Raw genomic sequence first — 51,106 nt, forward strand, 5'->3', positions numbered from 1 at the left:
CCGAAGGTAGGGCGCAGAAGTTGCGTTCACCCGCAGGGATCCCCGCCCTTTAGGGCGGGGAGGATGTCAACCAAACGTTTTCAAGATCTGGCGCTTATTTATGAGAACAGCTGATAAAAAGAGCTTATAAAAAGAGCTTATAAGTAGTAGAGAGTCATAGGCTGCAGACGAGGCTTAATCGTAACAAAGGATACACATGTACATGTCAGACCTTTTTTCCCCATTTCAGCGTTTAGGCCTAAAACTGCTAAATCATCAGTTTTGTCGCACATTGCTGATTGTCTCTATGCTCTTTTTAACGAGTTCCTGTGCGAGTTGGCTTCAGCCAACGCTACAACAAGATATTGTTGAAATTCAAGCCGGTGAATACAAACTTGATAAAGACCATGCTGTGCTGCTATTTAAAATTAATCACATGGGTTTTTCAAGCTATGTGGGTCGCTTAAATGCGTTTGATGTCAGTCTGAATTTTGATCCCAACAACATCGAAAACTCGAGCATTGAAGCGGTAATTGATATGCGTAGCATTGATGTCAATAATCCAGATTTTGCAGTAACGCTTAGAGGCAAAGCCTGGCTAGATACTGAAAACTTCCCTCAGGCTGTGTTTCGCAGCGTATCGGTTGAGAAAATTGATAACGAACAGTTACGTGTCCAGGGCGAACTCACTTTTTTAGGCGTAACGAAGGCGGTTACGATGAATGCCAAACTCAATGGCGCGGCGAATAACCCACTCACTCGGATCTATACACTGGGCTTTGCTGCCAATCTGCGTTTTAACCGCGCTGATTTTGGTTTAAAAAAGTTTATTCCTATCGTTGGTGACGAAGTTGAAATTGAGATACACAGCGAGTTTCAGCGCCAGTAGGATAGAAGATTAAATACGCATGGGTAATCCAATGTGTTAACTTAAAATCGGGTTTTAGTGTAAATTAGGAACATTACAATGCAACCAAACGTGGCAAAAAAAACCGAACTGGAAATTATCGCTTTAACATTTGCGCAAACTGTCAATGCTTCTATTGCGCACCTCTTTGCGATTACGCTTATTGCTGTTTGGTTTTCTTATGTCGCTCCCGTTAGCGAATTGTTGATTTGGGCAGGCGCCATTGCATTTTTATCTATAGTGCGAATAACTACATTTTTTGCATTTAGAAAATATGGGAATGACCAAAATGCTAGTCTGTGGTTGCACGGATGGGCAGGTTTATTCTTTATATTAGGCGTAATTTACGTTTGCGGATTTATGTATTTTACGCCTTTAAATAGACCGGAATATTTGGTATCTATTGGTATGTTCGTCGTTGCATTTAGTGCAGCGTCTGCGATTGGTCACACCGCGAGTCTGTATGCGAGTTTAAGTTTTTTTATACCCATCACGCTGCCAAGCGTGGTTTTCTTATTTTTGTATGGTGGGTCGGCCGGCAGTGTGGCGGCATTTACCATTGTCATATATTCGGTCACTGCGCTATTTTTATTGAAAAAAAGTAACAAAGCCTATAAGAAATCTATTTTTTTGAATTTTGAACACACCCAAGAAATTGAAAAACGTAAGCAAATAGAAAAGCAATTACACGATATTTCGCGTAAAGATAGTCTTACCAATCTTTTCAATCGCAGATATTTCGATGAAACGCTAGCAGTTGAAATAGGAAGGGCAAAACGCAACAAATTGCCACTTTGTTTAATCATGTTTGATCTTGATTGCTTTAAGGAATATAACGACAAATACGGTCATGTGAGCGGTGACAATTGTTTAATTCAAATCGCAGAAATTGCACAGAGCTTGGTTTCTCGACAAGGCGACATGATTGCTAGATATGGCGGTGAAGAATTCGCAATTATTCTGCCCAACATTGAATTAGATGGTGCAGTTTTGTTCGCTAATAACCTTCAAGAGCGCATCAAATATAAAAATATACCTCATGCCGACACAAAAGTAGCCAATATAAAACATGTCACTATAAGTTTAGGTGTGACTAATTTAACAATAGGCAAAGGAACAACAGCTTCCGAGTTGATTCAAAGCGCTGATGTCGCACTTTATGAAGCTAAAAAGAGAGGACGAAACCGCGTTCATTTTGATGCTAATGACTCATCGGTAGAAGCCTGATCCACGTAAGCTGGAACGACGAGGTGGCCGGGTAACATTGTCAAATTTAAACTCATGAAATATAAGTCGTTGACAATTGCCGTGCCAAAACGCTAACGTCATGTTCTTCAGTATCCTAGATATTTCCCACAATGCGTCTCGATAAATTTGTTTGTAAAAGTACACAACTAAGCAAAAGCCAAGCAAGACGATGTATTAGCGCGGGTGCGGTTGTCGTGAATGAAAAAATCATAACTAACGAGGCAACTCAGGTTCATGAAAATAATACGATAACGCTAAATGGCATTACGCTGAAGAGTCGACAATTTCGCTACATTCTCATGCACAAACCAGCAAATACAATTTGCTCAAATGTTGATGAGGTGTATCCCTCAATCTTTAATTATTTACATGTTGAAAAGATCTCAGAGCTTCATATTGCGGGGCGTTTGGATGCGGATACAACTGGATTGATTTTGATTACTGATGACGGGCGCTGGTCGTTTTCTCTTACATCGCCTGTTAATCAATGCCCTAAAGTTTATCGTGTGAATTTGTCTAAGGAGTTAAAAGCGGATGCTGCCTCTGCGTTTGAAAAAGGTGTGCAATTACAAAGCGAGAAAGAATTAACATTACCAGCTAGTTTGATAAATATTTCCTTAACAGAAGTGCTGTTGACTATTACAGAAGGTAAGTTTCATCAAGTAAAACGCATGTTCGCCTCAGTTGGTAATCGCGTGGTTTCGCTACATCGCGAAAAAATTGGAGATATTTATCTCGATGTAGCGGTGGGCCAATGGCGTTATTTAAGCGATGATGAAGTTCAGTCAGTTAGACCTTAAGTTCAGTATATTTACCAGCAATTCGGTGTAACTTGCGCATGCCTGCCTGAGCGGCACTTACGTCACTATTTAATTTCCAAAAGTTCGACTTCAAAGATAAGTAAAGAACCGGGCGTTATTTTTCCAGTAGCTGAATTGCCATATCCCAAGCTAGGTGGGATAAAAAATTTAAATTTATCACCCACAACCATTAGTTGAACGCCTTCGGTCCAACCCGCTATCACTCGATTTAGAGGGAAACTAATCGGTTCACCTCGATCTACTGAGCTATCAAAGACAGTGCCGTCCAGTAATAAGCCATGATAATGTACCTTTACAGTTGTCGTGGCATTTGGGTGAGTATCACCGTCGCCTTTTTGTAATACTTGATATTGCAAGCCAGAAGCCGTTTCTAGCACATCTTCATTAGTTTTGTTTTTTGCCAAGAAAGCGTTGCCTATCTCAATGTTTTCAACAGCTAGTTTTTTATTATTTGAATTTCTAGTGAAATAGAATATGGCTATTCCAATAACGACGGCTAAAACAATATATTTCATAATTCATCCTGTAACTTTAGCTAGTTCTGTATTTTAGCAATGGATTCTTTTGGCGCTAAAATTATTCTTCATCTTTACTTTTAAATAAGCAATGTTTCGCATAATCAGTCGCTTCGTTGGTTGACCAATCGCCTTTTGGTTTTTCGTCCAAATCATCACACCATTTTTTGCTACCGACTTCTGGCGCACAGCCACTTAAGAGTATTAATAAGCCCGCAACCGCAATAATTCCTAAGCTTTTTTTCATCATTTATTCCTCTAACAGTACTTGCTATAAGCATAACCCAAAGCTTCGCTAACGTCAGTCAAATATTTTATACTATTAGCCAACGATCTAGCTTTAAATGGGGGGAATTTAAAATCCGTTTAACCTAAACGCGCAATTTTTTCAGCTTGTATACCTTCTTCTTCATTGCTTAATTCTATAAAACCAATATCTTCCATAATCCCATAAGCCGCTGGCAGAACGAGCAGTACTAACATAGTTGAAGTGAGCATACCGAAGACGATACTGGTCACCAATGGAATTAATACTTGTGCTTGTAAACTGCTCTCTAACAATAGTGGAGCCATACCCGCAATAGTGGTTACCGAGGTAAGGAAAATGGCACGGAAGCGATCATGCACCGCCTGACCAGCAGCATCATGCAACACCATGCCTTCCTTAACGCGGTATTTAACAAATTCAACCAGCAGAATTGAATCATTCACCACAACACCAGCAAGTGATACAAAACCAATCATGCTCGGCATAGTGAAATCGAGTCCCATAATGTAGTGACCCATGATAGCGCCAATCAATGCGAGTGGAATATTCAGCATCACCACGATTGGCTCTCGGTAATTTTTAAACTGCAAACTTAGTAATAAAAATACGCCAGTGAGTGCTAGGAAAAAACCCGAGAAAATTGAATCGTTGGTTTCTGCACTGCTTTCTATTTCACCTTTTAAATAGATTTTGAGGTCGGGATAGCGTTTCTGAAGTTCAGGGAATAAACGGTTTTTGGTATCATTCAATACTTCTGCTGTGTTGGCTTTAGCAGAGTCAATATTGCCGAAAATATTAACTACGCGTTGATGGTTAACATGACCAATACGCGCGTAGTCCCGGTATTCCTCTATGGTTGCGATACTCACCAATGGTATGCTTTGTCCGGTTTTAGAAAAGATAATCATGTCGTCAAAATCAGAAAGGGCATCTTCAAGACTGCTGTCTAATTTAACGTTAATTTCGTAGGCTTCTCGACCTTTGTAAATATCGTTAACCTTTGCTCCTTGATACGCTGAGCGTAACTGTGCCGAAACCATCTTCGCATCGACTCCTGCTGCTAGTGCGCCGGGTAATAACTTCACTTTGTATTGCGGTTTCCCAGGGCGCAGATCATCAAGAATATTGGAAACGCCGTCGTAACCGATTAACCAGTTTTGAATTTCATAAGACGCTTTAGATAGCTCATCAAGGTTATTACCACTTAGCTGGATTTCAATGGCCCGTCCAGCGGGTCCAAACGAAGGTTCTTTAAACTGTAGGCTGATGATGCCCGGTATTGCCCCCGTATTTTCACGCCAAGCAGGAGTGAAATCTACTAGTGATGTATGTCGTAATTCGGTATCTAAAATATCTAGATTGACGGTTGCTAAGTGGGCTCCCGATTCGCTGGAATCGCCATTTTCACTATAGGCGACTTGAATATTTCTAATTAATGGCGCTGACTCATTTTCCTGAAATTGGTCCTGTGTCTTACGTGCTGCTGCGATTAGCTTTTCAACCAATGCTTCGGTCTTCGCTAGAGGAGTTCCCTGTGGATAGAGAATGCGGGCTTCAAGTCTATTGCCTTCAAGATCAGGAAAAGCTTTGAATTTGATAGTGCCTGTAGCCAACATGCCGATTGAAAGTATGAACAATGCAAAAGCAATTCCTACCGTAATGTAGCGATAAGTAATGGCTGTTCGGGCGAACGATGTAAAGCGGTCACGAAGTTTTAAGAAATTAGCATCGAAAATAGTTCGCCATTGTGGTTTTTTCTTTTCGTGAGAATGCGCCAAAGAATGCCTTAAGTGGTGCGGTAAAATCAGGAATGCTTCGAGTAAACTAAAGGTCAAAACAGCTAGCAATACAACGGGCAGAACCCCCATTACTTGACCCATATCGCCTTTCATAAATAACAAACTGCCAAACAACAAGGCGGACGTGAGAAATGATGAAAACACACCGCGCGCTACTTTTTGTGTACCTGCAATAGCGGCTTCCATGGGACTTTTACCCTGATTATATTCATGAGAGATACTTTCGGAAAGCACAATGGCATCATCCATTAAAATACCGATTGCCATTAGCAGGGCAACCATTGAGATCATATTGATGCTTATGCCTAGAGCGCTCATAACGGCTAACCCCCCCAGAAAAGAGACGGGTAAGCCTAGTGCTATCCAAAAGGTATAGCGGTAATTGAAAAATAAGAAAAGTGCGAACGATGCCAGCAGCAGGCCTTGCCACGCATTTTTTAATATCAACTGCAGGCGATCTTTAACGATGCTCGCAGCATCCTGAGTGAGCGTTAGTTTGGTACCATCGGGTAAACGTGCATTTTCTTGGGCTACAAATTTTTTGACGGCGTCGAAAATGGTGATGGCGTCATCGCTAGTGTTTTTATTTACTTTGAGCAATGCAGCTTGCTTGCCATCAAGCTCTACACGTTCCTCCAAATTTTCAAATTGATCTTCAATAGTGGCAATATCACCTAATTGTATTTCCCCCCCTTTGTCCGTGTTAATAATGACCAAAGAAGCAAGTTCGACTGCTGTTTTGCGTGCGTTCTCAAAGCGAATTTGGTAAGAAGTATCTTTAGATTCGAGCACTCCTACAGGCAGTTCCAGTGCCTGTGATTTAATTAAATCAGCAATATCTTGAATGCTCAAATCGTATTTAAGCATTGCGTCTGATTTCACCAACACATTCAACTGATGCGTAGAAAAACCGGAAACGGTAACAATGGGTACTTGTGGTAAATTCAGTAATTTATCGCGGTAATACTCAGCGAGTGTTTTGAGTTCGGGCGATGATAGATTTTTTGCTGTTATTGCTACTGTTACAACGGGTTCAGTTCGACCTAATTCTTTAATTACGGGGTCTTCGCTGTTTTCGGGCAACTCCGTTATACCATCTACCGCAGATTTGATATCATCAATAAATTGGCGCATATCTCCATTTTCTTGCATTTCCATGGTCAACATACCCATGTTATCACGTGCTTCACAACGCTGCTCTTTGGTGAAACTAATGCCATCTGTGGCATCTTCCAAGGGGTTACAGATCCCTTCTTCAACATCAGAAGGGGAAGCACCAGGATAGGCAACGGTGACCTGTACCTGATTAAGATCTATCTTAGGGAAAGTTTCTTTATTTAAGCTGGGTAGGGCGACTAAACCAACGGCGATAATCGCCAACATTAAGATGTTGGCGGCTGTTGGATGAGAAACAAAATAGCGGATCACTATTTTATGCCCAAGGCGAGTGCTGCAATTTCTTTCTGAAATTCATCAGATTCGATCAGCTCAAGTTTAATGCCTTCAATTACGGGTACAAGGTCACTAGTGATAATTTTATCACCTTCCTCAAGTCCATCTTTAATCACAACTAACTGTCCTTGCGAATAGTTAATTTGAACAGGGCGAATTGATAGCGTGTTTTCTTTACCGACCACATAAACACGTCCCTCATGCAGAGCTTTACGCGGGATAACTAGCATATCCCTAGCCTGAGCGAGAAATTCTACCGAGGCATACATACCTTTTAACAATGGCGGGCGCACTCCAGGAATGACTCCTTTATAGGGATTATCAACGGCAACGACCAAACCCAAGGTGTCGCGTATAGGGTCGACTGACTCGCTGATCCGAAGCAATACTCCGTCCCATACAGTGTTTAGATCACCACCCACAATACGAACTTTTGCCTCTAGGTTCCATTGTGCAACCGCTTTTTGTAAATTCGCACTATCCTGCAAGTTTGCTAAGGGCGTGTTATCGCTAGCATTCATAGTGGTAGCGAGAGGGCGTAAATGTTTGATGGGTAATTGTGCATTAATTTCTACAGCTTCAATTCCCAATGCTTCAAATAACTGGCCACCTGCAGCCACAAATTCACCGACATCAACCGAAACAGATCCTATTCGGGCATCAAAAGGGAGTACTATTTCGGTGCGTATCAAGGAATCTTCACTCTGGTCTACCTGACTTTTTGATTGTTTGATTTGGGCGCGTATTGACGCTTTGCGGCTTGCGTAAGTATCTACTTTACCTTGTAAATCTTGCACGGTAGAACTAAGTTGAAGTACTTTTTGTTCTTCAATATTGAGTTGGTTTCTAGCTAGAGTACGCGCTTCTACGAGCACTTTAACTCTTTCAAGTTCTGCTAATTCTAAATTCCAATTCTTTTGCGCTATTTGTAATGAGCGTTTAGCGCTTATCTCTTCGGCTTCAATTTGTTTCAACGATGACTGGCTGCTTGCCAAACCCGCTTTACTGGAATCTAGTGAAATCTCAAATGTGGTTGTTTCTATTTTTAGAACAGTTGTGCCTTTCGGTAAACTACCACCTTGTTTTAGCTCCGGGTGTATATAGCTAATTTTGCCGTTCACTTCTGATTTAGCTTTTAGGACCGTTGCCGGTTCTACATTCCCATAGGCCACAGCACGAGTGCGAAAGGGGATTTTCTTGACGGTTAAGACTTCAACCGTTTTTACGGGAAACTCAACATCCTGATGCTCGATGGCTTGCTTAGACTTTACCTGTATAAACACAAAAGCCAGTGCAGCAGCAATAATAACGGGCAAAAATATAAAGTTTTTTAGTGTTTTTTTCATGATTTACTTGTTTTGCGGATATTATTTTGGTGAACCATATCTAAATAATATTCTCGCTTAACTGACCTATAATTTGAGTCGTGTAAAAAAGCATGTTTATTAATCACCAATGATTACCTCTATTTTATTAGGACTAAGCGCTATTAATATCAAAATTAATATCAAAATTAATATAAACGTGAGATAGCTTAATCGAATTTAGTGTATTAGTGTTGATAGACATCAAGTAGTTGTGATTTTCAAGGAGTATCAGTATGGCAACATTGCACGCAGCAAAGCCATACATAAGCCTGTTACTCGTGATCCAAGACATTAAATCAGATGCCGCTGCACTTTTATATTGTCTGTAAATTCAGATGTAATACATTTTTGATTTGAGCTTTATGTGAATTTAAAGATAAGACTTTAGAGAAGGAAGTAACGATGGAAGGTACAAAACGAGCAAATATTAAGATTGGTGCGCAAGTTTCTATCGTGTTAAAGAAAAATCAACGATCGGGTGAATTAACTGTGGGTTCGGTTGAAAAAATTCTTACCAACTCACCAAATCATCCGCATGGAATTAAAGTCAGATTAGATGGCGGCGATGTCGGGAGAGTGAAACAAATTCATCAATAAAAAGGAAACTACAAAACCACTCACGGTATTAAGTGCAAAATTACTTGCTAAATCTTTATTGGAAAGAATCCCAAATTTCCATTATTTCAACTTTTTTACACATTCAATACGGAAAAAAACAGGCCGAATATTTGTTTTTTGTATCTTTTTTCGTTCTTTACATAGGGTAACTTTTCAATGTCGCTAGTGTAGAATAACTCAATCTCACCGGCTTGCCAAGCTTGAGCAGTATGCTGCGCGATGGTTCCAGCAAGGTGCTCACGACAAACATCTAAAAAACTAGATTCGATTCCATTTGACTTTATATAGATCTTGATACCCGTGTATCACAGTCACTGTTTTTCAATCACCCATCTTAGTGTTTTATGGTTACTCAGGTAGGTAGGTAGGTAGGTAGCTAAGTAGGTAGTTAGGTACGCAAATAGTGTAAAACGCGATTTACGACATAACAGCCTCAACTGGAAAAAAATAATGACAGCACTGGGGAGTTTTCAATGCAACACTTTACTATGAATAAGAGCAGATTCATTCGTTATAGCGCACTAGGTATATTTTGTGTCTCAATGTCGATGACCAGCATTGCTTTCGCTGATTACGATGAAGAAAGTGAAAATGTAAATTCTAAATATATCCCGATAGTTTATTCAGGTGCAGCCGTAACAATGGGGGCTGGTTCAAACGTATTCGGTGATATTCAGTCAGTCAGTGCAATAACCCTTGGCGACTCAGCAGTAGTCAGTGGCAGTATTTTGGCCGGAGCCGCTGTCACGATCGAAAGAGCAGGAGTTGTAACTTTCGATGTTAGGGCCGGTGATGCCGCTACCTTGGGCGCGAATGCTATGGTTTTTGGCGATCTTGCAGCCAGAGCCGCGGTATTTATTGGCGCAGAGTCAGAAATCTCAGGTGAACTTACGTCTGGTGGCGACGCAAAACTAGGTGCTGCAGCAAAGGTTGGCGGTAATGTAATAGCCACAACCTCAGTAACGCTTGGCGCCCATTCAGAAGTAGGCAACTATGAATCTGCGGGTAACGTTCAGGCGGTTTACGGTTCCGTCGTTCTTGGTGGATACTCCACAGTGAAAGGTAATGCTCAAGCTGGAACTGTTATCTCACTGGGTGATAATGCAATAATCCAGGGCGCTGAATTACAGAACGTTTACCCCGGGGATTTTGTTAACGATGTTGAAGCTCCGTTAGCTAATAAGAAAGACCAACTAACTCAGAAGCAGAAGAAGTTTGCTGACATGTTTGTGCCTACCAACAACGAACTCGCGACGACTATCGATGCGAGCAGAGATTTCGAACCAGGGGTCTATCATGCAACAGGTTTGACAACCACTGCGGATATAACCTTGACGTTCAGAGGCTCGCCGACTGAGCAGCCTGAACATTGGGTTATTAATGTCGACACCTATATAAGTTTTGGTGCGAAGATGAAAATAGAGCTAGTTGACGTAGCTCTGGGCAGCACTATTGTTTTTAACTCTGGTACATACACAACTATTGGCGCAAATTCAGTTGTCAGAGGCACTCTTTTAGCGGGCACTTACATCACCACTGGCGCTAATACCACAATACATGGCATCGGTCCAGATTGTGGTGGTATGTTTGCAACCAACGGGGCTATTACAATGGGCGCAAATAGCACATTTGGTGAAGCGGGGTGCTGGCCGGTAGAGCCACAAAACGATAACGCTGACGAATATAATGGAGGTGAAGGATCTAGCTGTGGTGATGAAACTAACTATGGTGATGAATCGAACTATGGTGATGAATCGAACTATGGTGATGAATCGAACTATGGCGATGAATCGAACTATGGCGATGAATCGAACTATGGTGATGAATCTAACTGTGGTAATGAATATAACGATGGTGATTAATCTACCTGAAGTGACAACGGCTATTACAAGCTTTGTAGATGGCTAAATTAAGGCTGATGGTCAGTATTAATGTTCCAACTTCTCAGTTATAAAAATAAACCTTATCCAAAGTCCTATTTTCATAGGGCTTTTTTTACCCAGAAGCGTCGAGATCAGTTTCGTTGAAAGCACTTATCTATTTGCTTATTGCAGCGCTATTTTCTGGGGAGTGACGTCGCTCTATTGGAAATTATGTCATCTAAATTTGATCTGTCTCAATAAACTGAATTAATTAATCAATTTGAATTGGCATAACACACTAGCCAAACTAACAGCAAGCATATTACTATCCGGGGGGTGGACGTTTCTAAATCGCAGGATAGTTGTTTTGAGTAAAAAAATTGTTATAGCTGGCGCTGGTATCGGTGGTTTATGTGCTGCGTTAGCATTGGCTAAACGTAAATTTGATGTGGTTGTTTACGAACAAAGTAGGCAACTTGGCGAAGTAGGGGCTGGTCTGCAACTCAGCCCCAATGCCATGCATGTATTAAAAGCCCTTGGCATAGCTGACGAAGTGAAAGCTAAGGCCTTTTGCCCAGATTCAGCAGTGATGCGACATTATCGAACGGGTAAACCTTACTTCACTGTTCCTTTGGGTGATAATGCGACACAAAAGTACGGTGCTAATTACCTGCATATTCACCGCGCTGATTTACATGCGGCTTTGCACAATGCCTGCATAAATATGAACGTAAGTATACACTTAGGTCACGCTATTCAGAGTTACCAACAAACGCTAAAAAATCTGACAATCCAATTGGATAACAATGAGAGTATAATCGCCGACTTGTTAATCGGCGCGGATGGCATCAAATCTAATGTCCAAGCTTGTATGTTAGGGCAAACCGCCGCTGAATTTACTCGACAAGTTGCCTGGCGCGGAGTAGTCGAAGCAAACAAACTTCCTAAAGAGTTAATTAAACCTAATGCAAATTTATGGGTGGGACCGGGCAAACATTTTGTTAGCTATTTTCTACGCGGCGGCGACCTAGTCAATTTTGTGGCTGTGCAGGAACGTACTGATTGGCAAAAAGAATCGTGGAATGAACCTGGCGATATCACTGAACTGCGTGAAACCTTTGTTGATTGGCATCCAGAGGTAACAGAATTATTAAAAGCAACGGAGCATTGTTTTTTATGGGCTTTGTTCGACAGAAAACCGCTTAAGCAATGGTCAGATCGAAACGTGGCACTTCTGGGTGATGCATGTCATCCCATGCTGCCATTTCTAGCCCAAGGCGCCGCAATGGCCATTGAAGACAGCTATGCTTTGGCCCATTGTTTGGCTGCTGACACAAATACTCAAGCCGCGTTGCAAACCTACCAAAATATTCGTTTACCGCGCACTCGCAATATCCAACTTAATGCGCGTAAAAATGCAGCCTTGTATCATGTGAGTTCGCCAATTGAGCAAGCCAAATTATCGATTTTATCGGGATTATCCAGTATGGGTATAAGCGATAAGATTGCGGCGACCAAGCTCGACTCCATCTATGCATATAATATTGTTGAACAGTTAAACTAATCAACTAGGGTCACAGTTGTGGATGCCCAAAGGATAAATTTACCAGTTGCTTGCCAGTAGTCCCAGCTTCCTAAATCTACACAGTGACTTAGAAAGTGTAATCTGCCTTTCAGTTGATGGAGGGCAGCGTAAATCAAATTTATGAGGCTAAAACGACGTTGTAAGGTGTCTAGATTATTGAAGCGAATTCTTTTAGTCAAACATAAATAAGTGTTCCGATAAATATCAGATAAGGCGATAAGCATAGCAAAACCAATGCACCAACAATAGCTATAAGTTGCCACCAACAAAACGAATCATTTACTGCAGTTGCTGCGACCATATTATATTCCTCCAACGATTAAAACTTCACTCTTAAGGAAGTGCGTGAACATTTTACGTTGACATGTGTCAACCACAAGCACGTACACTTAATTAAGACCTTTCCATAGTTGGAGTATATGTATAACAGAGACTCGCACTATTGATATTGATCAACAATGTATTGAAATTATTTGCTTATCTCAAAGTGACCTTGTCTGTTTCCATTTAAGGCGACCTTCATCGGTAAACTTTTAGGACAGGTGCGTTGCCATCATTCGGCTGCTCTAACATCACGCTATGCCAACATTGCCGACGTAAGCTTTTAATTTATGACGGTCGCCAAAGTGCCAAAAGGGGCCAGTGGGGCTTACTTCAATTGAACTGATTTTTGCCGTCATTCTTGCTCGCAGCTGAAAGGGCAAGTACCGACCTAAACCTGCCATAAGGGTAGATTTTGCTTTGCGCCCCTTTTGGCTTGAAAAGACCTTAAAGGGGACCTAAGAGATTTTGGTTAACCGTTTGGATATGAGCGCTAATAAAAGTTGTCATTCACATTTTCAAGGTCGGTTTAGAGCTTTTGATAAATGGGTTAGATGATTAATATCGATTAACACCGGAGTTGAACGATCATTGCATTACCCACGAGTATTCCTATGCTGTGAACTTGCGGTTTGTAAGCTGTAAGCTGTAAGGTGTGAGCTGTAAGGTGTGAGCAAAGTATATGTGAAATTAGAGGTTTTCAAAAAGAAAAGCGAGGAGCAATAATAGTAACACCCTGCAAATGCAAGGTGTTTTACTTAGGCAAGATTTCTACCTTGCTTCATCTTGCTCGGGTGACATCAGTCGATAACCCTGTTGAGCATTTAAATCAAACAAAGCTGTGTTTAGCGTATCGTTAAAGCGTAAGTCAGCGTTAAACTCAAAAGCGGTTAGTCCATTTACTGCGTCTGACTGAACATGCAAACTAATAGGTAGTAAGTTGGCGCTGTTTACCCACAAAGTAATTGTCATGCCGCTTTCAGTTATTTCATAGCCGCTCGCAAAGACATCATCAATATTTTTAGAGCTGAGTAGCGTCACTTCACCTTCATAATGTGTAATAGTATCCACCCAACTTAAAAAATCTTCCTGGGGCAAACCACCATCCTCGCTTGCAGCAAAATCAAACGGCATGGCCATTTTTGCTTGCGAGATAAGGGTTAATCCTTTGCCCGCTTGGGTATCTAGAATTGTAGTGATACTGCCCTGTGCATTACCCGCCAAAATAGGTGAGGTTTCGATTCTGACTTTGTTGGGCTGTTGGTAATACACCTCTATTTCCATCGTTGGCTCGCCATTAGAGAGCATAGTCCCACTATAGTGCATTGATGTAGCTTGCATAATGGTTTGCTGAACTTGCGCAAACGCGGGTGCAATAACACTAGTTGACATGGTAAACCCTATGGTTAAGACAGCTGCTATGGCGACAGAACAGGCCATAGATACTTGCTTTCCTAGCGACATGCTTTTTAACCAAGCTCGCAGCCCTACAGGCTTCTTACTCTCTGTCACTTCGTCCATTTTAAATTGTTCTATTGTTTGCAGTAAGCGCATTTGTGCGTCCTCTTCTTGTTCAATTGTTGCATTATTTTGTTTAATTGAATCAAGCCATTTAGGTAAGACTTGCTCGTTTACATTATCTTGATGTTGACTAGACATGTTTTTGTTCTCCAAAAAATTGTGACTCAGGCAGTTGACTTGATAGCTTTTGTTGAGTTCGGTGCAAGCAAACGCCCACCGCATTGCTCGTCATATCTAGAAGCCCTCCGATTTCTTGATAGGTATAGCCTTCGATGTGGCGTAGGCAGAAAATCTCAGCGTCCTGCGGGTGCATGTTGACTAAAGCAATTTTGAATTGCGCTAAGTCTCTTTGCAAAAGCACCTGCTGCAACGGCTGCTTCGCCCCGTCAATGTTGCGTGGCGACTCATCTTCTATTGGTTCTTCTGCTAAGCGTTTGTGCCGTCTCAATTGGTCAATTGCCGTTGATATCGCCATGCTTTTTAGATATCCCTGCCAATTTGATATTTTGTCGAACGATTCGGTAGACTTCTTAAACAATTTTAGAAACACTTCTTGCACTACATCTTCTGCAAGATGCGTATCGTTGAGTATTCTAAATGCCGATTGAAATACTTTTCGTCCATATTGTTGCGCTAATTTAGCGATATTGACTTTCATTGCTGAGTTCAATGACTCTCTCCAATTGTGCGACTCATCTATACAACGAAACGCACCGATATTTTATTACAAGAAATCGACATTTATTTGAAATTAGCTTCTTGAGTTAAGCACTTCTAGGGTTAGATTATGGCAATTCATTTTTAAAACGTTTACTTTTTATCAAATAATTGAAGCAGATAGGCATTATATTATCGTGTACCATAAGCAATATATACTTTTGAGTATGTGGACAATATTTGAACATAAAAAGCTAAACAAGCAGTTATCGAAAGCCCCAGCGGAAATCCAGTATAGGTATGAAAAATGGAGAAATGTTTGTTCAAGCCCTTGATGCAAAAGCCCGTGACTATCTAGGTATAGAAAGGGCTAAATCTTTGGCTAGGGTTTTAAGATGTTACCCAGCAGTTCTTGTATTGCCTGATTGAGATATTAGAAGTGAAAATGCCAGATCACTTGTCATTAGGATACCACTCGAAAAAATCAATAAATCTCAAAATTCACATATTACTTGAACGGCCGGTCCTCGCTCAGGCCGTGTGAAAACTCTAATCTATAGATTTTTGAATGTAATTTGGACTTAAAAATCGTCACTACATTCAATCTTACTGATAATTTGAGGCTAATCCTTTGTTTCATCGACAGAGCGACGTATTTTCAACGGCAGTAAAATAGTTTTCACACGGCCTGCGCTCACAAGAGCCAGTCGCTTCCCTCGTCAAAATGTTTCGTTGATGGAGTGAAATCACAGACCGAGCTGATAGACGAGCAAGTGCCAAAAGCTGTCAGTGGGGCTTACTTCAATTGGGCTAATTTTGCGAATAAATTGTCATTCTTGCTCTTAACTAAAAGGGCTAAGAACCACCTATTGCGGGCATTAATAACGGTAAAATTATGATGGCATTTAATTTTACCGTTGTTGATTTATTTTACTTTTCCTAAAAATCACTATTGGCAAAGTCTGTGTCAAAGCAGCTGTTTTCAAATAGCGGTGGAAAACAGTCCGATAAACAAGCTATCTTAGCTATGAATGTGGGATTATTATTAATATTAGTTTGAATATTGGGACTTAGTGTCTACCCATCCAACCAAGATTATAATTCTTGGAGTTCTTACACAGGCTTGTCACATAGGATAGGGTAGGAGAGTAAGTTGAATTTACTTATCTCCATCATTTTAATGCTTATTAATTCCAATTAGTAACTTGTATACTTATGTATCTTTTAATATAAACAAAATCTCAATTATTTGGATATTATCCGACCATCTGTTCACTGTTTTTTATTGAAATAGATACCCAAACCAGTTCTAACAAATCAATTCTGAAAAGAGCACATACATGTCTTATTCAAAAATGCAGGGGTTTACGTTAATTGAGTTAATCATCGTTATTGTAATATTAGGTATATTAGCGGTTACCGTTACGCCTAGATTTATAGATATATCAAGCGACGCGAGAGTTGCATCTATGCAAGGACTAAAAGGCGCAATAGAAAGTGCGGCTGAACTAGTCTTTATGAAAGCAGTTATACAAGGCGTTCAAAATGATGTAACCGCAATGGTAGATATCGATAATGACAGCGTCGGTGACATTGCAACAAAATATGGTTATCCCACTTACAGTGGAATGGCTGACGCAGTAGAGATAGATGATTGGCATTATGCTGTGGGTGGGGATAAATTTTGGGTGGGCTTCTCCGACCACAATGGTGGACGAAAAGGCAGGACAAATAATGGCCTTGGAATAAGACGCGGTGGTTGTCATTTGAAATATGCCCCATCTAACGCCATAGGCGCAAAGCCAAGATACTCCGTTCCAACATCGTGTTAAAAAATTTGTGCATTGTTCTACCTGAAATCATCAAATGACGAATACTCGTTATTCGTGTGTGGTTAATGAAAAACTTCAATTAGCTCATTTTTATCGTTTTAAGTGTTAGATAAATGAAAAATTTGATGACGGAAGTCACCTTATTCATAGTAAAATTTTATTGTGAGTTACGCCTCAATTCATTAATTCTATCTTTTACGCTAATGTCTGCTAAGAATCTCTACTTCGCATTACGATCACCGCTACCCAGCACCTATAAATCCCCCTAAACCACTATAAATAACTGGGCTATCTTATGTCTCCTTTGTCGGATCACCCGCCATTAGCATATCAACCGATAACACCAACAAATCTAAAAACATGCGGATTACTTGAACGGCCGGTGATCGCTCTTTGCCGTCAGTCAAGGTTAATTAACTGAATGATTTTTTTCGCACAATACAATATAGCTTAGCAGCTCTAATTACATTAGTCCGTGCTTTAAGCTGGCCTTTGAACGTGACCTTGAATGATTACTTATTATCAATAATTAATTTGAGTGCGGCACATATATAGAGGTATTTTCGGGAGCCTAGCTAGTAGAGTTTACCGTAGAGGTAGACTCAACGTAAATCCAGCATAAATTTATCCAGTAGAGAGAATATCGAACGTGAATTCAACGAAAATCGTGTTTTAACCTGTTTCGCACTTTTAACAGTGGCGAACATTTAAACCCAATTTTAGTATCGAATATTTATCCAAGATCGATCTTTTTAAACTACGTCAGGAGCATACATTTATAAATTTAACCTAGTTGCGTACTTTATTTAACAATGACACTAGTAATGTCTTTTTGAATAGGAAATGTGCTTTTAGAGTAACGGTTTTTTAACGATAAATTAACGCTCCGTGTGTTGACCTATTATCTGTCTGCAAGCGATTATTTATAACGGCTCGATTTGAAAAGACGACAGTCTCAATCACTTGCTTTAAAGTAATGGTTATTTGGTGATTACATATCGACATTTGTAATAAGGACATAAAATACAATGCATGCAGAACCACACGAAACAAACGCATTTAGGGATAGCGAATTGCCCGAGTTGGCTCCAATTTCCACAAGTGAACGTATTAACACGCTGGATATGTTGCGGGGTTTTGCGCTCATCGGCATATTGATGATGAACATCGAGTGGTTCAATCGTGCGATTTCCGAGGGCTTAACGCTTGATTACAGCCTTACTGGTGCAGACTGGGTTGCTTCTTGGTCAGTAAAGCTGTTTGTCGAGGGCAAGTTTTATAAGCTGTTTTCCTTGTTATTTGGGATGGGGTTTGCGGTAATGCTGCTTCGGGCGAAGGATACAGAAAGGCCCTTTGGTGCTTGGTTCATCCGGCGCATGGGCTTTCTATATTTGTTTGGTATTTGTCACTTAATCTTTTTGTGGGAAGGCGATATTCTTAATAGTTATGCGATAGGAGGACTGTTTTTACTCGCATGGATATATATCACTCGTTTGAAGTTAATGCGCTTTTTCAGTGGGTACACCGCTTTTTTACGTATGGGGATAGTGATCACTTTTTTACCGATTTTTATTGGCATTGGGCTAAGCTTGTATTTTGGCAACGTCCGTTCTATGGATGTGATCACGGATATTTATGAGCAAAATGTTGAAGCACGGGCGCGGGCTGAAATAATAACAAAAGATACTGAGCTATCAGAACCGTTAATCAAATTTGCCGAGGCGCTAGAATCGGGAGAAGAGGAAGAAAAAGATATTGATGAGGATTCGCTTGAACAACAAGATTTAATTGAATATAAGGCAGAGCAATACTTTATTGAGCAGTACTTAAAAGACAAAGACATAGCGAATGAGCGAGCCGCATTTACGCAGGACAGTTATTGGGTAGCAACCAAATTCCGCTTTAAAAGAGCACTCTTTCAGATGCCAATTTCGTTAATTACGGGTCTGCTTGTCTTTTTTCCGCTTTTTTTGATCGGTTACTGGTTTGTTGCCAGCGGCGTCATTCGTGAGCCTCGTAAACATTTGTTATTGTTTAAGACGATGGCTTGGGTTGGGTTACCCTTAGGCCTATTTTTTAGTGCTGGAGGACTGTTGATCATTGTTCATCCTGTCACTGCACATGCCGACCAGATAAACATCGCCGCTAATTTTATATTTAATGCCAGTCAATATTTAGTCACTGCAGGATATTTAGGGGTATTTGTATTGATATGCCTCACCGCAACAGGTCATCGACTATTTTCTTAGATGGCACCGATGGGTAGAATGGCATTAACTAACTACATAATGAATTCGGTCGTTTTAACTACTATTTTTTATGGTTATGCCGGCGGGATGTTTAGCGAAATTGGGCGTGCTAAACAACTAGGTATGGTATTTGGTATTATTGCTACTCAAGCGCTGCTGTCGTTTTTGTGGTTGAAACTCTTTCGCTTTGGACCACTGGAGTGGTTATGGCGCTCGCTGAGCTATTGGAAAATTCAACCTATATTACGTCAGTAATAATATCAACTCGCCACTGGCTTTATCGCGCAAGATGGACAAGTCGACTTTCGATAACATTTATGGACTAAGGCTTTTTTAACGATAAATTAACGTTCTGTGTGTTGACCGATTGTCTGTCTGCAAGCCATTATTAGCTTGCGAATACTACCTATGTATTAGTTACTAGCCAAGCTTTGAATGAGCTTGTACGAGGATAATCTATGGGTGGGTATTTTAAACAAAGAGAAGTTTTTAATTCAAACGTCAGCTTTTTGAAAATGACACAACACTGGAAGTTATTATGAAAATATTAAGAACAGCATTGGTCGCAGCAGTATTCTTAGCGACTACATCAATGTCAGCGATGGCTCAGGAATCGAGTTATTCCTACGGCACGGTTTGGGAAGTCAACAGTATTAAAGTGCATCCTGGCCAATTTGAAAACTACATGGACCATTTGGCAGGCTCCTGGAAAGATACGTATGAAATGGCGATGAAAGAAGGTTACGTGGTTGATTATCACGTTTTAGCCAGCACACATCCGCGATCTGGGGAAGCCGACTTAGTCTTAGTTGTCGAATTTAAAGACTTTACGACTACGGCTCAGCGCGAAGCATTTTGGAAAAAAATGCAGAAGGCAATGTCGACTGATGATCGCAAGTCAGACAAAGAGTTTGGTGACCGTGAGGTTATGCGCGAAACACTTAGCTCTTCACAGTATCAAGAACTTGATTTGAAATAGTGGCTGTTTGGCTGGTCTTTTGTGCCTTCATTAGCATTTCAGGCCAGCCATATTTTTCCCACACCTTAATCAAACCAACTTTGCATGCAAAATCTAAAAAATCGGGGTGCTTTACACTTGCGTTTAAAGGAGCAATGTCGGCCCATAAATAACCGAAGCCGTTCATGTTTGCTGGTGTTATGCTTGCACCCAGTGTTTTAAATACCATAGGGGTATAGCCCATCCAAACAGCAGGCATTACAATTGAGTGGTCTTGTTTGTCTGGCAGAGTCATATGTAAGTGATCGAGTAATTGACAGTACATTAGTCGATCGGCTTTTTTACCACTACATATGCCTTTAGATGCAACGTCCCATAGTTTGTCTTGTTCTTGCTCGGTCATCGCTCTGTTGCCACTAGCCGAACTCATTACATAGTTCATCAGCAAACGTGTTTGTGAGTATAGTTTTACCGCGAGCTCATTCTCACCAGCAAGGGCAGTGGTGAGACCTAAAAACAGAGATGGAAAACCTACCGCTGACATTTTACTTGCAACATTACGAGCACCTTCAAGATTACCCATATTCAATAAAACATTGCTTAGAAGCGCTAAATGGCGACCATTGAGAGGGTCTTGTTCTGCGCTTTTGGCAATATAAGGTAACGCTGTTTCTGTTTTGCCGCAGTAGCATAAAAAAGAGCCTAACCGTGCACTTACAGACGGGTTATGTGGCTCATGATAGTAAGCAAGATAGGCCAAGTCCAACGCCGCTAAAGGATCGTTCTGTGTCCATTTATATACCCCAAGCATCACCATTGCCAGGCCATCATTAGGTGCAATAGATAACGCTTTTTGCGCACACTCTGCCATTTTGTCAATATAAGGACGTTTGTTTGGACACGGTGTAAATACCGTAACGTAGGCGTTGGCTTCCGCTAACGCCGACCAACATTTAGCAAATTGGCTGTCTATCGCAAGTGCTTTTTCAAACAAACTAATTGCCGTGAAAAGTACACCTTCGCCAATAATTCGTCGAGTCAGATCGCGCCCTTGCATGTAATAATCATAGGCCTCTTGGCTAGTGGTCATCTGATTGATCTTAGGCGTGACCAACGCAATATTAAACATGATACTAATTTCATTGCACACATCGTTGGCGACGATTTGTTGCAATGTAAATACACTGTCAAGCTTGCCAATGTATTGTTTGCTCCATTTGTTTAAGCCCGTATTACCTTCAACTAATCTAACGTTAATTTTAATATTATCATCGATTCGTTGAAGAGAACCTTGAATGACATACTGTACGTTTAAAAGTTTCGCGATTTGAGGCAGCGTTTTACCACTGTCGCGCAGTCCAAATGTGGAGGTACTGCCTGCAAGTGAAAGATAAGGTGCCTGTCCTAACAGTGTGGTCAACTCTTCAGACATATTGTCTGCAAAATACTGTTGCTGCGATTCCCCTGGGATTGACTTAAATGGTAAAACAGCCAAACCAATAAGGTCAATTACCGTTGGGCGAACCGACCACGCTTGGCTTATCTTTTGATAGTCGCTGGTCGCACCCTGCTTAATTAACCATTGTAAAAATTGCTCAATTTTAGTCTTGAGTAGACGTTCAATATTGAGCCTTTTAAGTGCAATCAAGTCATCTAGCTTCTTACCAAAGCCGGTGTTTTCTAATAACTGATAGGCACCCATTTTATTCAGGTTGCTGAGTATTATTTCTGTGTCTTTAGCATATAAGGCATGCTCAATCGTCAGCAATTCGGTTTGCACCAGCACATCATTAATCGCAACATGCGAACGTGAAACGACCAATAGCTCTGGATGCAGCGTGTTTAAGATATTACTTAAATACAATAAACACTGCCGTAAACTCGATTTAGCTTGCGCATCAAACCTACCAGGCCACAAAAGCTGACTTAATACTTCTCTTTGCATGGGTTCGTTCGGGGTTAAGCAGAGCAGCGCAAGTATCGCTTTTGCCCGCTTGTTGGTAATAATAATGTGTTCGTCAAATTGACTTTTACAGGTGAACTCGCCAAATAGGGTAACCTTAATTGCAGGCTTGTTGAGGCCAACGTCATCGGTTTTTCGTCGAGTATGCATTTTGCTTTCGGCTTTTTAAATAGATTGTCTATAAATTAACTTAGCACAACTTTACGAAAGTAGTCATAATTTTTAGAAGTAGGCTTAGCTGAAAGTTGTTGTTGGAAGTGCTAATTATGTATACATATTTGAGTATCAATATTCACTGGATAAGGTATTCATGCATAAATGTATTAAGTCCTTTATGATAAGCCGAGAAATAATTAGTCTGAAGTCAAAGGGAAACAGGATGGATAAAATAAAACCAAATTTTGTGTTATTTGATTTAGACGGCACGCTAATTGACAGTGTGCCCGATTTATCATTCTGTGTTGATGAAATGATGAAGCAAATTGGTATGCCGGTTCGTGGTGAACGGCTTGTGCGCAATTGGCTTGGTAATGGTGTTCAGCGTTTAGTCGAGCGCGCATTGGTCGGTTCAGATGAATGCATGCCCGCCCAAGAATTAATGGATAGGGCATACCCAATATTTTTGAACCTGTACAAACACAACAATTCGCTGCGTTCTTGCATTTATGACGGCGTGGTAGAAGGTCTAAAATGGATGTTAACACAAGGTTATCGCATTGCTTGTGTAACCAATAAGCCGCAAACCTTTGCAATTCCACTGCTGAAGGATAAAGGTTTATACGACTATTTTGAATTCGTTATTTCTGGTGATACCTGCGCCGAAAAAAAACCACATCCAATGCCTCTGCTGAACGCCGCAAAGCGGATGAATTTTACCCCGCAAAGCGGTCTCATGATCGGCGATTCGCGCTCTGATATTAAAGCAGCGCGCAGCGCAGGCCTGCATATTTTCTGTATGACATATGGTTATAACCATGGTGAAGATATTCGTGATTACAAACCAGATATTACATTGGACTCATTCACGGAATTAGTAAATCACCTAGAGACTAAGATCAACTAGTTGTATTATCCTACGTACGCTTAATCAAATACAGCAGTGGTTTGACGCGATAGAGCGATAACCTGTCCATGAATATCCCATATGGTTGCCTCTGTGTGACCATAACCATCAGCCGCTTGGCGAGTATCTACTTTATACGCAAACCAATCGGTCGGTGCCAGTGCTCTGTGAGGATAAATGAAATCAAGATTCCAGTTTATTGTGCTCGCAGGTGCTGGCCAGCGAAGCTGCTGTATCAGGGTAAGAGGCCAAGCATCAATCATGCTGATAATATGCGCTTCGTTGATGCTCTGAGGTGGTTTTTTAAAACGCATCCAACCATAATAATGACTGCTCTTTTTACCGGTAAAGGGCAAACCACCAGAATCAATTGAAAGCTGATAGTGGCGTAAAAACTTGGGTGTTACTTTGGGTATGTTGGGAATGTAATTGGCTTTTTTGGGGATAGCCATAGCGTGCTGCTCATCATTTTTAACCGCTGTTTTTGATTGCCTCGCTTTGGCAAAGCACATTTGCGAGAGCACGCAATTTTTATGATTTTGTATTGCGCGAGCCAGTATTTGAGAAACATTTTTACCTTCTCGCACAATTTCAATACTTATCTGAAAAGGGACGTCAAACAACAAGGGACCAACAAAGCTTGTATTCATGGAACGCAGCAGACGGTCTTCTTCAACATATTCCTTGGCAGCGCTATATAACATTGCTGCCGACAAGCCCCCAAAAACAGTGCGTCCTTGCGACCAGTCTTTAGGAATAGTGATTAATACTTCTGGTTGTTGGGGATGTGCGCGCGCGATTGCGATTAATACATCAAAATGCATATTATACCTAATTTAAGTGGACGATGTTGTCATTATAACTTGCTTACGCAGTGATAAAGCAAGCCAATGAAATACAGAAACGTCATACCAATGCCTATTGAACAGCGCGAATTTGATTTGGTGCATTAGGTCTACTGAATTAGATTAACTTGGTCAACGGCAGTATCAGTTTGTAATCCAAAATGGCCTAAAGTGTAAGTGTACGTAGCATCTTCGTTCCAAATACGGCTGCTGTGAATACCGTAAACATAACAACTCCCGGTAGAGCAAACTACTTGGTCAATAAAACTTTTTATTGAATACACTTTATCGCCTAGCGGTACTCCATAGATCCCATCAAGGAATGGACTGCTGATGGATAAACCAGAACTTCCACAGGTACTATTCCAAACATTGTAAGGATAAATACCACAACTACGAAGTCCCAATAGGGCTCCAGCAACGCCAACAAAAGTATCTACGTAGGACGCAGCGGCAAGTTTATCAATTTGCTGAGCGGCCAATGTTACCCCCATGGAGTGACCAATAATATCAATTTTGCCGGTACAAGAACTGTTGATTGCATTCACAATTGCATTGCGTACAGGTGTCTCTTCACTACCGTTATGATTGTTGCAAGTCGCACAGGACTTAGAGCCCCAATTGGGCAAGAAAATTTGGCTGTTGACATAGCCTCTTGTATACAACTCGTTAAGGGTATTGTTCCAACTAGCGGGTGACGCTGCATTCCCATGCACCAATACGACGTTGTCTTTGCAGGCTGCACTTGCCGTCCCACACATTAAGATAAGTAAGCCAAAAGTAATTAAATAGTGTTTCATACACGCCTCATTTGTTAATTTTGCGTTAACACCTTAGGCGAAAAGGTGAGGTCCTAATATAGTACTTTGGTACGTATGACTGAGCGGATTTTGTTTCCTCACTTGATGAACGTCCAAAGAAGTCACTTCATTGAACCCTTAGCTATTTGATTCAGTAGCTATTTGATTCAGTAGCTATTTGATTCAGTAGCAACGCGGCTAAAATAATCCCAGCGCCAATGCTTAACCTCAGTATGTCGGCATCTCTGTTCCATACAAGTACGTTAACAACAATACCTGCAGGAATAAGTAAATTGTTCATTACTGCCAATGAACCTACATTGACTAACGTTGCGCCTTTATTCCAGCCAAAATAGCCTAAGCCGGAAGCAATGATGCCTAGGTAGATAAGCACCCCCCATTGGGTTGGTGTACTAGGCAACATGTCTGTGTTGCCGAATAAAATATAGCAAATAATCGCGACTATTAATGCGCCAATAAAAAACCAACCAAATACAGTCTTATGATCGAGAGTACTGTTATTCATTAATCTTTTGTAAGTAACTTGTCCTGTGGCAAAGCAAATGTTGGCGGCTTGCACTAACAACAGGCCAATCAAAAAGTCACTATTGATACTCTCGTAGCGGATAGCTACCGCACCACCTACGGCAATAATGGCAGCAAGGAAAAAGCGAGGATTAAAATGCCTTTCGATAGCATCGTTTAATAGGGTGATATAAAGGGGAGTCATTACTGTAAACAATAAGACTTCAGGCACAGACAAATATAAAAAGGAGTGATAGTAAAAACTATACATTACTCCAAGTTGTATGGCACCTATAAGCATGAGCTTTATCGCTAAGAGCTTGGGTGTTTGTGTCATCTTTAAAAACGGTAAAAAAACTAAAGTAGCTAACGCAATGCGCATCAGGACGCTAAACCACGCATCAACCTGACCTGCTAAATAAACCCCAATTAAGCTAAATGAAAAAGCCCAAAGTAGCGTTACTGCTAATAAATAGCGCATAAATGCCATCGTTAAATAAATAATGACGGCAGTCTATCTGTTATAAATTCAGGTATAAACAATAAAAGGTCAAAAATGATATTAATCGCCCTTGCCTTTTAAAGATAGCCGGTAATATTTTAGACTAAAGTCTAGTGTTCTCATGTGTTTATAAAAAAAATGCTTTTATTTATTGCTTTAATTATTGAAATTATTAATATACAAAATTACATTTAAAACACGGACGTTTAGCAAAGTGAGTTTGAAAATACATCAATATAACCGAGGGCCGAGATGAAGTTTTCTGAAAATTCAGACCAAGCTGCGGACTATCTTCGCCAAGCTGTTCCTGCCATGGTTAAGTATGCAATTGTACCTAATCCGCTAAACTATACGCTGTGGTACAGTTATTACTCAAAAGCATTTCCAACATTAAATAAAGAATTAGATCATGTCATAGAACGATATGGAACGTGTCCTTTAGATGTAGGGGAAGCTTTATTTATTCAGCACATAACACAGTTGAATAAAGGCAGTGAAAAGCAGCTAGAATCGTTTCACAAAGCCTTCTTCCATATCGTCGATAACTTATCTGTTTCCTTAGATAATACAGCGAAAGAAACAACCGGTTACTCGCAAGCCTTAATGCAAAATTTAACGGTACTTGGTACACATGAAGTTGATGCGGCGATGATACCTGTAGTAGAAAGATTAAATGAGAATGCAAATGCAATCTGTCTTGCAAATGAAGAGTTTCAAGGGAAATTAGTCGCAGCCCAAACTGAAATCAGCATGTTAAAAGCGGAACTTGAACAGAGTAAAAAAGAGGCAAACACGGATTCATTGACCGGTTTGTCTAACAGAAGAGTGTTGGAATCAATCTACCATCAGTTTGTTGAAGAACATGGCGACAGTGATGAGCTTGCATTGATTATTATGGATATTGATAAATTTAAATTATTTAATGACACCCATGGTCACTTATTGGGTGACCAAATTCTTAAATTTGTTGGTCAATTACTGCGTAAAGAATGCAAGGAACCGCTAGTGCCTGTGCGATTTGGTGGTGAAGAATTTGCGCTATTATGCCCTCGTTATAGTCTTGAGAAATCACAGCAACTAGCTGAAAAGATTAGGGTGAAACTTTCATCGGTTGCTTTTAACAATAAGCGAACAGGCGATAAAATTCCACCGATTACAGCATCATTTGGGGTTACTCTTAAAAAGCATGGCGATATTTTAAATAACGTTATTGAGCGCGCTGATCAGGCACTTTATGCAGCCAAAAGTGCTGGTAGGAACCAAGTTGTGCTCGCTAATTAAGCGTTAGTGCTGGTATTTAGGTTGACAGTTACACGAGGTCAACCCACGGTATCGTGATTGGCTGGACAATAATCAAAGGCGTTATAGCAGCAGGACAAGACGTTGTCTCTGGCGCTGAAAATTGCAAAATAACCTCAATCATAATGTTTTTAATAATACAATTTCATATCCTGTATATTACGCTACCTGATTTTCATATCTGATTTATTTGGCGGCGCTAACGTGTTTACTATTTCTTTATCAATTCTTCCTATTTTTTTATTATTATTGTTTGGTGCATTGTTACAAACTAAGCGCTTTCCAGCTGAGGATTTTTGGCCGGGCGTCGATAAGCTGGTGTACTGGGTTTTATTTCCATCCATGTTGTTTTATAACATCTCAAAGGCCGACTTAAGCAGTTCTGTTTTATCCAGTTATGCCTTGATACTCGGTTTGTCTCTCTTAACAGTCTCGGTATTAGCATTAATTATTAGTCTGATCAATCGCGTCGATAGGCCAACTGGCACTTCAATATTACAAGCTAGCATACGATTTAATTCCTTTATTGCTTTAGCATTAGCTAGCACCATATACGGCGAAGAAGGGCTTATCTTAGCGACGCTTGGTGCCGCTATTTTAATTCCCTGTGTGAACGTGGTGTTGGTGATCACAATGGTGAGCTTGCATGGCAATAAAAACAGCAAGTCTTTATCTAGTTTATTGATCAAAGAGTTGTTCAAAAACCCTCTGATCTTGTCTATTGCTGCCGGTGTGCTCGTTAATTTGGCCGATATTGGTGATTTCGTGATTTTACTGACTGATATAACCGGTATTTTGGCTCGCGCCACTTTACCATTAGTGTTGCTTGCCGTTGGGGCCAGTTTGCGGTTGCACGCCTTAAAATCATCGACCAGATTATTAGTTTTCTCTACTTCAGCAAGACTCGTTGGCTTTCCATTGTGCATTGGAATAGGCTGCACTATTCTTGGCTTAGGTCCACTGGAAGCCTGCGTTGCTATTCTTTTTGGTGCTGTTCCCACCGCTACATCTGGTTATGCGCTAGCCAAACAGCTTGGTGGCAATGCCTCAATATTGTCTGTGTTTATCAGCGTACAAACCGGGTTAACCTTGCTGACATTGCCGTTCACGGTATGGTTTAGCCAAATCTGGTTTGGTTATAATTCACTACTCAATTAGTCGATATTAATACATCAAACAAAGCGCTTATTTGCGTCTGGGCAGGAAAGTCAGGCGCAAAAAAAACGCGATAAAGATTTTTATTAATCATCATCACGTTTCTTTGTATTGTTAAATTATGAAGTAGGGTGCTTAGCTCAATTCAGCCAAACATAGCTCCTCATTAATTTGTTTACACCACGCTTTCACTCGCTGTTCAGTTAATTCCGGCTGACGGTCTTCATCAATACCTAAACCGACAAAATGATCATCGTCAGCCATTCCTTTTGATGCTTCGAAGTCGTAACCTTCAGTTGACCACTGTCCGACTAAAATGGCGCCTTTAGATTCTACTATGTCTCTAATCATACCCATTGCATCGAGGAAATATTCGGCGTAGTCTTCTTGATCGCCACAACCGAATATAGCGACAAGTTTGTCTTCAAAATCAATTTCTTCTAGGTCAGGAAAGAAGTCATCCCAGTCACATTGAGCTTCGCCATAATACCAAGTCGGAATACCAAATATTAATAAATCAAATTCAGCGATGTCTTCTTTACTGCTTTTAGCAATATCTTTGACGTCAATGAGTTTACTACCCAATTCTTTTTGGATCATTTTGCCAATGTGCTCTGTGTTACCTGTATCGCTGCCAAAAAATAAACCAACGCTAGCCATTTGTTACCCTCTAAAACGTCTTATTGATTGCACTAGCTTACTAAACTCCGCTAGCGCCATAAATTAATTGAATGATGCCTTTAGCTACAAACCCTGCAGCACCTAGTCCTAAAACCCCATAAGCAACAACTCTACCTACCAATGGTACATCATTCTTAGTTAGTACGTCATGGATCGCTAAACCGAGCAGTATAAACAAACCGATTAGACTCACATATAATACTATGGACTCAATTTGTTGATAGTTTTCTGGTGTCATACACACTCCACAAGCGACATGAGTAACTTTGGGGATAATATTAGCACAACTAAGCTAGTTTTTTGAAGCCACTTAATTGATTAATAATGTATCAATGTCACTTATGCGTGCCAAGTATAATGCGGGTTAACAGCGTGTTAACAAGTTGAGGCTTCTCAGCATGAAGCCAATGCCCAGTATCAACAACTTTTGCTTTTGCATTTGGGAACTGAGCCTTTATGTTTGCTTGATGCGCCGCTGTAATGTAATCACTATTACTGCCTTTAATAAATGTAATGTCGCCACAGAACAATTCGCCTTCAAAAGGCCAATCACTCAATAACGGATAGTCACGGGTAAGCAAATGCAGGTTAAAGCGCCATCGCCACTGTTTTTCGGCATCTTGAAACAGACTTTTGAGCAAAAATGACCGTATTCCCGGGGCGTCAATATACTCAGACAGTTGCGCCATTGCTTCTTTTCTATCCGCTATATTACCAAGTTTTACGTTGCTCAAGCCATCGATAACGTTTTGATGTCGTTGTTCATATTTGACTGGTGCTATGTCCATTATTACCAGTTTTTCTATCAGTTCGGGTGCTAAACTTGCTGCTCTCATCGCAATTTTGCCACCCAATGAATGCGCGACTACAAATGCTTTATCAATATTCAGAGACTGCAGCGTTTGGATGATTTGTTGCGCCCAAATATCGAAACTAAAGCGCTCGCTCCAAGGAGACTTGCCATGATCAGGTAGGTCAATTGAAATGACATGATGGGTGGTTTCAAACTGGCGGCGAATAACAGAGAGGTTATCATTGCTACCAAATAAGCCATGTATAAGCACTACGCTAGCTTGATAGGGAGAGGAAGCTAAATGTTCCTCTCCAAACGTCTGACTAAAAAGTAATTCTGACATATTAACAATTACATATTTGGGTAGTTTGGACCGCCGGTACCCTCGGGCACGATCCAATTTATGTTTTGATTTGGGTCTTTGATATCGCATGTTTTGCAATGTATACAGTTTTGAGCATTGATTTGAAGCTGTTTGTCTCCTGTAGCGCTTTCAATAATCTCATATACACCTGCTGGACAATACCGTTGAGCCGGTTCATCATATTTTGGTAAATTTATCTTAATCGGAATACTAGGGTCTTTTAGGACTAAGTGGCATGGTTGGTCTTCTTCATGGTTTGTATTTGACAAAAATACCGATGACAACTTATCGAAACTTAATATACCATCAGGTTTTGGGTAGTCAATTTTCGGCATATCTGCGGCTAGTTTTAAACAAGCATGATCGGCTTTTGAATCGCTAATGGTAAAGGGGAGTTTACCGCCAAAGAAGTTTTGATCTAAGGTGTTGTATGCACCGCCGACGTAATTGCCAAATTTATGAATGGCTGCACCAAAGTTTCTCGAGCGATATAATTCGTCATATAGCCAAGATTGCTTAAATGCGTCGGTATATTCAATAGGGTCTTTCACTTTAACAGACTCTACTGAGAGTAATTCAAACAAAGTCTCTGCCGCAATTAAGCCCGACTTCATTGCAGTATGATTGCCTTTGATTTTCGCGAAATTCAATGTACCAGCGTCGCAACCGACTATTAATCCACCTGGGAAGGTCATTTTAGGAAGCGAATGAAAGCCGCCTTTAGCTATCGCTCTTGCACCATAAGTAACGCGCTTGCCGCCTTTTAGTGTATCGGCCATAATTGGGTGATGTTTTAAACGCTGAAATTCATCAAAAGGACTTAGATGCGGGTTCGAATAATTAAGGTCAACAATCAAGCCAACAAATACTTGATTATTTTCGGCATGATACAAATAGCTACCACCTGTAGTATCAGTCAAAGGCCAACCTGCCGTGTGTACCACTAGCCCTTCTTGATGCTGCTCAGCTGGAACATCCCAAATTTCTTTAAAGCCGAGCGCATAATGCTGAGGTGAGACATCTTTGTTTAGGTCAAACTGCTGCAAGAGTTGTTTACCTAGATGTCCGTGACAACCCTCGGCAAATACAGTGTACTTTGCGGTTAACAACATACCCGGCATGAAGCTGTCTTTTTGTTCTCCAGCTTCGCTAACTCCCATATCACCGGTGATAACACCACCAACACTACCATCCTCATTATAATGTACATTGGCCGCGGTAAAGCCTGGAAAAACTTCAACACCCAGTTGTTCAGCTTGTTCAGCCAGCCAACGACACATATTCGCCATACTTGCAATATAATTGCCAGTATTATGCATGGTTTTTGGTGCCATAAAATTAGGTAGTTTAGTAGAACCTGTTTTGCTATTGAGTAAATAAATATGGTCTTCGGTTACCTTGGTAGTTAAAGGCGCACCTAATTCAGCCCAATTTGGAAATAATTCATCGAGTGCTCTAGTTTCGAAAACGGCACCTGAAAGAATATGCGCACCTACTTCTGACCCTTTTTCGAGTACACAAACGTTTAATTCTTGACCTTTTTCATTCGCCAATTGCTTGAGTTTACAAGCAGTTGACAGGCCTGAAGGGCCAGCGCCAACTACGATTACATCAAACTCCATTACTTCTCTTTCCACGTGTGTCTCCCAAACAACTCATACCAGTTATAGTAAAACATTAATTAATTGAATTTTACAGCTTGTCGAAACATTGTAAAATGTAAATACCAACTAAATTTATAATATAGTGAATACAGGTTGACGTTTACGTAAAGTGCAAGTAGATTTTGCACCAACAAGTTGGTATGAATGCTATATTTACTTACATCTGTAATTAAAGCGAATAGTATTTATTTATCGAAAGCCCTAAATAGAGGTTATTATGAAAATTTTAGTACCGGTAAAACGGGCAGTAGACTACAACGTGAAGGTACGAGTAAAACCTGACAACTCAGGTGTTGACCTTAATAATGTGAAAATGGCGATTAACCCTTTTTGTGAAATTGCGATTGAAGAAGCAATACGTCTAAAAGAAAAGGGCGTAGCAACTGAAGTTGTTGTTGTTTCAATTGGCGACAAGGCTTGCCAAGAACAAATTCGCACTGGCTTAGCATTAGGTGCGGACCGCGGCATTCATATTGAAACGAACACCGGCGTGGTTGTTGATTCACTGCAAGTGGCAAAGTTGCTGCAAAAAGTAGTTGAGGCTGAAAAGCCTGATTTGGTGATCCTCGGTAAACAGGCAATAGATTCTGATAATAATCAAACTGGCCAAATGCTTGCTGCACTGACTGGTATGCCGCAAGGTACATTTGCCTCTGAAGTTGTGGTGGCTGATGGCTCTGTTAATGTTACTCGAGAAATTGATGGCGGTTTGCAAACGGTTAAGTTGCAGTTGCCAGCAGTGGTTACCACCGATTTGCGTTTAAATGAACCGAGGTACGCATCATTGCCCAACATCATGAAAGCAAAGCGTAAACCAATTGACGTTAAACCGGTTGCTGATTTTGGTGTTGATATGACATCCAAAGTGACTGTGATTAAGGTTGAAGCACCTGCTCAACGCGTTGGCGGGGTAAAGGTTGCTGACGTAGCTGAATTGGTTCAAAAATTAAAAAATGAAGCGAAGGTGATAGCATGAGTGTATTAGTTTATGCAGAACACGATAACGTATCGTTAAAAATAGAAACCAACAAATTAGTTCATGCGGCCCTTGGTGTGTCGTCAGATATTATCGTACTGGTTGCAGGTTCGGGTTGCGTTGCTATTGCTGAGGCAGCGGCGAAAATATCAGGTGTGAGCAAAGTAATTTTAGCCGACAATGCTGTTTATGAACATCAATTACCAGAAAATATTGCGGATCTGGTGGTTGAAGTTGCTGCTGATTATTCGCATGTTTTTGCAGCAGCAACAACAACAGGTAAAAACTTTATGCCGCGCGTTGCTGCTCTGTTAGATGTAGCACAAATATCTGATATTATTAAAGTAGAGTCCGAAGACACGTTTGTTCGTCCTATCTATGCCGGTAGTGCAATTGCGACAGTGCAATCAGCGGATACTAAAAAGATAGTCACTGTGCGAGCGGCTTCTTTTGATGCTGCGGCTAATGAGGGCAGTGCATCAGTTGAGTTGTTGGACACAGTCAAAACGTCTGAAAAATCAAGCTATATATCTGCTGAACTAACCGTATCTGCACGTCCAGAACTAACCGCCGCAGATGTCATTATATCGGGTGGTCGTGGTATGCAAAACGGTGAAAATTTTGTACTACTTAATGGCATCGCTGACAAATTGGGTGCTGCTATTGGTGCATCGAGAGCTGCTGTTGACGCTGGTTTTGTGCCAAATGATATGCAGGTTGGGCAAACGGGTAAAATCGTTGCTCCACAGTTATATATTGCTGTTGGCATTTCGGGTGCGATCCAGCATTTAGCTGGTATGAAGGACAGTAAAGTGATTGTAGCAATCAATAAAGATGAAGAGGCTCCAATCTTTTCGGTTGCCGACTATGGCTTAGTAGGCGATTTGTTTGATGTCTTACCTCAGTTAGAAGCCGCACTTTAAATAGCACATGTAAAGTAAACCGATAACTTGATAAGCCCTTGTGAACATAAAGTCACGAGGGCTTTTTTTGTCATTTAAAAGCACAACATAAAGGGTTATGACCAATCAATTATGTAGCAGGTTTGGGTTCAGTGGATGAGTTAGTTTGCAGCCAACCAGTCATCTGCTTTTTGTTTATCAGACAATTTTGCTTGGACCCAAAACTCACCTTCTGAGCTTACTTCTTTCTTCCAAAATGGGGCCTTTGTCTTCAAAAAATCCATGATATATTCTGTTGCTGCAAATGCCGCTTTGCGATGTTTACTGCTTACTCCGACAAACACAATTTGTTCGTCAGGTGTTAATTTTCCAATTCGATGAATAATGTTAATTGCACCTAAAGGCCAACGTTGACGAGCCTGTTCACAAATATTCATAAGGCTCTTTTGTGTCATTTCTGGGTAATGTTCGAGTGTCATATAATGCAAGTTGCCACGTTCAGTAAGCTCTCTTACTAGCCCTGTAAAGGTCACTATTGCGCCGTCTGAATCAGCATTTTTTTGGATTTTTGCATACACGCAAGCATGGTCAAAATCATGCGCTTGTATACTAATAAATGTAGTTGGTTGTTTCATAAATTCGATTGCAACGCCAATTGAAATTCGTTTGAGGGTTTATTATGTCGGCTAAGCATCGTTGCTGTTGACTGGTAAAAATGATAACTCGAAAGTGTAGCGCAACAGCATATGATTAGAGTCAGGTTTTATGGGCTTATATTTACAGTAGATTCCCATGAAATGGGACCATATTCAACAGCTAAAACTGTATGGTGAGTTACCTGAAGTTAATTTAAGGATAAAACCCGGGTGAATAAAGACAATTAAACTATCGAGAAATATTTATTTATTCCTTATACTACTCTCGCGCTTATGAACTTTCATTACACATTGAATAGGGGAATTTACTATAAAAAAACCAACCATTATTGATATTGAGGCTAGCGGATTTGGGCCTGAAAGTTATCCTATCGAAATTGGCGTTGTGCGTTCAGATGGGCTTCGATATTGCCAACTAATTAAACCTTTTGATGATTGGTTTCATTGGAATATTGAAGCAGAAAACATACATGGTATCAGTCAACGTTTATTGAACAAAAAAGGTATCTCAGGTATCCAAATTTGTTTGGAACTGAATGATTTTATTGGATCAGAACAAACTTATAGCGATGGCTGGGTTGTTGATTCACCGTGGTTACTGAAGTTGTACGATCGTTCCCAAGTAGAGCTAGGCTTTCGATTAAGCGCTCTAGAAATGATTTTAAACGAATTTCAATACGATGTTTGGGATAAAACGAAAGCAGACATCCTAAGTAAAATGACGGTTCAACGACATCGGGCAAGTAACGATGCAATGCTTATTCAACGCACTTACGTAGAAACCTTGAACCGCTAAAACGCCATTCTCAAGTGCGAAATATCAGCCTATATTACCTTCAACAGTGACGCCTTCCTATTGGACACATCTACTAACACTTTTCACTAAATGTAAAGCAGTCTTTGCCGTCGAAGTTGGGTATAGTAGCGCCCTTAAAATAATTTAATATATTGACAAGGTTTTTTTCAATGGCTAGTGGTTTCAAAAAAGTAGGCATACCAATATTGATTTTAGTCGGTGCAATTGCAGTGATGGTCGGGTTAATTAGTATGAAGACGCAGCCCGAAAAAGACGAAATAATTACCCGTGACTTTCTGATTGATGCTAAACCAATAGAGGTCCAAAATGTAGACTTTTTAGTGTATTCGCAAGGCTCGGTGCAGCCAAAAAACAGAACAATGCTGAGTGCTCAAGTCAGTGGACGTGTTATTGCCATTGCAGATAATTTCATTGAAGGTGGCTTTTTTAAGAAGGGTGATGTGCTAGTTGAGTTAGAAACTGCTGACTATCAAACCGATTTACTACTAGCGGAATCTGAAATTGCGCGAGCACAAGCTGCATTCGACGAAGAAAAAGCTCGTGGAAAAGTGGCTGCACAAGAGTGGCGTTCGTTTAACGACGGAAACGCGCCTGAATTAGGACTCAGGAAACCTCAACTCGCTCGTGAAGAAGCCTCAGTTAAAGCAGCGCAAGCGAACTTGCAACGTGCAGAACGTAATTTGGATAGAACAAAAATCAGAGCACCCTACGATGGCTTAGTTAAATCTCGTGATGTAGATTTAGGTAAATTTATTTCTTTAGGTGGGCAGCTTGGGGAAGTTTTTGCAACAGATGTAGCTGAGGTCAGATTGCCGTTAACTGACGATGATATTGCCTTTTTGGCGGACTTAAGCAAAGAAAGCCCGCAAGTAACATTAAGCTCTGATGTAGCTGGAAAGAACATTAAATGGCAAGGAAGATTGGTTCGTGATGAGGCCGTGTTAGACACTCAAAGCCGAGTAATCTACGGTGTTGTTGAGGTTAACGATCCATACCAATTAAATGCACCGGCAGAATCAAAAGGCATGGCACTTCGTTTTGGACGGTTCGTAAGTGCGACAATCACCGGCATTACGTCAAGTAATATGGTCGTTCTACCGCGCAACGTTTTGCGCATGGACGGTACAATATTAACGGTAGATGATAACAAAAAAATCAGAATAAACTTTGTAACAGTACAAAGAGCAGACGAAGATTTCGTTTATATTAGTGACGGTTTAAATCCCTTAGAAAAAGTCGTGATGAGTGCCATACCTAACCCGTACGAAGGTATGCCCGTTCGTTTCTTAGATGATGAAGAAACGCCAAAGACTCAACCAGAGTCAACTGCAGATGATAATGCTATTGAGGTTAAATAATGAGTGATCAATACGAAGAAGAACATATTGATACCGAGAAAGGCATTATTGCTTGGTTTGCACGTAACAGCGTAGCGGCTAATTTGTTAATGTTTATTATTATCATCGGTGGAATATTTGGTATTTTTAGAGTCCAAAAACAAGTCTTTCCCACATTCGAAGTCAACGTCATAGCAGTACAAGTACCGTACTTAGGCGCTGCGCCGCAAGAAGTAGAAGAGGGCGTTATACTCAAACTTGAAGAAGCAGTTAAAGATCTCGAAGGGATTAAAAAGCTTACTTCAACAGCTCGTGAGGGTGTTGGCTCTATTAGCATCGAAGTTGAAGATGGTTACGACGTACAAAACTTATTAGACGAAGTCAAAGTTCAAGTTGATGCCATTCCGAGCTTTCCCGGGAATACCGAGAAACCAGTGGTATATCGAATTAAAGTACCACAAGACGTACTTTGGGTATCAGTTTATGGCGAAACAACTGAACGAGAGTTAAAACAGTATGCTCAAGGCATGCGCGATGAAATCATTGATTTAGGCGGCATATCAGATGTGTCAGTTGTCGGTTCGCGTGATTATGAAATTTCAGTTGAAATATCCGAACTAAAATTACAGGAGTTCGACTTAACCTTTAATGACATGGTGACCGCAATTCGTCAATCTTCTATCGATTTACCGGGAGGATCGATTCGTTCAGAGAATGGTGATATTTTATTACGCGCCAACGGTCAGGCTTATAACGCTTGGGATTTTGCTAAGATTGCGCTGGTTAGTCGAAATGATGGTACAAGACTTCTTTTAGGTGATATTGCTACAATTAACGACGGGTTTGTAGAAGACCGGCAGTTTGCATTATTCGACGGCAAGCCCTCGATAAGTCTTCGTGTTAGAGCCGTGGGCGATCAAAATGTCTTACAAATTTCTAATTCAGTTAATGCATATTTGGTTGAAAAACGTAAAACGATGCCTGCCAATTTAAGTGCTGATACGTGGGGCGATAGTTCGTTCTATTTAGCTGATCGTTTGAGCATGATGCTTAAAAATATGGGGTATGGCGCTTTACTTGTTTTTATTGTCCTCTCATTATTCTTGCGAGTGAAGTTAGCTTTTTGGGTGATTATAGGTTTGCCTGTTTGCTTCCTCGGCACGTTAATGTTCATGCCGGCGTCGCAAATAGATGTTTCAATTAATATGTTGAGCTTATTCGGGTTTATTTTGGTTCTGGGGATAGTGGTAGATGATGCCATTATTATGGGGGAGTCAGCGTATTCCGAAATTGACAAAAAAGGACACAGCGCCGAAGCCATTATTAGGGGGGTTAAAAAGGTAGCAATGCCAGCTACTTTTGGGGTGTTAACCACCATTGCCGCATTTTCGCCTATGTTGATGGTCAGTGGCACCTTTGGTGTAATATGGAAGACTATTGGTATTGTCGTCATTATGTGTCTTGTATTTTCTTTAATAGAATCAAAATTAATATTACCAGCGCATTTAGTGCACATGAAATTAAAACCATATGACCCAAGCAAGGCCAACAGGTTTCAAAAGTTCAGAGCTTTCTTTAGTGTTGGGATCAAAGTCTTTATAGAAAAGAAGTACGTACCGTTTTTGAGAAAGGCAGTGAAATACCGATACACCACGTTAGCTAGCTTTGTTGGTTTGTTAATTATTACCATTGGTTTATTTGCCAGCGGTTTAGTGCGCTGGCAGTTTTTCCCAAGTATACCTTCGGATTTTATACAGGCAAGTGTTGAGCTTGAGGCTGGTTCTTCGTTAGGACAGCGTGATGCAGCGATTAATGCCATGTTAGACGCTATGCATAAAATGGACGACGAGGTAATAGAAAAAACGGGCGTAAAAGCGGTTAAACATGCAATTGCATTTGATAATGGCATTTTAGGTGGTGCTGTCTTTATTGAATTAACAAAAGGCGAAACACGCGAATTAACAGATGTACAAATTCAAAATATTTGGCGTGAATACTTACCTGAAATTCCAGGAGTGAGGAACTTTACGATCGGCAGTCCAGGCGGTATTGGCGGTGGCAATGGATTGAGTTTCGAATTCCGCTCAGCTAACGTTTCGCAACTTGAAAATGTTTCCAAAGAATTACGCAGTTATTTAGGTGGCTATGCAGGGATCACTGAAGTTAACGATTCATTCAGTGGTGGTAGTGACGAAATCAAATTATCGCTCAAACCCGAAGCCGAGGCGTTAGGTTTGTCATTATCGCAGCTTGCACAACAGGTACGTTACGGCTTTTATGGTGCAGAAGCTCAACGTATTCAGCGTGATGACGAAGAAATAAAAGTAATGGTTAGGTATCCAAAAGACGAACGGAATTCCATTGGTAACCTTGAAACTATGCGGGTTCGTGCGGCAAATGGTGATGACATCCCGTTTAGTGAAGTTGCCGATATTGAATTAGGTAAAGGCTATGCCAATATTGTGCGTGTAGATGGCAGCCGCTCAGTGTCTGTTACTGCAAAAGTCAACGCTGACATTGTCGATACTCGTGACTTGCTCGTTGATGTGCAAAGCAAGGTGATCCCTGAGATGTTAGCTCGTTATCCTGAGGTTGAATTTCGATTGCAAGGTAACTCAAAAGAAGAAACAGATGCGATGATTTCCTTGGCTCAAGGCTTTGTTTTTGCGCTTATTGCTATCTATGCTCTAATGGCAATTCCATTGAAGTCATATTCACAGCCTCTTATTATCATGTCGGTTATTCCATTCGGTATGGTGGGTGCTATTGTGGGCCACCTTCTGTTGGGACAAGCCGTCAGTGTATTATCAATATGCGGGATCATTGCTTTAGCCGGTGTAGTGGTCAATGACTCACTCATTATGGTCGACTTTGTCAATCGAGCAAGAGCCGAGGGTCGAAGCTTAATTGATTCTGTTTTAAAGTCTGGTAGTGAACGTTTTAGAGCAATTATACTTACTTCGTTAACTACATTTATGGGTCTAATGCCAATCGTGTTCGAGCGTAGTTTGCAGGCTCAGGTAGTTATACCAATGGCGATATCTTTGGCCTTTGGTATTTTATTTGCGACGGTTATTACCTTATTACTAATACCAGCTTTGTATATGATATTGGATGATTTTAAACAGTTGTTCTATCGTAAAAAACAGATTGATCCATTATCACTGCCAGAAAAAGCGTAGCAATTATAAAAAAAAAGGCCATTTCATTGTTGAAATGGCCTTTTTTTTTGTCGTCATTTCCTGTTCGCTAATCAGTGGGGTTTGACCGCTAATCAGTAAGGTTTGACCGCATAGTGACAATTCAGGAAGGCGTATTAAAAATCATGCGCCTTCCCCAAACGCTACGCTTAGAAGAAACTAATCTTACCTTCAATGCCAATAACGCGAGGTTCATTCATAATACCAGCTAGATTATTGAAATCGATAGCGCCTTTTACATTATCTTCATCCGTTAAGTTTCTGGCAAATATAGCAACGGTGTAGTTTTGTGCAAAGTTTTCGTAACCTATACGTAGGCCTGCTTCAAAGTTGTTATCCGTTTGGAATTCGACTGATTCATATAGAAAAAAGTTGGTTTTACCTTGGAATGCCCAATCAGTGTAAGCAAAAAATTCGCCATCATCACCCATCGGTACGCTATAACGAGCCGTAAAGTTAAATATTGTTTCAGGTGCTTGTGGGAAAGGGTTTCCGTTAATTAATGCACGATTGTCGTTAGTCATAGGATCAGTAACCGTGCAATTAGGACCAAATTCCGCGTTAGCGCCACATGGGAAAACAGACAAACTATTATCTTCAATTTCAGTTTTGTTATAGCTATAACCGCCGGTTAATACGAGATTTTGATTAACAACATAAGTGGCGTCTATTTCAAAACCGTATGCAGAGCCTTTATCAGCATTGAGTAGCGAAACACTATTGGCACCACCACCAATTGCAGAAAACTGTATGTCGTCAACTGTATAGTAAAAAACAGCAGCATTTAAACGCAAACTGTTGTCCAACATATCTGACTTAACACCAAATTCAACACTGCTAATGGTTTCGGCTTCAGCAACTGAAGGAGCACCTTCAAAAGCGACATCACGGCCCTGGATACTTTGTGCTCTAAAACCATTTGCGTAACGAGCAAACAAAGAAGAGTTCTCATCTAGTTTGTAGTTTGCACTTAGTTCGTAGCCGACTTGTTCATCTTGAACATTTATGGGGTCGTAATCTTGAACACTCGCGGCCCCGATAACCAAGGCAAATCCGTTGACGTTTTGATCACCCACGATCAATGATTTTTCATCGTCGGTATAACGTAAACCACCGGTAATGGTTAATTTATCAGATACGTCGTATGTACCTTGACCAAAGATTGCCCAAGTTTTGTTTTCATGGAAAACGGTTGTGGCCCCAAAGAAACCATCGATACTAGTTACATTGAAAGAGGAGTCGTAGTAAAACGAACCCACTTGCCAATTAAGAGCGTCACTGTAATTACTAGCTATGCGAAATTCTTGAGTAAACTGCTCAAGATCATTCATTTTATCTTGGGTAACTGCGGTAAATGGAATAAAGCCAGGAATACTCGTATCACCTGAACCTGCGCCGCCGTCGACGTCACCTAAACTGAAACCATCGGCTTCTTCATTGGCCGTAATGGATGTGAATGTAAGATCCCTTAAGTCATAATCTACTTTTAACGAGAAACCGAGGTTTTCGTACTCTTGAGGATTATTATCAAAGCCATTGCTGAGTAAGTTACCATCATAGAATACACTGTCGCGATCGTAGTTTTGGTTCAAGTCGTTAGAACCTTTGGTAAACACGTTTGCACGGAATACGGATGCAGTCCCGTCCAAATCACGGCCATGCACATTTAGTAGCATTGATAAGTCGTCAATAGGTGTGAATAACAATTGCGCACGCCAAGCTAGCTCATCGTAGCCGCCAAGCGCTTCGTCCTCGCCTGAAAACGCATTATCTATATAGTCGTCACGTTGTTGTGAAAGAAATGAGAAGCGACCAGCTAGATTATCAGCAAGGCCACCGCCTACCGCACCTTCGATATTAATCGTACCAAAAGAGGCTAAGCTCATTTTACCATATGCGTCAAAATCTTCTGTTGGCTTAACGCTGTCAAACTTAATAATACCCGCAGTCGTGTTACGACCAAATAATGTGCCTTGCGGTCCACGAATGACTTCCACTTGTTGAATGTCAAACAATGGGAAGCTTTTTAGAATGACGTTCTCTTTAACAACGTCATCCATAATTATCGAAACAGGTTGTGAGGCAGCTAAATCAAAGTCAGTATTACCCAAACCACGAATATAAAAACGTGGAGCAACACGTCCGTTTGATGACTCAGCATACAAACCAGGCACTCTAACAGCCAGCGCTAAAATATCTTCGCCACCGGAAAAAATACTTTCAAATTGTTCGCCACTTAAAGTAGCAACCGAAATTGGCACATCTTGTATTGATTGCGTACGTTTTTGAGCAGTTACCGTTATCTTTTCTAAAACAGATTCTTTTTTTTGCGTCTCTTGCGCTGTTGCGACGTTGGTTTGTAGTGCGGTTGCTACACATAATGCAATGCTAGCTAGTTTATATGTTTTCATTCGATGTCACCTAAAATGAGTGTGTTGTATTGATATTGATACTTAAGCTGATTATGGCCGAAGTAATCCATTACCCGTGCTTTTTTATGCCTATTTTTTTACTCAACATTCGTTGCATTCGTTGCGACAAAACCGCGCGCGTGACATTACCAGAATTTACACGTAATCGCATCAATATTAATCAGTAACTTAATGAAGCATTGCATTCACCGAACCTTTATTCAATTAATTGTTAATCTTATATTAGTCAAATCAATTGGCAAAAGCGCGCGCATTCATGCTGTAATGTTTGGATAGATAAATACTGACATTTGTGCATTTTAAAAAACAATGTGCGATGAAATGTGCAATAAAATGTGCGACAAAACCGAGGCGTTTACTAATGACAGACAAATTGATCCCCGATTTGGAAATGAATTTCCAGCTTTATGATGTTTTACACGCTGACAAACTGTGTGAACACAGTAAATTTGAGGAGCACAATAAAGACACATTTTCTGCCACTCTTGCCACGGCAGAGAAAATCGCAACCGACCTATTTTTACCACATAATCATATTGCTGATAAAAATGAGCCAACATTCGATGGTCATAAAGTAACTATGATCCCAGAAGTTCAAGTTGCTTATAATGCGTTTTGTGAAGCGGGCTTCATTGCAGGTCGATACAGTTTTGAAGATGGCGGTATGCAATTACCAGAAGTGATAATGACGGCAGCGTCTGCGTATTTCATGGCTGCAAATCCAAGCACCACTTCTTATCCATTTTTAACCTCAGCAGCGGCTAATGTTATTTGCCACTTTGCCTCACCTGCATTAAAACAGCAATTTATGCCCAGAATGCTGACCGGAGAGTTCACTGGCACGATGGCATTGACTGAACCTCATGCGGGTTCATCATTAGCTGACATTACGACCAGTGCAGTTAAGCAAGCCGACGGCAGTTATCGAGTAAAAGGAAGTAAAATATATATATCTGGCGGTGATCATGAATTGTCCAGAAATATTGTTCATTTGGTATTAGCTAAAATCCCAGGTGGCCAACCTGGCGTAAAAGGGATTTCTTTATTCGTCGTGCCCAAGTACCGACTCGATGAGAATGGCGATGCTGGCGATCGTAATGACGTGCAGCTGGCGGGACTATTGCACAAATTAGGTTATAGAGGAACAACATCAACCGCACTCACATTTGGAGAGAATGATGATTGTCATGGTTACCTCGTAGGTGAAGAGCATCATGGTTTGCGTTATATGTTTATGATGATGAATGAAGCGCGAATAGGCGTTGGTTTTGGTGCTGCTATGATTGGTTATCGTGGTTATCAGTATTCGCTAGAATTTGCGAGAGACAGAACTCAAGGTCGTCATGCTGATCATAGTGAACCAAGCAAACCAGCACCTATTGTGTTGCATGGTGATGTTAAGAGAATGCTACTTGCTCAAAAATCATATGCTGAAGGTGGTATGGCACTGTGTATGTATGGCTCGCATCTTATTGACAGAGTTAATACGTGTGACGATACTGAGGAAAAACATGCCTTAAAAGAAATGCTCGACTTGTTAACGCCTGTTTTTAAAGCATGGCCCTCTGAATTTGGGCCAAAAGCGAACGACCTAGGTATCCAAGTTTTAGGTGGGTCAGGCTATACCAGAGAGTACTATTCTGAGCAGTTCTGGCGAGACAATCGTTTAAACCCAATTCATGAGGGAACTAACGGGATCCAAGCTTTGGATCTGTCTTTTAGAAAGCTATGGCAAAAAGAGAGTCTTGGCCTGAAAATACTGAAGCGTGAAGTAGAACATGACTTGTCACAAGTCGTCACACCTAAAACAGGGGCAATGGCAAAAGAACTAGTACATTATTTAACAGCCCTACATGAAATAATAGTGCATGTATCTGGTACGATTAAATCTGAGAAGCAAGTGACTTTGTTAGCCAATGCTCAAGCGTTGATGAATGTGTTTGCACAAATAGTCGTGAGTTGGATTTGGATACGCCAAGCTAGTGTTGCCGAGCAAAAATTAATTGCTGGAAATGCAACTGAAAAAGAAGCTAATTTTTATAAAGGTAAAATTCAGGCGGCGCAATATTTTATTAGTTGGGAATTACCCACAATTGACCGCGATTTAAAAATACTCAAACAAGACAATGACGTTTGTAGTGATATGGATCCAGATTGGTTTTAGGAAAAATAATAATGAAAAACAAACAATGGCAACTTGCTAAAAGACCTTTTGGAGAAGCTACAAGTGATACTTGGCTGTATGCTGAAACTGATGTTCCTGAATTAAAAGACGGTGAGTTGTTGATTAAAATTCAGTACATTTCTTTAGACCCTGCAATGCGCGGTTGGTTGAATGATGCAAAATCTTATATTGAACCGGTACAAATTGGTGCCGTGATGCGCGCTGGTACGGTGGGCAAAGTGGTTGCCAGCAAAAATGAAAATTTTGCAGAAGGTGACTATGTTTGTGGTCATCAAGGCGTTCAAGAATATGCTGTAACTGATGGTAAAATGTTGCATAAGGTTGACCCCAAACTAGCGCCGCTTTCATATTATTTAGGTGTGCTAGGCATGCCAGGTATGACTGGTTATTTTGGATTGCTTAAAACAGGTGAACCGAAAGCGGGTGAAACGATTGTTGTTAGCGGTGCAGCAGGTGCGGTCGGCGGTCTTGTTGGACAAATCGCTAAGATTAAAGGCTGTCGGGTCGTCGGTATTGCTGGGGGAGCTGCAAAATGTCAGTTCTTAATTAATGAATTAGGCTTTGATGCTGCGATCGACTATAAATCTCAAAATGTGAAAAAAGCATTAAAAGATGCGTGTCCAAAGGGTGTTGATGTTTATTTTGACAATGTTGGTGGCGATATTTTAGATGCCGTCTTAACCCAAATTAATATGAAAGCACGGATTGTAATTTGTGGTGCAATAAGTCAATACAATAATACAACACCAGTGAAAGGCCCTTCCAATTATTTATCGTTGTTGGTTAATCGCGCTAAAATGGAAGGCATTGTGGTGTTTGATAATATTGCTGAGTACCCAATTGCAATGAAAGATATTGCTGGCTGGATCCATTCTGGCGAAATAAAAGTGAAAGATCACGTGGTTGTCGGAATAGAGAAATTTCCTGACACATTAATGATGTTATTTAAAGGTGAAAACCTCGGTAAGTTAGTACTCAAAGTAGGTGACGAATAATGCAGCCCGCAGCAAACGTAGAGAATAAACGTATTTTGATTACAGGCGGCGCGTCAGGTATTGGCGCTGAGGTTGCGTTGCTTTTAGCGAGCCGAGGAGCCAAAGTCATCATTGCCGATTTGTCCGATGACAACGGCTTGAAAATTGTGGAACAAGCAAAAACTCAAGGTAATGATATTCACTTTGCAAAAGTGGATGTGGCCAGCGGCGATTCAGTTAGGGCATTGTTTACTCAAGCAATGCAAACATTGGGCGGTCTTGATGTGGTTATTAATAATGCGGGAATTGATCACACTCCAGCGCCTATGCATGAATTATCTGATGACGACTTCGACCGCAATATTGCGGTTAACTTGAAGGGTGTTTGGCATTGTATGCGTGCTGCTATAGCTTGCTTTGCACCGAATGGAGGAGGTCATGTTATTAATGTTGCATCAGTTGCTGGTTTGCGTTCATCTCCAATGATATCCGCTTATTCGGCGTCAAAACACGGGGTCATTGGGCTAACCAAATCAGCAGCGGTTGAATATGCGCGTGCAAATATTCGTTTCAATGCTGTGTGCCCCAGTTTTGTAGACACGCCGATGGTGCAAAATACCTTGGCTAAACTAGATGAGCGTGGTCAAAACGCAATAGTTAAAGCTAACCCAATGAAGCGATTAGGTAAACCTGAGGAAATTGCCGGAGCTATGGCGTGGTTGTGCAGCGATGAAAGTAGCTTCATGACGGGGCAAACATTGGTACTCGACGGTGGTATGTTAGCCTGAATAGTTTTTTATCTCTGGTTGGGGGACCAACCTAAGGTGCGTTAGTCGCTAAACCACTGACGGCCATTAATCATATTTTTGGTATGCGTTTATGCCTTTTATGGGAATGTTATATTTACATTAGTTACCTCACAGAGGCGCTAGGATTTTAGCCACAAAGAAAAATAACTCAAGGACAAAATATGCAAGATTTATTTGATTTAACAGGAAAAGTTGCGGTCATTACTGGCGCTAGTCGCGGTATTGGCGAGTCTATTGCTCGATTATTGGCTGCTAAAGGTGCGCACGTTATTGTTTCTAGTCGTAAAATTGATGGTTGTGAAGCCGTGGCTTCAAGTATCAGGGAAAACGGCGGAAAGGCATCTGCTTTTGCATGTCATGTAGGTGAAATGGAGCAAATTTCAAGCTTGTTCGAGCATGTCAAAAGCGAGTTCGGCAAAATTGATATTTTAGTCAACAACGCCGCTGCAAATCCTTATTTTGGGCACATTCTTGATACTGATATAGCGGCGTTTCAAAAGACCGTTGACGTTAATATTCGTGGTTATTTCTTTATGTCGGTAGAAGCGGGCAAGATGATGCGCGAGCAGGGCGGTGGTGTTATTTTAAATACTGCCTCTGTTAATGGCGTTACGCCAGGCGACATGCAGGGAATTTATTCGATTACTAAGGCCGCTGTTATCAGTATGACTAAGTCTTTTGCAAAAGAATGCGGCAAGTTAAATATTCGCGTTAATGCGCTACTACCCGGTTTAACTGATACTAAGTTTGCCTCTGCGTTAACCACTAATGATTCTATTTTAAAGCATGCCCTCAAAGTGATCCCATTAGGTCGTGTTGCCCATCCTGATGAAATGGCAGGTACTGTATTATATTTGGTCTCTGATGCATCCAGCTATACTACAGGCGCATGTATTAATGTAGACGGTGGGATGCTGGCTTAATGCAAATATGGGTTGATGCGGACGCATGTCCCGGCGTTATTCGAGAGGTGCTAATAAAGGCCTCTCAACGCACTCTGGTAGCACTTACGTTTGTGGCAAATCAGCGCATTTCGGTGCCGCACAACCAACATATTACGTCTTTACAAGTTAGCGCTGGATTTGATGTGGCTGACGATGAAATTGTTAAACGTTGCAATGCCAACGATCTAGTGATTACTGACGATATTCCATTAGCAGCTGAGATCCTTGCGAAAGACGGCTTGGCGGTCAATTTTCGTGGCGAAGCTTATGATAAAGCGACAATCAAAGCGACGCTGACCATGCGCGATTTTATGGACCAAATTCGAGCAAGTGGTGAACGCACTGGTGGTCCAAAATCATTTTCTGCGAGAGACAAAATGAACTTTGCCAATCAAATAGATCGAATCTTGGCCACACGTTAAAATAAACTCCGTAACTAAAAAACCGGTCAAGTTAAAAATAAGACCGGTTCTGTATCTACTACTTTGGGTTTAGTGCGTTCAAACTAAATCCAAATCACCTTCAATAAATTAGAGTACACCAGAAATAGCAGCGGCTAATACTTCAACGTTTTTAGTATTGATACCTGCAATATTGACTCGGCTAGAGTCAACAAAGTAAATACTGTTCTGACTGCGTAGCTTTTGTACTTGCTCTGGCCCAATACAAAGGAAGGAAAACATCCCTTTTTGTTGGTTAATAAAACTAAAGTCTTTGGATGCATTCTGCGCTGTTAAGTTATCAACAAGTAGCTTACGAAGCTGGATCATGCGTTCACGCATTTCAGTGACTTCGCTTTGCCACAATGCACTTAAGCTTTTATTGGCTAATATAATATCGACCAAAGCGCCGCCGTATGCTGGCGGCATTGAGTAAATACCGCGAGCAACATATTGAATTTGAGACTGCACAATGTCACGGTTAGCCGAATTATGAGTAATCAATGCAGCTAATCCAACCCGTTCACGATATAAACCAAAATTTTTGCTACAAGAGGCTGCAATGATCGTTTCAGGCACTGACTCAGCCATTAAACGAAGACCATAGACATCTGCTTCTAAACCTTCACCAAAACCTTGATAAGCCAAATCAATAAACGGTAGGAAGCCAACTTCGTTGGCTAACTTAGCCAGTGCTTGCCATTGTTCTCTGGTTAAGTCAGCACCTGTTGGATTATGGCAACATCCATGCAATAACACGACATCACCTTTTTTAACCAATGCTAAACAGCTCATCATTTCGTCAAATTTAATGCTAGCAGTGGTTTTATCAAAATAAGGGTAAGTGACTATTTCAAGACCGGCATCGCCAATTAGTGGAATATGGTTAGCCCATGTTGGGTCACTGACCCATACTTTAGTGTCCGCATTACAACGCTTAAGCAACTCCGCTAATATGCGCAATGCACCACAACCACCGGGTGCTTGGACTGCAGCAACACGGTTTGCGAGTAAAACGGGACTGGCTGTGCCTAAAATTAACTCAAGCATGCCATCAATAAAACCTTGAACACCTTGGGGCGTGATGTATACCTTTGAGGTTTCTGTTTCCATTAACTGCTTTTGTGCTTCAACAACAGCCTTGAGAATTGGTGTATTGCCTTGTTCGTCTTTGTAAACACCAACACCAAGATCAATCTTTGCTGGGTTGTTGTCCTTTTTGAAGGCGGTGGATAAACCTAGAATAGGGTCGGGCGCTAGAGCAGGCAAATGTTCAAACACGATTTTTCCTTAAAGATGAATTAAATGTGGCTTTTTTATAGAATCGGTATTATGCCAGTTTTATGCTAATTTTCGAGATAAATTACTCTTTCTTGATATCAAACTCAAAATGTTGAACCGAGGTTTGCTCTGCTTGGGCATTAAACGAACGTTCTTCCCAAACCACATGCTGATCGTGATCAACTAATAACACGGTTGATGAACGCGTACCATATTCAGGGCTTTGAATAAATATTGATGATAAACGTCGTTCCCACTCAATAGGAACGCCTGTTTTAGGCAGAGCACTATCATCGGCAAGTTTGTCATTATGAAGTAATTCAAAAAGGTGCTCAGTGTCCAACACATCTGCATGTTGGCAATATTTTGCAAGTGCATCTCGCCCTGTTGATATCTTTGGCCACGGACTGTTAAGTGACGCGTTTGAAAGCCCATAAACGCCGTCATCTAAAGCTACGCAGGTATCTTCAAAGTTATTATAAACGTAAAGCTGCGCCAATGTACCAAACAATAAGTTATAACCGTTGTATCGTGCTCTCGAATCTGTAAGTGTTTGCGCATACTTCTTTTGTTGTTTACTTGAACCCAATAAGAAATTCAATACCAATTCGCCGCGTGTAATAGCATTTTCTACGTCTTTATTAAGCGCTCTAATATTGGTTAGTGCAGACACGCTACCATTTTTGTTAATCCCCATCCATGTCCCACCGGCTTCATTGTCTTTACCTGCCAATATATCTTTATGATGTTCCCAAAACGCTGAATTAGTTGTCGATCGATGATGAAATTCATCACGATTGGCCGCAATAATAAGGGGGAATTTGGGATGCTGATTAACTGCAATAAACAAAATACACATATTTGAAGTACGAACCTTTACTTATCATGCGTCGTGAAACGCTAGTACGAATAATGAACAAGGAAATAATGTAACCAGTTTTGTTCTAACAAGGTGCGCTAGAACGAGCGGCTAACTATGGTATTATCTTGATAACAAGTCAATACGAGATACATTTTCAGTGAAGAAATTAGCCCTTGATAGCAAATTAGTACATGCAGACCGAAAGATAAACAAACCTCAGTTTGGCGCTGTTCATGAAGCGACCAATAATTCAGTGTTATTCGAATTTGAAGATGTACAGGACCTCGTCGATGTGTTTCAAGGTAAAAAAGCAGGGCATGTTTATTCACGTTCAAGCAGCTCCTCAGCTGTTTCATTGCAAAATGTACTCAACGAGTTAGATGGTGGCGTCGGTGCCGTTGTTTTTGCAACAGGTATGGCGGCTATTAGTGCCACCTTTTTGTCGCTATTGAGATGTGGCGATCACATTGTTGTAAGCCAATATCTTTTTGGTAATACGCGCAGCTTCATGGCGACTATCGAAGGCTTCGGGATTAGTGTTAGCTATGTTGATGTAACCGACATTAACAAGGTTCAGGAAGCTTGCAAAGCCAACACAAAAATGATCTTTTGTGAAACTATAGCCAACCCAGTAACACAAGTTTCTGATTTACAGGGAATAGGCGATTGGTGCGAGTCACACAACATTCTATTTGCACTGGATAATACAATGACGCCCAGCGTCTTGTTAGATGCAAAAGCCATTAAAGCATCCTTGTTATTAACCTCGCTTACTAAATACATCGGTGGACATGGCAATGTGTTGGGTGGTGTTTTAGTTGATACAGGTCTGTTTAATTGGGCGAAGTACGACAATATTGATAGTAATTATAGGGTTGAAGACGAACAACAATGGGGGCTTACGCAAATTAAAAAACGGGGCTTGCGTGATATGGGGGCAACATTGGCGCCGCAGTCAGCGCACTTAGTGTCTATTGGTTTAGAAACGTTGACTATGCGCTTGAGAAAAATCTGTGCCAATGCCCAAGCGTTAGCGAAATACTTGTCGACGCATAAAGGTGTTGACGCTGTTTATTACCCTGGTTTACAACGGCATCCTCAGCACGTTAGAGCAAAGGAGCTTTTTAAACGCGGTTTTGGCGGCGTATTGTCGGTCGAGTTAAGCGCTGAAATCGAGCCTCATGCATTTTTGAACGCATTGTCTTTAGTCATATCGGCCACTCATTTGGGCGATACTCGCACCTTAGCTTTACCGGCTGCCTCTACTATTTTCTTTGAAAACGGTGCACAAGAGAGAAAAAAAATGGGTATTTCAGACGCTTTGATTAGAATTTCTGTGGGTATTGAGGATATCGAAGATATTTTGGCTGACTTTGATCAAGCCTTTGCTTTACTGCTTATCGATAGGGTGTGAGTTAGACAATTAGCATATTTAAAATTAAATTAAAAATTTTCTGAACTAATCTGCAAATCACATGACTAATTAATACTAGTCGGTGACGTGTAGTTGTTGTTTGATTAGTTATGTGTTCCTAGTTGAGTGTGTTTAGCCCCATCTGTATAAGATGGGGCTTTTTTTTTGCCCAGCGAAGCTGGCAAACCCGTCAGGTTGAAAGAAACCTGAGTCACCCTGATTAAGGGGAAGACAATCCGAATGGCAAGTGCGTCACTGGCTAAC

Annotated in this window: 42 protein-coding genes; 24 read left to right on the forward strand and 18 right to left on the reverse strand. The window is 40.9% G+C overall.

The window, feature by feature from the left end:
- The first annotated feature begins 202 nt into the window (after window positions 1–202).
- The 3 genes from G399_RS0110360 (at window position 203) to G399_RS0110370 (ending at window position 2,934) form a co-directional block, all read left to right on the forward strand.
- Window positions 203–868, forward strand: coding sequence for a YceI family protein (locus G399_RS0110360; protein WP_006010094.1), 666 nt, complete (start codon window positions 203–205; stop codon window positions 866–868).
- A 78-nt stretch (window positions 869–946) separates the two neighbouring features.
- Entirely contained in the window at window positions 947–2,113 is a 1,167-nt protein-coding gene (locus tag G399_RS21260) for a GGDEF domain-containing protein (protein WP_006010092.1), read from the forward strand.
- A gap of 131 nt (window positions 2,114–2,244) precedes the next feature.
- Entirely contained in the window at window positions 2,245–2,934 is a 690-nt protein-coding gene (locus G399_RS0110370; protein ID WP_006010090.1) for a pseudouridine synthase, read from the forward strand.
- A 65-nt stretch (window positions 2,935–2,999) separates the two neighbouring features.
- Here G399_RS0110370 and G399_RS0110375 read toward each other — a convergent pair whose 3' ends face one another.
- From G399_RS0110375 to G399_RS0110390, 4 genes are all read right to left on the reverse strand, one after another.
- Window positions 3,000–3,470, reverse strand: a complete 471-nt coding sequence (locus G399_RS0110375; RefSeq protein ID WP_006010089.1) for an FKBP-type peptidyl-prolyl cis-trans isomerase — start codon at window positions 3,468–3,470, stop codon at window positions 3,000–3,002.
- 61 nt (window positions 3,471–3,531) lie between these two features.
- A complete protein-coding gene (locus G399_RS0110380) occupies window positions 3,532–3,720 on the reverse strand; it encodes a DUF3012 domain-containing protein (protein WP_006010087.1) in 189 nt (62 codons plus the stop codon).
- 116 nt (window positions 3,721–3,836) lie between these two features.
- Window positions 3,837–6,965: an efflux RND transporter permease subunit gene (locus tag G399_RS0110385; protein WP_006010085.1), complete on the reverse strand. Its 3,129-nt coding sequence runs from the start codon at window positions 6,963–6,965 to the stop codon at window positions 3,837–3,839.
- Window positions 6,965–8,335 carry an efflux RND transporter periplasmic adaptor subunit gene (locus G399_RS0110390; RefSeq protein ID WP_006010083.1) on the reverse strand — a complete coding sequence of 457 codons (1,371 nt, stop codon included), beginning with the start codon at window positions 8,333–8,335 and terminating at the stop codon, window positions 6,965–6,967. The genes G399_RS0110385 and G399_RS0110390 overlap by 1 nt, the downstream gene beginning before the upstream one ends.
- A gap of 423 nt (window positions 8,336–8,758) precedes the next feature.
- On the opposite strand from G399_RS0110390, the gene G399_RS0110400 reads away from it, so the two are divergent.
- The 3 genes from G399_RS0110400 to G399_RS0110410 all read left to right on the forward strand — a co-directional run bounded on the left by G399_RS0110400 (window position 8,759) and on the right by G399_RS0110410 (window position 12,400).
- Entirely contained in the window at window positions 8,759–8,953 is a 195-nt protein-coding gene (locus G399_RS0110400; protein ID WP_006010080.1) for a YwbE family protein, read from the forward strand.
- Window positions 8,954–9,447: 494 nt separating this feature from the next.
- Window positions 9,448–10,836: an ice-binding family protein gene (locus G399_RS0110405; RefSeq protein ID WP_006010079.1), complete on the forward strand. Its 1,389-nt coding sequence runs from the start codon at window positions 9,448–9,450 to the stop codon at window positions 10,834–10,836.
- Window positions 10,837–11,203: 367 nt separating this feature from the next.
- Entirely contained in the window at window positions 11,204–12,400 is a 1,197-nt protein-coding gene (locus tag G399_RS0110410) for an FAD-dependent monooxygenase (RefSeq protein ID WP_006010078.1), read from the forward strand.
- Window positions 12,401–13,513: 1,113 nt separating this feature from the next.
- Here the strand turns inward: G399_RS0110410 and G399_RS0110425 are convergent.
- Window positions 13,514–14,401, reverse strand: a complete 888-nt coding sequence (locus G399_RS0110425) for a LolA family protein (protein WP_006010075.1) — start codon at window positions 14,399–14,401, stop codon at window positions 13,514–13,516.
- On the reverse strand, window positions 14,394–14,933 hold the full coding sequence (locus tag G399_RS0110430; protein WP_006010073.1) for an RNA polymerase sigma factor: 540 nt from the start codon (window positions 14,931–14,933) through the stop codon (window positions 14,394–14,396). Before G399_RS0110430 ends, G399_RS0110425 begins: the two co-directional genes overlap by 8 nt.
- Window positions 14,934–16,260: 1,327 nt before the next feature.
- Between G399_RS0110430 and G399_RS22770 the strand changes: the two genes are divergently transcribed.
- The 4 genes from G399_RS22770 to G399_RS0110450 all read left to right on the forward strand — a co-directional run bounded on the left by G399_RS22770 (window position 16,261) and on the right by G399_RS0110450 (window position 19,980).
- A complete protein-coding gene (locus G399_RS22770; protein ID WP_006010069.1) occupies window positions 16,261–16,752 on the forward strand; it encodes a prepilin-type N-terminal cleavage/methylation domain-containing protein in 492 nt (163 codons plus the stop codon).
- Between the two features lie 1,028 nt (window positions 16,753–17,780).
- Entirely contained in the window at window positions 17,781–19,001 is a 1,221-nt protein-coding gene (locus G399_RS21265) for a DUF418 domain-containing protein (protein ID WP_006010067.1), read from the forward strand.
- A gap of 9 nt (window positions 19,002–19,010) precedes the next feature.
- Window positions 19,011–19,256, forward strand: a complete 246-nt coding sequence (locus G399_RS21270) for a DUF418 domain-containing protein (RefSeq protein ID WP_006010065.1) — start codon at window positions 19,011–19,013, stop codon at window positions 19,254–19,256.
- A gap of 283 nt (window positions 19,257–19,539) precedes the next feature.
- Window positions 19,540–19,980 carry a hypothetical protein gene (locus tag G399_RS0110450; protein ID WP_006010063.1) on the forward strand — a complete coding sequence of 147 codons (441 nt, stop codon included), beginning with the start codon at window positions 19,540–19,542 and terminating at the stop codon, window positions 19,978–19,980.
- Here G399_RS0110450 and G399_RS0110455 read toward each other — a convergent pair.
- Window positions 19,943–22,072, reverse strand: a complete 2,130-nt coding sequence (locus G399_RS0110455) for a hypothetical protein (RefSeq protein WP_006010061.1) — start codon at window positions 22,070–22,072, stop codon at window positions 19,943–19,945. The two genes, G399_RS0110450 and G399_RS0110455, sit on opposite strands and share 38 nt — an antisense overlap.
- Window positions 22,073–22,301: 229 nt before the next feature.
- Between G399_RS0110455 and G399_RS0110460 the strand changes: the two genes are divergently transcribed.
- Window positions 22,302–22,985 (forward strand): phosphoglycolate phosphatase, encoded by a 684-nt coding sequence (locus tag G399_RS0110460; protein ID WP_006010059.1) that lies wholly within the window; start codon window positions 22,302–22,304, stop codon window positions 22,983–22,985.
- 20 nt (window positions 22,986–23,005) lie between these two features.
- On the opposite strand, the gene G399_RS0110465 is transcribed toward G399_RS0110460, so the two are convergent.
- From G399_RS0110465 to G399_RS0110475, 3 genes are all read right to left on the reverse strand, one after another.
- The gene (locus tag G399_RS0110465; protein WP_006010057.1) at window positions 23,006–23,809 is read right to left on the reverse strand and encodes an acyl-CoA thioesterase; all 804 of its coding nucleotides are present in this window, start codon (window positions 23,807–23,809) and stop codon (window positions 23,006–23,008) included.
- 131 nt (window positions 23,810–23,940) lie between these two features.
- Window positions 23,941–24,630, reverse strand: coding sequence for an alpha/beta hydrolase (locus G399_RS0110470; RefSeq protein WP_006010055.1), 690 nt, complete (start codon window positions 24,628–24,630; stop codon window positions 23,941–23,943).
- A gap of 151 nt (window positions 24,631–24,781) precedes the next feature.
- Window positions 24,782–25,636 carry a carboxylate/amino acid/amine transporter gene (locus G399_RS0110475; RefSeq protein WP_006010053.1) on the reverse strand — a complete coding sequence of 285 codons (855 nt, stop codon included), beginning with the start codon at window positions 25,634–25,636 and terminating at the stop codon, window positions 24,782–24,784.
- Window positions 25,637–25,909: 273 nt separating this feature from the next.
- Between G399_RS0110475 and G399_RS0110480 the strand changes: the two genes are divergently transcribed.
- Together G399_RS0110480 and G399_RS0110485 are read left to right on the forward strand one after the other, a co-directional pair.
- The gene (locus G399_RS0110480; RefSeq protein WP_006010051.1) at window positions 25,910–26,938 is read left to right on the forward strand and encodes a GGDEF domain-containing protein; all 1,029 of its coding nucleotides are present in this window, start codon (window positions 25,910–25,912) and stop codon (window positions 26,936–26,938) included.
- 222 nt (window positions 26,939–27,160) lie between these two features.
- Window positions 27,161–28,114, forward strand: coding sequence for an AEC family transporter (locus tag G399_RS0110485; protein ID WP_026843644.1), 954 nt, complete (start codon window positions 27,161–27,163; stop codon window positions 28,112–28,114).
- A gap of 132 nt (window positions 28,115–28,246) precedes the next feature.
- Here G399_RS0110485 and fldA read toward each other — a convergent pair whose 3' ends face one another.
- The 4 genes from fldA to G399_RS0110510 all read right to left on the reverse strand — a co-directional run bounded on the left by fldA (window position 28,247) and on the right by G399_RS0110510 (window position 31,586).
- Window positions 28,247–28,771 carry a flavodoxin FldA gene (gene fldA, locus G399_RS0110495; protein ID WP_006010045.1) on the reverse strand — a complete coding sequence of 175 codons (525 nt, stop codon included), beginning with the start codon at window positions 28,769–28,771 and terminating at the stop codon, window positions 28,247–28,249.
- A 40-nt stretch (window positions 28,772–28,811) separates the two neighbouring features.
- Window positions 28,812–29,030: a DUF2788 domain-containing protein gene (locus G399_RS0110500; protein WP_006010043.1), complete on the reverse strand. Its 219-nt coding sequence runs from the start codon at window positions 29,028–29,030 to the stop codon at window positions 28,812–28,814.
- Window positions 29,031–29,127: 97 nt separating this feature from the next.
- Window positions 29,128–29,928, reverse strand: a complete 801-nt coding sequence (locus G399_RS0110505) for an alpha/beta fold hydrolase (RefSeq protein ID WP_034896873.1) — start codon at window positions 29,926–29,928, stop codon at window positions 29,128–29,130.
- Between the two features lie 8 nt (window positions 29,929–29,936).
- Complete coding sequence (locus G399_RS0110510) at window positions 29,937–31,586, reverse strand: electron transfer flavoprotein-ubiquinone oxidoreductase (RefSeq protein WP_006010041.1); 1,650 nt, start codon at window positions 31,584–31,586, stop codon at window positions 29,937–29,939.
- A gap of 244 nt (window positions 31,587–31,830) precedes the next feature.
- On the opposite strand from G399_RS0110510, the gene G399_RS0110515 reads away from it, so the two are divergent.
- Together G399_RS0110515 and G399_RS0110520 are read left to right on the forward strand one after the other, a co-directional pair.
- Complete coding sequence (locus G399_RS0110515) at window positions 31,831–32,589, forward strand: electron transfer flavoprotein subunit beta/FixA family protein (RefSeq protein WP_006010040.1); 759 nt, start codon at window positions 31,831–31,833, stop codon at window positions 32,587–32,589.
- Window positions 32,586–33,512 (forward strand): electron transfer flavoprotein subunit alpha/FixB family protein, encoded by a 927-nt coding sequence (locus G399_RS0110520; RefSeq protein WP_006010039.1) that lies wholly within the window; start codon window positions 32,586–32,588, stop codon window positions 33,510–33,512. The genes G399_RS0110515 and G399_RS0110520 overlap by 4 nt, the downstream gene beginning before the upstream one ends.
- Before the next feature lie 140 nt (window positions 33,513–33,652).
- Here the strand turns inward: G399_RS0110520 and moaE are convergent, their stop codons facing one another.
- Window positions 33,653–34,126, reverse strand: a complete 474-nt coding sequence (moaE, locus tag G399_RS0110525; protein WP_006010038.1) for a molybdopterin synthase catalytic subunit MoaE — start codon at window positions 34,124–34,126, stop codon at window positions 33,653–33,655.
- Between the two features lie 349 nt (window positions 34,127–34,475).
- Between moaE and G399_RS0110530 the strand changes: the two genes are divergently transcribed.
- The 3 genes from G399_RS0110530 (at window position 34,476) to G399_RS0110540 (ending at window position 39,483) form a co-directional block, all read left to right on the forward strand.
- A complete protein-coding gene (locus G399_RS0110530; RefSeq protein ID WP_081585750.1) occupies window positions 34,476–34,943 on the forward strand; it encodes a hypothetical protein in 468 nt (155 codons plus the stop codon).
- A 170-nt stretch (window positions 34,944–35,113) separates the two neighbouring features.
- Window positions 35,114–36,322, forward strand: coding sequence for an efflux RND transporter periplasmic adaptor subunit (locus tag G399_RS0110535; protein ID WP_006010036.1), 1,209 nt, complete (start codon window positions 35,114–35,116; stop codon window positions 36,320–36,322).
- Window positions 36,322–39,483: an efflux RND transporter permease subunit gene (locus G399_RS0110540; RefSeq protein ID WP_006010035.1), complete on the forward strand. Its 3,162-nt coding sequence runs from the start codon at window positions 36,322–36,324 to the stop codon at window positions 39,481–39,483. The genes G399_RS0110535 and G399_RS0110540 overlap by 1 nt, the downstream gene beginning before the upstream one ends.
- Before the next feature lie 167 nt (window positions 39,484–39,650).
- Here the strand turns inward: G399_RS0110540 and G399_RS0110545 are convergent, their stop codons facing one another.
- Entirely contained in the window at window positions 39,651–41,912 is a 2,262-nt protein-coding gene (locus G399_RS0110545; RefSeq protein WP_006008354.1) for a TonB-dependent receptor, read from the reverse strand.
- 382 nt (window positions 41,913–42,294) lie between these two features.
- Here G399_RS0110545 and G399_RS0110550 point away from each other — a divergent pair, with 382 nt between their 5' ends.
- The 5 genes from G399_RS0110550 (at window position 42,295) to G399_RS0110570 (ending at window position 47,267) form a co-directional block, all read left to right on the forward strand.
- Window positions 42,295–44,097 carry an acyl-CoA dehydrogenase family protein gene (locus G399_RS0110550; RefSeq protein WP_006008360.1) on the forward strand — a complete coding sequence of 601 codons (1,803 nt, stop codon included), beginning with the start codon at window positions 42,295–42,297 and terminating at the stop codon, window positions 44,095–44,097.
- Window positions 44,098–44,108: 11 nt separating this feature from the next.
- Window positions 44,109–45,113 carry an NADP-dependent oxidoreductase gene (locus G399_RS0110555; RefSeq protein ID WP_006008362.1) on the forward strand — a complete coding sequence of 335 codons (1,005 nt, stop codon included), beginning with the start codon at window positions 44,109–44,111 and terminating at the stop codon, window positions 45,111–45,113.
- On the forward strand, window positions 45,113–45,880 hold the full coding sequence (locus G399_RS0110560; RefSeq protein WP_006008364.1) for an SDR family NAD(P)-dependent oxidoreductase: 768 nt from the start codon (window positions 45,113–45,115) through the stop codon (window positions 45,878–45,880). The genes G399_RS0110555 and G399_RS0110560 overlap by 1 nt, the downstream gene beginning before the upstream one ends.
- A gap of 182 nt (window positions 45,881–46,062) precedes the next feature.
- On the forward strand, window positions 46,063–46,824 hold the full coding sequence (locus tag G399_RS0110565) for an SDR family oxidoreductase (protein WP_006008365.1): 762 nt from the start codon (window positions 46,063–46,065) through the stop codon (window positions 46,822–46,824).
- Entirely contained in the window at window positions 46,824–47,267 is a 444-nt protein-coding gene (locus G399_RS0110570) for a YaiI/YqxD family protein (RefSeq protein WP_006008367.1), read from the forward strand. Before G399_RS0110565 ends, G399_RS0110570 begins: the two co-directional genes overlap by 1 nt.
- A gap of 108 nt (window positions 47,268–47,375) precedes the next feature.
- Here the strand turns inward: G399_RS0110570 and G399_RS0110575 are convergent, their stop codons facing one another.
- Together G399_RS0110575 and G399_RS0110580 are read right to left on the reverse strand one after the other, a co-directional pair.
- Window positions 47,376–48,566 (reverse strand): amino acid aminotransferase, encoded by a 1,191-nt coding sequence (locus G399_RS0110575; protein ID WP_006008368.1) that lies wholly within the window; start codon window positions 48,564–48,566, stop codon window positions 47,376–47,378.
- A gap of 82 nt (window positions 48,567–48,648) precedes the next feature.
- Complete coding sequence (locus G399_RS0110580; protein WP_006008370.1) at window positions 48,649–49,425, reverse strand: NRDE family protein; 777 nt, start codon at window positions 49,423–49,425, stop codon at window positions 48,649–48,651.
- A gap of 160 nt (window positions 49,426–49,585) precedes the next feature.
- On the opposite strand from G399_RS0110580, the gene G399_RS0110585 reads away from it, so the two are divergent.
- Window positions 49,586–50,842, forward strand: a complete 1,257-nt coding sequence (locus G399_RS0110585; RefSeq protein ID WP_006008372.1) for a cystathionine gamma-synthase family protein — start codon at window positions 49,586–49,588, stop codon at window positions 50,840–50,842.
- Window positions 50,843–51,106: the final 264 nt, after the last annotated feature.

This window comes from Brumicola pallidula DSM 14239 = ACAM 615, from assembly GCF_000428905.1.
Taxonomy (GTDB): domain Bacteria; phylum Pseudomonadota; class Gammaproteobacteria; order Enterobacterales; family Alteromonadaceae; genus Glaciecola; species Glaciecola pallidula.

What these genes read in the sequence shown, in the direction of transcription:
- G399_RS0110520 (WP_006010039.1), top strand. Translation starts at nt 32,586, where the DNA reads ATGAGTGTATTAGTTTATGCAGAACACGATAACGTATCGTTAAAAATA.
- G399_RS0110565 (WP_006008365.1), top strand. Translation starts at nt 46,063, where the DNA reads ATGCAAGATTTATTTGATTTAACAGGAAAAGTTGCGGTCATTACTGGC.
- G399_RS0110465 (WP_006010057.1), bottom strand. Translation starts at nt 23,809, where the DNA reads ATGCATTTTGATGTATTAATCGCAATCGCGCGCGCACATCCCCAACAA.
- G399_RS21265 (WP_006010067.1), top strand. Translation starts at nt 17,781, where the DNA reads ATGCATGCAGAACCACACGAAACAAACGCATTTAGGGATAGCGAATTG.
- G399_RS21270 (WP_006010065.1), top strand. Translation starts at nt 19,011, where the DNA reads ATGGGTAGAATGGCATTAACTAACTACATAATGAATTCGGTCGTTTTA.
- G399_RS0110480 (WP_006010051.1), top strand. Translation starts at nt 25,910, where the DNA reads ATGAAGTTTTCTGAAAATTCAGACCAAGCTGCGGACTATCTTCGCCAA.
- G399_RS0110570 (WP_006008367.1), top strand. Translation starts at nt 46,824, where the DNA reads ATGCAAATATGGGTTGATGCGGACGCATGTCCCGGCGTTATTCGAGAG.
- G399_RS0110360 (WP_006010094.1), top strand. Translation starts at nt 203, where the DNA reads ATGTCAGACCTTTTTTCCCCATTTCAGCGTTTAGGCCTAAAACTGCTA.
- G399_RS0110470 (WP_006010055.1), bottom strand. Translation starts at nt 24,630, where the DNA reads ATGAAACACTATTTAATTACTTTTGGCTTACTTATCTTAATGTGTGGG.
- G399_RS0110380 (WP_006010087.1), bottom strand. Translation starts at nt 3,720, where the DNA reads ATGATGAAAAAAAGCTTAGGAATTATTGCGGTTGCGGGCTTATTAATA.
- G399_RS0110560 (WP_006008364.1), top strand. Translation starts at nt 45,113, where the DNA reads ATGCAGCCCGCAGCAAACGTAGAGAATAAACGTATTTTGATTACAGGC.
- G399_RS0110545 (WP_006008354.1), bottom strand. Translation starts at nt 41,912, where the DNA reads ATGAAAACATATAAACTAGCTAGCATTGCATTATGTGTAGCAACCGCA.
- fldA (WP_006010045.1), bottom strand. Translation starts at nt 28,771, where the DNA reads ATGGCTAGCGTTGGTTTATTTTTTGGCAGCGATACAGGTAACACAGAG.
- G399_RS0110370 (WP_006010090.1), top strand. Translation starts at nt 2,245, where the DNA reads ATGCGTCTCGATAAATTTGTTTGTAAAAGTACACAACTAAGCAAAAGC.
- G399_RS0110505 (WP_034896873.1), bottom strand. Translation starts at nt 29,928, where the DNA reads ATGTCAGAATTACTTTTTAGTCAGACGTTTGGAGAGGAACATTTAGCT.
- G399_RS0110375 (WP_006010089.1), bottom strand. Translation starts at nt 3,470, where the DNA reads ATGAAATATATTGTTTTAGCCGTCGTTATTGGAATAGCCATATTCTAT.
- G399_RS0110475 (WP_006010053.1), bottom strand. Translation starts at nt 25,636, where the DNA reads ATGCGCTATTTATTAGCAGTAACGCTACTTTGGGCTTTTTCATTTAGC.
- G399_RS0110540 (WP_006010035.1), top strand. Translation starts at nt 36,322, where the DNA reads ATGAGTGATCAATACGAAGAAGAACATATTGATACCGAGAAAGGCATT.
- G399_RS0110515 (WP_006010040.1), top strand. Translation starts at nt 31,831, where the DNA reads ATGAAAATTTTAGTACCGGTAAAACGGGCAGTAGACTACAACGTGAAG.
- G399_RS0110460 (WP_006010059.1), top strand. Translation starts at nt 22,302, where the DNA reads ATGGATAAAATAAAACCAAATTTTGTGTTATTTGATTTAGACGGCACG.
- G399_RS0110500 (WP_006010043.1), bottom strand. Translation starts at nt 29,030, where the DNA reads ATGACACCAGAAAACTATCAACAAATTGAGTCCATAGTATTATATGTG.
- G399_RS0110425 (WP_006010075.1), bottom strand. Translation starts at nt 14,401, where the DNA reads ATGTCTAGTCAACATCAAGATAATGTAAACGAGCAAGTCTTACCTAAA.
- G399_RS0110535 (WP_006010036.1), top strand. Translation starts at nt 35,114, where the DNA reads ATGGCTAGTGGTTTCAAAAAAGTAGGCATACCAATATTGATTTTAGTC.
- G399_RS0110390 (WP_006010083.1), bottom strand. Translation starts at nt 8,335, where the DNA reads ATGAAAAAAACACTAAAAAACTTTATATTTTTGCCCGTTATTATTGCT.
- G399_RS0110580 (WP_006008370.1), bottom strand. Translation starts at nt 49,425, where the DNA reads ATGTGTATTTTGTTTATTGCAGTTAATCAGCATCCCAAATTCCCCCTT.
- G399_RS0110450 (WP_006010063.1), top strand. Translation starts at nt 19,540, where the DNA reads ATGAAAATATTAAGAACAGCATTGGTCGCAGCAGTATTCTTAGCGACT.
- G399_RS0110405 (WP_006010079.1), top strand. Translation starts at nt 9,448, where the DNA reads ATGCAACACTTTACTATGAATAAGAGCAGATTCATTCGTTATAGCGCA.
- G399_RS21260 (WP_006010092.1), top strand. Translation starts at nt 947, where the DNA reads ATGCAACCAAACGTGGCAAAAAAAACCGAACTGGAAATTATCGCTTTA.
- G399_RS0110555 (WP_006008362.1), top strand. Translation starts at nt 44,109, where the DNA reads ATGAAAAACAAACAATGGCAACTTGCTAAAAGACCTTTTGGAGAAGCT.
- G399_RS0110550 (WP_006008360.1), top strand. Translation starts at nt 42,295, where the DNA reads ATGACAGACAAATTGATCCCCGATTTGGAAATGAATTTCCAGCTTTAT.
- G399_RS0110455 (WP_006010061.1), bottom strand. Translation starts at nt 22,072, where the DNA reads ATGCATACTCGACGAAAAACCGATGACGTTGGCCTCAACAAGCCTGCA.
- G399_RS0110400 (WP_006010080.1), top strand. Translation starts at nt 8,759, where the DNA reads ATGGAAGGTACAAAACGAGCAAATATTAAGATTGGTGCGCAAGTTTCT.
- G399_RS22770 (WP_006010069.1), top strand. Translation starts at nt 16,261, where the DNA reads ATGTCTTATTCAAAAATGCAGGGGTTTACGTTAATTGAGTTAATCATC.
- moaE (WP_006010038.1), bottom strand. Translation starts at nt 34,126, where the DNA reads ATGAAACAACCAACTACATTTATTAGTATACAAGCGCATGATTTTGAC.